Consider the following 54334-nt stretch of genomic DNA (forward strand, 5'->3'; position numbering starts at 1 on the left):
CCGAGGCGGGGCGAATGGGCGGCGGCGTCCTCCGGATGGTGTTCCGATTGGCTGTTCCGCCATCCCACGCTCCCCGTCGTCCTCCGGCTTGACCGGAGGACCCACCTTCAGCGTCGAGCCACAAGCCGGTCATGGATGGTCCGGTCAAGCCGGATCATGACGCGGCGTTTAGGTCGTGAGCTGCGGCTCTGTCTGGCCATTAGAACGGCCGAACCTGAGGGCGTGAAAACCTGCCAGAATGTGCACTGGCTACCGTCGGGAAGAGATTGCGTCGCGGTACGAGGCAGCGCGCAGTCGCCGCGTACACGCGAACTGCCCCGCGCGCCGCGACAAGCTGCGAAAAAGCGATCACGTTCAAGCTCGTGCAGGCTCTGATGATGCCGCTGAGCGCGGGGATGTCCTGAAGTTTAATGAGCGAGGCCGCGTGCCAATGTTGGGCCCAGCGCGCGATTCAAAATGTGCGCCTTGCACCGGGGTGCGATTTACGAGACGGTGAAATCGGACGATATGCAAACTAGGCCGTGACATATGTCGACAACCAAATTCAATCCATTCAGGCCAAATAACATCACGGCTCCTGGCATGTTTGTGGGCCGACTTGAAGAACTAAAGCTCATCGAAAGAGCGCTTTTCCAAACTAAGAACGGAAATCCGCAACATTTTCTCGTCCAGGGCGAGAGAGGAATTGGAAAATCTTCTTTAATTTATTATATTGATAAAATGTCAACTGGAGATTTTCCGGGTCTTGCAGGTGGCGATTTCAAGTTCATAACTGTTTCAGTTGACTTAGGGGGGCTGTAATTCTCAACTAGATATTATCCGTAAGCTTGGGCGGGGTCTCAAGAGTGCGATTGCTTCGAAGCAGCACGTCAAAGAGGCGGTCAAAGATGTTTGGGACTGGCTAACTAATTGGGAAATTTTGGGCGTTAAGTACCATAAACAAAACGAAGATGTCGATATTGAGGAAGTGTCTGAGGAGTTGAGCGACAAACTTAAAAACATATGCTTGAAGTCTGGTGATAGTATTGATGGCATATTAATATTGATAGACGAAGCTGACCGGCCGTCAGCAGACGCTGGTTTGGGAGAATTATTGAAGCTGTTGTCAGAAAGACTGGCCAGATGCGACTGCAATCAAGTCTTGATTGGCCTTGCTGCGCTTCCAACTATTATGGCAAAGTTGCGCGACAGTCATGAGTCTTCTCCTCGTTTATTCCATACGATGCTCTTGGAGCCACTTGAGCAAGGCGAACGAGAGAAGGTCGTCGAGCTAGGGCTAATGTTGGCTACCCACAAGAACAAGTTCGTTACTAACATTACGGTTGATGCTAAAGCATTTATAGCAGAGCTATCGGAAGGATACCCGCATTTTATTCAACAATTCGCATACAGTGCGTTCGAGGTAGATGAAGACAATGAAATAGACGAAGATGACGTAGCAAGGGGGGCTTTCGAAGATGGGGGTGCCTTAAGTCAGCTTGGTGATAAATTTTTTAATGAAATGTATCATGCAAGAATTTCATCGTCTGAGTATAGGCGTGTATTAGATGCTATGGCAGAACATGGAGATAGCTGGATATCGCGTGCAAAGATAAAAAAAGAATCTGGTGTTGGGGAGACGAATATTAATAATGCACTGCAGGCGCTTAAAACAAGGCAAGTCATTATGTCAGATGAAACGAGGCGCGGTTTTTATAGGCTGCCGACGAATTCATTCGCAGCTTGGATCAACGCGACCAAAGCGGCTAGGGCTAAGCGGGATGCGCAGAGAGGCTATGTCGCTGGCGAATAGGCGGATTGGTCATGTGGCCGAGCGTCCATTAGCGTCCATTAGCGATCATTAGCGATCATTAGCGTCCATTGAGCCACCGTCCGTTGCCAGTCCCCGCATAAATCCGGCTGACGTCATGCCCCAACCGAAGTCCAAGCGAGCGGTAGGCGAGCGCACCGTTGTCCATCCGGCGGTGATCTTCCAAGCCGCCTCGTGGGCGTACTGGCTGAGGTGGCGGGGCGAGATGCCATGATGCTGGCCGGTCACCATGCGGCGCAGGCGTGAGAAGTAGCGTTCGGCCTGATTGGTGCACGCGCGCCGTTGAAGCTGAACGCCTCAGAGTGATTGATGCGAGGCTTCGTCCGTGTAGATGATGGCGAGCCGATCCACGTCAAGCTTTGCGATTCCGCCGCCTTCGCCTTCCGCGTTAGCAGAACCGCGACGACGCGGCGCGTGCCGCTCTATTCCTGCGAAGCCGCCGTCTCACGCTCCCCGCCAACCTCCAGCTTGACCGGAGGACCCATCTCGGGCGTCCAGCTCCACGTCCGGCATGGATGGTCCGGTCACGCCGGACCATGACGCGCGGCCGGGCCTAAGCCGGCGCCCGCGTAGGACCTCCAACAGTCCGCCTTGCGCGGGCTTGCCCACGGGGCGATCATGACGCCCCGATGAAGGAGGCGCCATGAGCGATCAGGAGCCCATACGTTTCGTGCCCCGGTCCGGTCCGTCCGCCGCGGGCGCGCCGCCGTCGTCCCCGCCGGGCGCTCCGCCGCAGCAGGTCTCGTTCGACCGCCGGGAGCTCAACGCGCTCCTGAACCTCTATGGACGGATGGTCGCCGCCGGCGAATGGCGGGACTACGCCATCGACTTCCTGAGGGAGCAGGCGGTGTTTTCGGTGTTCCGGCGCACGAGCGAGGCGCCGCTCTACCGCATCGAGAAGACGCCGAAGCTCGCGCGGCGGCAGGGCGCCTACGCGGTCGTGACCACGACCGGGCTGATCCTGAAGCGCGGGCCGGACCTCGCCCGCGTGCTCGACGTGCTGGACCGCAAGCTCCGCCTGGTCGTCAACTGACGGCGGAGCGGGGAGGGGGCCGCCGCCTCAGCGGACCCGGACGCGGGCCGTGACCTCGACCTCGACCTTCATCTCGGGCTTGAGCAGGCCGCACACCAGAACGGCGCTGGCCGGGCGGATCTCGCCAAAGATCTCGCCGGTGACCTTGAACAGCTCGTCCGCCGTGGCGGCGTCGGTCAGGTAGTAGCGGGTCTGCACCACGTCCGCGAAGGTGGCGCCGGCTTCCCGGAGCGCCTTCTCGATGGTCGCGAAGGCGTTGCGGGTCTGCTGCTCCACGCTCTCCGGCATGGTCATGGTGGCGTAGTCGTAGCCGGTGGTGCCGGAGACGAACACGAACTCGCCGTCGATCACGGCGCGGCTGTAGCCCGCGGTCTTCTCGAAGGGGGAGCCGGTGGAGATCAGGCGGCGGGACATGGGCTGGACGAGGCTCTCGGTGACGGGCGGAGGAGGAGGGAACGGGGCTTTGCGCGCGGCGAGAGGGCGTCCGCGCGGCGTTAACCCCGAGATTGCGCGCAAATGAACCCGATCCGGTTCATTTCAGGGCGCGGTTCACCCGGCATTCACGCGCGCGTTAACCCGCCGCGCAGGCCGTTTCAGGCCCAGGGGCGGTCGGCCGCGAGCTTCTGTTCGAAGCCGTCGATCACGGAGGCCTTCTGCATGGTGAGGCCGATGTCGTCGAGCCCCTCCAGCAGGCAGCGCTTGCGGAACGGGTCGATCTCGAACGTCACCTTGCCGCCGTCGGGGCCGCGGATCTCCTGGGCCGCCAGGTCGACGGTCAGCCTAGCGTTGGCGCCGCGCTCGGCGTCGTCGAGCAGCTTGGCGTGGTCCTCCGGCGAGACCACGATCGGCAGGATGCCGTTCTTGAAGCAGTTGTTGTAGAAGATGTCCGCGAACGAGGTCGAGATCACGCAGCGGATGCCCTTGTCGAGCAGGGCCCACGGCGCGTGCTCGCGCGAGGAGCCGCAGCCGAAATTGTCGCCGGCCACAAGGATTTGCGCGTCGGCGTAGGCCGGCTTGTTCAGCACGAAGTCGGGGTTCTCGCTGCCGTCCGCGTTGTACCGGAGCTCGGCGAACAGGCCCTTGCCGAGGCCGGTGCGCTTGATCGTCTTGAGGTACTGCTTCGGAATGATCATGTCGGTGTCGATGTTGATCATCGGCAGCGGCGCGGCGATCGCGGTCAGGGTCTCGAACTTCTGCATCTGACGTCTCCTTCGCGCGCTGTCATGCTCCCGCCGGAAAGTTCGGTCAAGGCGCTCGCGATGTCTGATATAGGGACGCCACGCGCGCAAAACCGCGTGGTTCCGGCGCGAACGGGGGCGCCTCGCCGCATGATCTTCTCGATTCACATTCCCAAGACCGCCGGCACCAGCTTCCGCAACGCGCTCCAGGCGCGCTACGGAGACCGGCTCGCGCTCTACTACGGGCCGAACGACCCGGCGACCCATCCGCTGCTGCGGCGCGCCTCGCGCAAGAACCTGGTCGCCCACGTGCCGCGGCTTGAAGACCACGGCATCGAGGTCCTGCACGGACATTACGTCCTGCCGCTGGTCGAGAAGGCGGTGACGGATCCCTCCCGTCAGCTCTGGACATGGCTGCGGGACCCCGTGGAGCGGATCATTTCGCACTACTCCTACATCCGCGAACGCCCGACGAAATGGTCTTTTGACGAAGAGATTAAGGCCGGCGAGCTGTCGCTGCTGAAGTTCTCCGCCATGCGCAGGTTCCGAAACCTGCACTCCCAGTATCTTCGCGGGATCGACATCGAGGAGTTCGGCTTCGTCGGTCTGTCCGAGCGGTTCGAGCTGGGGCTCGGCATGCTGTTCGGCGAAGAGGCGCCGCAACTGCCCCGGCGCTACAACGCCACCGACGACAAGCTGGAGGCCGACGAGGCGACGCGCGCCCGCATCCATGCCTTCAATGTCGACGACTACCAGCTTTACGGTCGCGCAGCCCGGACGCTGATCGATCGGGTCGCAGCGAGCCGCGGCGTCGTCACGCCGGCGCGGCCGGAAAAGGCCGGCGCGAGCCTCGTGAAGCGCCTCATCCGCAAGGTGCAGTGACGGCGGCCGCTCCGCGCCTCAGCGCAGCGGATAGGCGGCCTCGACCACATATGGACCGCCGCCGACGGAATCGCGCGACGAGTACAGCACGAACTGCTCCGCGCGGAAGGAGAGCCCCGGCGGCCCGCCCCTGAGGCCGAGATAGTCCGCGACCGCGCGGGGCGAGGCGTCCCTGAGCCGCGCCAGCGTCACATGCGGCGCGAACTTGCGGGATTCGGCGGGCAGCCCGGCGCGCCGCGCCAGCCGTTCGTGCTCAGCCTGAAGTTCGAGGATCGCCGGCGACGGCGAAACCTTCGCGATCAGCGCGCGGGGCCGCGCGCCTCCGAAAGCGTCCGGTCCGGCGATCGTCACCTCGAACGGCGGCCTTCGCACCTGACCCAGCAGGTAGGCGGCCTCCTGCGCGGTCTCCTCGTCGATGTCGCCGAGGAAGCGCAGCGTGATGTGGTAGTTCTCCACGTCGATCCAGCGCGCGCCGGAGAGCCCGCCGCGGTAGCCGGCGAGCGCCAGGCCGATCTCGTCCGGCACTTCGATCGCGGTGAACAGCCGAGGCATCGCCCGCGCCCTCAAAAACCACGCGCCTGAGAGCCGGAGCCCTCAGGGACAGGGGCTGGTGCGGACCCTGTGGATCGCGTCGACCCGCGCCTCGATGTCCTCCGACCATGGCTGGTCAAAGGCCGCGAGATCGTGCGCCAGCTGGTCCGTGGTGGTCGCCCCGATGATCACCGAGGTCATGAAGGACCGGGTCGCCGCGAACTTCAAGGCGAGATGGGCGGGGCTCCAGCCGATCTCCCCAGCAAGATCGAGATAGGCCGAGATCGCGCCTTCCGCTCCGGGAGTCTCGTAGCGCTGCAGGCGGTCGAACAGCGTCTTGCGGGCGCCCGCCGGCAGAGCGCCGTTCGCGTATTTGCCGGTGAGGTAGCCCTGCGCCAGCGCGGAATAGGCGAGCAGGCCGACGTCTTCGCGCAGCGCGATCTCGGCGAGGCCGGTCTCGAAGGTGCGGTTCAGGAGGTTGTAGGCGTTTTGTATCGAGGCCGGCCGCGGCAGGCCGCGGGCTTCCGCCTCGGCGACGAAGCGCATCGTTCCCCAGGCGCTCTCGTTCGACAGGCCCACATGGCGGATCTTGCCCTCCGTCACCAGCTCGCCGAGAATCGCCAGCGTCTCGTGGATCGGATGCTCGGCCTCTGACGTCACCGGCCGGAACACCGTCGGGTTGGAGCCGAACTGGCTGACCTCGCGATCCGGCCAGTGGAGCTGGTAGAGGTCGATGTAGTCCGTCCGGAGCCTGCGCAGACTGCCCTCGACCGCCTCGCGGATCTGCGCGCGCGAAAGCTCCCCGGTGGAGCCGTCCTTGCGGAACCAGTCCATCACGGTGCGGCCGACGACCTTTGTCGCGACGATCGTGCGCGCCCGGTTGCCGTCCTTCGCGAGCCAGGTTCCGACGATCTCCTCGGTGCGCCCATGCGTCTCCGGCTTGGGCGGGATCGGGTAGAGCTCAGCGGCGTCGAGGAAGTTCACGCCGCGGTCGCGGGCGATGTCGAGCTGGGCGTGGCCTTCGGCTTCGGTGTTCTGTTCGCCGAAGGTCATGGTGCCGAGGCAGACGAGGCTGACGTCGAGCCCCGTGCGCCCGAGCTTGCGATATTCCATTGGTCTGGGTGCCTTCAGGATCGGCGCGCGGCGATCTCGGCGAGGAAGCGTTCGACAGAGGGCGTGATCTTCTCGACCACGACGTCGATCCCGCGCGCGGTGGGATGGATGCCGTCCTGGAGGTTGAGCGTCCGGTCGCCGACCACTCCCTCCAGAAAGAACGGATACAGCACCAGCCCGCGCTCGCGGGCAAGATCGGGATAGATGCTGTCGAAACGTCTGACGTAATCCGCGCCGAGATTGGGCGAGGCGCGCATGCCGGCGAGCATGGCGGGGATGTTGCGCTCGTTGAGCCGATCGAGGATGCGGGTCAGCGCCGCGCGGGTGCGGGTCGGATCGAGGCCTCGCAGCATGTCGTTCGCGCCGAGTTCGACGATCACGCCGTGGGTTCCGTCCGGCACGGACCAGTCGACGCGCTGGGCGCCGGCTTCGGCGGTGTCGCCGGAGACGCCTGCGTTCGCGACGCGGACGTCGTGGCCGCGCGCTCGCAGCGCAGCTTCGAGCCGCGGCGCGAAACCCTCGCGCGGGCCGAGGCCGTAGCCGGCGGTGAGGCTGTCGCCGAGAGCCACGAGCCGGATCGGCCCGCTCTGCGCGGTCGCCGGGCCTGAACGAATGATCACGCTTGCGAGAGCCGCGGCGGTCAGGACCGCCACGGCGCGCCGCGACGGCTGGCGCGCCGCATTCGCGTCGCTATCTGAACCGATGTTGCGGCGCACAGGCGCATTTTCCCGGAAGGCCCACGGCTTCATGACGGCGATCGAACTCCATGGCGTGAATCTGGCGCTGGGCCGGGGGGCCGCCCGTGTGCACATCCTGAAGGATGTAAGCCTTCAGATAGGTCGCGGCGAGAGCGTGGGCATGATTGGGCCTTCGGGTTCTGGCAAGTCGACCCTTCTCATGACGCTCGCGGGCCTCGAACGCCCGGATTCGGGGACCATCAAGGTGCTTGGCCAGGATCTCGGCGCGCTCGACGAGGATGGTCTCGCGCGCTTTCGAGGCCGCAATGTGGGCGTCGTGTTCCAGTCCTTCCATCTCATCCCGACCATGACGGCGATCGAGAACGTCGCGACCCCGCTCGAGCTCGCCGGCGCTCCCGACGCCTTCGAGCGCGCCCGCGCCGAGCTCTCGGCGGTCGGACTGGCCCATCGGATGGACCATCACCCGGCCCAGCTGTCCGGCGGCGAACAGCAGCGCGTGGCGCTGGCGCGGGCTCTGGCGCCGCGGCCCGAAATCCTCGTGGCCGACGAGCCGACCGGCAATCTCGACGAGGGCACCGGCCGCCAGATCGTCGACCTGCTGTTCGCCAAAAGCGCGGAGCGGCGGACGACGCTGGTGCTCGTCACCCACGATCCGGCGCTGGCGGCGCGCTGCGACCGCACCATCCGCCTGCGCTCCGGCCGCATCGAGACCGCGACCGAGGCCGCGGCGTGAGCGACCTTGCGGCGACGGGCGGCGCCTCGGCCCGTGCCGGCGGCTCCGCCTTCCCCGGCGTCATTCTGCGGATCGCGGCGCGCGAGCTGCGCGGCGGGGTGCAGGGCTTCGTGGTGTTCCTGCTCTGCCTCGCGCTCGGCGTCGCGGCCATCGCGGGCGTCGGTTCGCTCGCCCGTGGCCTGACCGAAGGGCTGCAGCGCGAGGGCCGGGTCATCCTCGGCGGCGACGCCTCCTTTTCGCTGATCCACCGCGAGGCGACCGCGCAGGAGCGGGCCACGCTCGACGCTAGGGGCCGGGTGTCCGGCGTCGCCGCGATGCGAGCCATGGCGCGCGCGCCGTCGGGCGATTCGGCTCTCGTCGAACTCAAGGCCGTCGACGACGCATGGCCTCTGGTCGGGGCCGCGACGCTCGATCCGGCGCGGCCGCTGCCCGATCTCCTGGCTGAACGCGACGGCGTCTACGGCGCGGTGGTCGATCCCGCTCTGCTCGCCCGGCTCAATCTCAAGATCGGCGACCGCGTCGAGCTCGGCGTCTCGACCTTCGAGCTGCGCGCGACGCTGGAGCGTGAGCCGGATCAGCTCTCCGCCGGCCTCGGCTTCGGTCCGCGCGTGCTGGTGTCGGACGCGGCGCTGCGCGCCTCGGAGCTTCTGCAGCCCGGCAGTCTGGTGCGCTGGACGTATCGGGTCGTTCTGCCCGGCGCCGCGAACGACGATCAGGTCGCCGCGCTGATCGCGGACGTCGAGCGCGACGCGAAGGAGGCCGGTTTCGAAGCGCGCTCGCGCCTCAACGCCGCGCCGCAGCTCGAGCGAAACCTCAACCGCTTCACGCAGTTCCTGACCATCGTCGGGCTGACGGCGCTGATCGTCGGCGGCGTCGGCGTCGCGAACGCGGTGGCGGCGTTCGTCGACCGCAAGCGGGAGACCATCGCCACGCTGAAAAGCGTCGGCGCCTCGGGGCGCACGGTCTTCCTGATCCACCTGGCGGAGGTGGCGGCGCTCGGGCTGTTCGGCATAGCCATCGGCCTCGCCGCCGGCGCCGCCATCCCGTTCGCGGCCGCCTGGGCGCTGCAGGACCTGCTGCCGCTGCCGCTCGCGCCCTCCGTGTTTCCGCGCGAGCTGGCGCTCGCCTTCGCCTATGGCGCGTTGACGGCGCTCGCCTTCACGTTCTGGCCGCTCGGGCGCGCGCATGACGTCCCGGTGGCGGCGCTGTTCCGCGATCAGGTCGATCCCGGCCGGCGCTGGCCTAGGCCCGCCTACATCGTCGCCACCGTTCTCGCCGTGGCGGCGCTTGCGACGCTCGCGGTCTATGCGTCCTACGACCGGCGTATCGCGGCGATCTTCGTGGTCGCGGCGATCGCGGCCTTCGTCGCGCTTCGGCTGGTGGCGAGCGGGGTCATGGCGCTGGCGGCGCGCCTGCCGCGACCGAAGACGGTGGAGCTGAAGCTCGCGCTCGCGAACATCCACCGCCCCGGCGCGCTGACGCCCTCGGTGGTGCTGTCGCTCGGCCTCGGCCTCGTGCTGCTCGTCGCCCTGACGCTGATCGATTCCTCGATCCGACGGCAGCTCTCGAACGAACTGCCGCAGAAGGCTCCGGCGTTCTTCTTCCTCGACATTCCCTCGGCCGAGCGTGACGCCTTCGACGAGGCGGTGCGCCGCGACGCGCCGGACGCGGAGCTGAACAGCGTGCCTATGCTGCGGGGCTCATTCGTCTCGATCAAGGGCCAGCCCGTCGACGAGGTTTCGGTCGATCCGGAATTCCGCTGGGCGCTGCGCGGCGACCGTGGCGTCACTTTCGCCGAGACGCCGCCCGAGGGCTCGAAGGTGGTCGAAGGCGAATGGTGGGCGAAAGACCATGCCGGCGACGTGCTGGTGTCGTTCGACCGGAGGCTCGCCAACGCCCTCGGCCTCGCCATCGGCGACGAGATCGAGGTCAACGTGCTTGGCCGCACCATCGGCGCGAAGGTGGCGAACCTGCGCGAGATCGCGTGGGAGACGATGGGCATCAACTTCTTCATGGTGTTCTCGCCAAACGCCTTCGCCGGCGCGCCTTACATGAACCTCGCCACCGTCGCCTTCCCCGGCGGCGCGGACGACGCCCGCGAGCTCGGCCTGCTGCGGGACCTGACGAAGGCGTTTCCGAGCCTCACGGCGGTGCGCGTGAAGGACGCGCTCGCCTCGATCAACGTCATTGTCGGCAACCTGGCGCTCGCCATCCGCGCCGCGAGCGCGGTGACGCTGGTCGCGAGCGTGCTGGTGCTCGCCGGGGCGCTGGCCGCCGGGCGGCGACGCCGCGTGTATGAAGCGGTGGTGCTGAAGACGCTCGGCGCGACGAGGTGGCGGCTGCTTGCGGCCTTTGCGGCGGAATACGCCCTGCTGGGCCTCGTCACCGCGGCGTTCGCTCTGGTGGTGGGATCTTTGGCCGCCTGGGGCGTCACGTCCAACATCATGCGCATCGACTTCGCCTTTGATCCCCTCGGCGCCGGGCTCGCCGCGCTGGTCTCGCTGATGCTCACCGTGACGCTCGGGCTGATCGGCGCCTGGCGCGTCCTGGGCGAGACGCCGGCGCGACATCTGAGGAACCTGTAAGCGGCGACGCACTTGCGAAGCGGCGGTCCCGCACGAGGTTCATGGAATGTGAGCCGAAGCAGGAGCCGCCATGGCCGCCGATCCGCCGCCGGCGCCGTTCGACGATCTGGTTTCGCAGCCTGAGGAGCCGCTTCGCGCGGCGGTCGCGGCGGATGCCCTGCGTCCGGAGCAGGAGCTTGTTCCAGAACTGCTGGATCAGCTGCGCTGGACGCCGGACGAGGCGGAGCGGACCCGCACGCTGGCGCTGAGGCTCGTGGCGAGGATGCGCGCCCAAACGCCGCCCGGCGGCGTCGCCGGATTGCTGCGCGCATACGACCTGTCGACGCCGGAAGGTCTCGCGCTGATGCAACTCGCCGAGGCGTTGCTGCGCGTGCCGGACGCCGCGACCCGCGACCTGCTGATTCAGGACAAGCTCTGGGGGCGCGACTGGCGGGCGCATCTCGGCCGCGGTCGCCCCTGGTCGGTGAACGCCGCGACGCTCGGCCTGATGGCGGCGGCCGGTATTGCCGCGACCGCCGGCTCCGCGAGCGCCCCGTCCTTCATCCGCGCGGCGGCCGGGCTTGCGCGGCCGCTGATCCGCCTCGGCGTCGTCCATGCGGTCCGGCGCGTCGGCGACCATTTCGTCGCCGGGCGCGCCATCGACGAGGCGCTGGCGCGGGGACGCGGAGGGGAGGCGAAGGGGTACCTCCACTCCTACGACATGCTGGGCGAAGCCGCGATGACCGCTGAGGACGCCACGCGCCATTTCGCGACCTACGAGGCGGCCATCCACGCCATCGGGAGGGCGTCGCCGGGCAGGAGCCCCTACGCGGGTCCGGGCGTCTCGATCAAGCTGTCGGCGCTTCATCCGCGCTACGAGCGCGCGAAGCGCGGGCGCGTCATGGCCGAGCTGCTGCCGCGCGTCGCGCGGCTCGCCAGTCTCGCGAAAGCGTACGACATCGGGCTGAACGTCGACGCCGAGGAGGCCGACCGGCTGGATCTGTCGCTCGACCTGTTCGAGGCGCTGACGCTCGATCCGGCGCTCGCGGATTGGCAGGGGCTCGGCTTCGTCGTTCAGGCCTACGGCAAGCGGGCGTCGCGGCTGATCGACTGGCTGGCCGACCTCGCCGAGCGCTCGCAGCGGCGGCTGATGGTTCGGCTGGTGAAGGGCGCCTATTGGGACGCCGAGATCAAGCGCGCGCAGATCGCCGGTCTCGACGGGTTCAAGGTGTTCACCCGCAAGGAGCACACGGACCTCAGCTACCTCGCCTGCGCGCGCAAGCTTCTGAGCGCGACCGCACGGCTGTTCCCTCAGTTCGCGACCCACAACGCCCAGACGGTGGCGGCGGTGCTCGCCATGGCCGGCCCCGGATTCCGGCCGGGCGACTACGAGTTTCAGGCGCTCCACGCCATGGCCGATCCGGTCTATGGCGCGCTTTCGCAGGAGAGAGAGAAACGGCCGGTTCGCATCTATGCGCCGGTCGGGGCGCATGAGGCGCTCCTCGCCTATCTCGCCCGGAGGCTGCTGGAGAACGGCGCGAACTCGTCCTTCCTCAACCGCGTCGCCGATGAAACGGAGACGGTGGAACGCCTCGTCGCCGATCCCGTCGCCGTGGCGTTGGCGCGCAAGCCGCTCGGAGCCCCGCACGAGCGCATCGCCGCTCCGCTCGACCTGTTCGAGCCGGAGAGGCGCAACGCCCGTGGCGTCGATCTCGTCGACGATCGCGCTCTCGATGATTTCGCGGCGGCCGCGCGGAAAGCCGCGGCCGCGCCCTGGCGCGCGAAGCCAACGAGCGCAGGGGAGGCGACGACTTGCAGGCCGGTCGTAAATCCCGCGGATCGGGAGGACGTCGTGGGCTACGTGGCGGTCGCGGCGCCCGCCGACATCGAGCGCGCTCTGGCGCTGGCGTCCTCGTCCGCGGGCTGGCGTGGAACGCCCGTGGCCGGAAGGGCCGCGCGCCTGCGCTCCGCAGCCGACGCGATGGAGCGCGAGCTTCCGGGCCTGGCGGGCCTGATCGTGCGCGAGGCGGGCAAGACGGTCCCGAACGCGGTCGCCGAGGTTCGCGAGGCGGTCGATTTCCTTCGTTACTACGCCGTCGAGGCCGAGCGCCGCCTTGGCGACGCCAAGCCTGTCGGGGTCGTCGCCTGCGTCAGTCCGTGGAACTTTCCGCTCGCGATCTTCACCGGACAGGTGGCGGCGGCGCTCGTCGCGGGGAACGCGGTGGTCGCGAAACCGGCGGAGGAGACGCCGCTGATCGCAGCTTGGGCCACGCGCCTGCTGCACGAGGCCGGCGTGCCTGAGGACGCGCTTCAGCTCGTCACCGGGGACGGCGACGTCGGCGCGGCGCTGGTTTCGGACGCGCGTGTGGAAGCGGTCGTCTTCACGGGATCGATTGAGGCCGCCCGCAGCATTCAGCGGGCGCTCGTGGGGCGCCGGACGCGCGACGGCCGGCCGGCTCCGTTCATCGCCGAAACCGGCGGCCAGAACGCGATGATCGCCGATTCGACGGCTCTGCCCGAACAGGTGGTGGCGGACGTCATTCAGTCGGCGTTCGATTCGGCGGGGCAGCGCTGTTCGGCGCTGAGGGCGCTGTTTCTTCAGGATGAGATCGCAGACCGCACGCTGCGGATGCTGAGAGGCGCCTTCCGCGAGCTTGAGATCGGCCGGCCCGACAGGATGTCGACGGATATCGGTCCAGTCATCACGGAGGAGGCGCGCGGGCGCTTCGAGGCGCATGTGGAGGCGATGCGGGCGCGGGGCGCGCGGATCGACCGGCTGCGCCTACCCGACGCGGCGAGGGACGGCTGCTTCGTCGCGCCGACGATCATCGAGATCGCGAGCCTCGCCGATCTGGGGGGCGAGGTGTTCGGCCCGGTCCTGCACGTGCTGCGTTACGACGCCCGCGACCTCGACCATGTGGTCGACGCCGTCAACGCCACCGGCTACGCGCTGACGTTCGGCCTGCACAGCCGGATCGACGAGACAGTGGCGCGGGTGGTCGCGCGCGCGGCGGCCGGAAACGTCTACGTGAACCGCAACATCGTCGGCGCCGTCGTCGGCTCGCAGCCTTTCGGCGGCTCGGGCCTCTCGGGAACGGGCCCCAAGGCGGGTGGGCCGCATTACCTGCGTCGGCTTTGCGCGTTCGCCTCCGATCCTCCCGTCCCCGGCGCCTCCACAGCTGCGGGAGGAGCGGAGCAGGCCTACTCGGACTGGCTCGCCATTGAGGGACTGGACCCCTCGGCGATCCTCGCCCGCGTACATGGGGTCGGCGTCCCGGTCGGACCCATGCGCGACCTGCCGGGACCCGTCGGCGATCGCAATCGCTACGCGCTGGCGGCTTGCGGCCGCGTGCTGACAAGGGCGGAGGAGGAAATGCAGCAACTCGCGCAGGTGGCGGCCGTAATGGCCGCCGGCGGCGTCGCGATCGTGGAGGCCGGGTCACCGGCCGCGGCGCGGCTGTCGCGGCTGCCGGACGGCCTCGCGCCCCGCGTGCGCATCGTCGAGGATTGGCGGGAGGCCGGGATCGCCGCGGCCCTGTTTCAGGGCGGGGATGACGCGCTGACAGATCTGCAGCGCGAGCTTTCCGAGCTGCCGGGCGGGGTCACGACGGTCCATGTGGCGAAGGCCGCGCCGGACGATCGGGAGCTTCGTTACGACGTGACGGCCCTGCTTCGGGAGCGTTCTGTTTCGATCAACACGGCCGCGGCCGGCGGAAACGCCGAACTGATGGCGCGAGCCTGACGGTTCGTGTGGTCGACGCGACCGTCGGGACCTGCGATCGCCGGTCCCGACGGTTCGGTCGAGCTCAGCTCAGATAGCCCAGAAACCATAGGATCAGAACGATCGGCAGCGGAATTCCGATCAGCCAGAGCAATCCGCCTTTGAGCATGGTTTCCTCCTGCATTCGCGCAGCGGAGTAACCCGCGACGCGAACGCGAGGTTCCATCCGGCGAAGCTTCGCTCAGATCTGGTCCTTCTGGTCGGTGATCAGGCGGGCGCCGCGCTGGAAGGTCGCGAAGTCCCACGCCCACTTGAAGGCGACGGCGATGCGGTGCCGCACCCCGATGAGGAAGTAGATGTGCGCGACGCACCACAGAAGCCAGGCCGTGAAGCCGCGCATGTTCATGAACGGCAGCTGCACCACGGCGGCCTTGCGCCCAATCGTGGCGAAGTCGCCCTGATGCTTGTAGGCGAACGGCGGCGGGGGCACGGCCTCCCGCGCCCGGCAGGCGATGACGTCCGCGACGTAGGCGCCCATCTGCTTGGCGGCGGGCGCGACGCCGGGAACGGGCTGGCCGTCGGGACGCTTCACCGAGGCGGTGTCGCCGATGACGAAGATTTCGGGATGGCCGGGCACGGAGAGGTCCGGGCCCACGACGACGCGGCCGGCGCGGTCGCGCTCCGCGCCGATCCACTCGCCCGCCGGCGAAGCGACGACGCCGGCCGCCCAGACGATCGTCGCGGCGTCGAGGCGTCCGCCTTCGAGGTCGACGCCGGCGGCGTCGCAGTGGGTGACGCGTGTGTTCACGCGCACGTCGACGCCCATCTTCTCGAGCGCGGCCTTGGTGTAGTTCGACAGATCCTCCGGGAAGGCCGGCAGCACGCGCGGCCCGGCCTCGATCAGGATGACCTTGGCGGTGCGCGGATCGATCAGCCGGAAATCGGCCGGCATCACCTTCTTCGCCACCTCGACGATCGCGCCCGCCAGCTCCACCCCGGTCGGTCCCGCGCCGACGATCGCGAAGGTCAGCAGCCGCTCGCGCTCGGCCGGGTCGGCGGCGAGCTCGGCGCGCTCGAAGGCCATCAGCAGCCGCCGGCGGATGACGGTCGCGTCCTCGATCCGCTTCATGCCCGGCGCGACGGGGGCCCAGTCGTCGCGGCCGAAATAGGAATGGGTCGCGCCGGTCGCGAGGACGAGTTCGTCGTAGGGCAGCGTGACGGTGTCCGCGACGACCTTCCGGTTCGCGACGTCGACGCTCGTGACGGCGCCGAGCAGAACGCGGGCGTTGGCCTGGTCCTTCAGCACATGGCGGATCGGCCACGCGATGTCGGCCGGCGACAGCTCGGCGGTCGCGACCTGGTACAGCAGCGGCTGGAAGCAGTGGTAGTTGTGCCGGTCGAGCACGGTCACGTCCACGTCCGCCTTGGCGAGCCCGCGGGCGACCGTCAGGCCGCCGAAGCCGGCGCCGACGATCACCACCTTCCGGCGGCGCTTCGGGTTTTCGGGAACGGGAGGCGTGTCGGTCATGAGGAGCGCATCCTTTTCGACTGTCCTGGCCGCTTGTCTAGCACGCTTCCAGTTCGCGCCGGCCGTTCCGGCGCCGCGACCATGTGACGTCTCCGGGGCCGGCCGCGATTTGCAATCGCGCGCGCCTTCCCCCATCTGTGACGCCGACAGCGCCGCCGCATCGAGGACCATCGCATGACGTTCGCAGCCGGGGCCACGCCCGCCGCCGCCACTGACGGCCTGATCGTCGCCACCACCACGCAGAGCTTCATGAACGACGTGGTGCAGGCCTCGAACGCCGTGCCGGTGCTCGTGGACTTCTGGGCGCCGTGGTGTGGGCCGTGCCGGCAGTTGACCCCCGTGCTGGAAAAGGTGGTTAAGGCCGCGCAAGGCAAGGTTAAGCTTGCGACAATGAACATCGACGAGCACCCGGCGATCGCGGGCCAGCTCGGCATCCAGTCGATCCCGGCCGTCATCGCCTTCACCCGCGGCCAGCCGGTCGACGGCTTCATGGGCGCGCTTCCGGAAGCCCAGGTGAAGGCCTTCGTCGAGCGTCTCGTGGGCGGCGAGGTCGGCGACGAGGCGGCGGACGTGCTCGCCGAGGCGGAAGCCGCGCTCGAGGCCGGCGACGTGGCTTTCGCCGCCGAAGCCTTCGCCGCCATCCTCGCCGAGGAGCCGGACAACCTCGCGGCGCTCGCGGGCCTCGCCAAGGTTCGGCTCGCCATGGGCGATCTCGACGGCGCCAAGGGTATGCTCGCCTCGGTTCCGCCCGCCAAGGCCTCGGATCCCGCGATCGCCGGCGTGCAGGCCCAGATCGATCTCGCCGAGAAGGCCGCCGCCGTCGGCGACCTCGCCCCGCTTGAGGCCAGGATCGCGGCCGATCCGCTCGACCATCAGGCCCGCTTCGACCTCGCAGTCGGCCTCGCCGCCGCCGGCTACCGCAAGGAGGCCGTCGCCCACCTGCTGGAGATCGTCCGCAAGGACCGCGCCTGGAACGACGACGGCGCCCGCAAGGAGCTCGTCGGGCTGTTCGAGGCCTGGGGGCCGAAGGACGAGCACACGATCGCGGGCCGAAAGCGCCTGTCGTCGCTGCTGTTCTCGTGACAGGGTAGGCCATGGCCTCCAACGTCATCTATCACAAGATCGACGAGCTCCCGGGAGTGATCCCGGTGTTCCCCCTGCGCGCCGCGCTGCTGCTGCCGCGGGGCGAGATGCCGCTCAACGTCTTCGAACCCCGCTACCTCGCCATGATCGAGGACGCCCTCCGTGGCGGCCGCATCATCGGGCTGATCCAGCCCGATCCCGAGGAGGCCGAGGACGCCGAACGGCCGATGCTGGTGCAGGTCGGCTGCGCCGGGCGGCTGACCGCCTTCGCCGAGACCGGCGACGGCCGCTACCTCGTGACCCTGACCGGGGTCGCGCGCTTCCGCGTCGCCGAGGAGCTCAAGGTCGCCACGCCCTACCGTCAGGTGCGCGCGGCGTTCGAGGAGTTCGCGATCGACCTCGCGCCGGGCGAAGGCCAGGAGGACGTCGACCGCGAGGCGCTGCTCAAGACGCTCAAGGACTATCTCGCCGCCAACAGTCTCGAGGCGGACTGGGACGGCATCCGCCGCGCCCCCAACGAGGCGCTGGTCAACGCGCTCGCGATGATGAGCCCGTTCGGGCCGCGCGAGAAGCAGGCGCTGCTTGAAGCTTCGGATCTCAAGGCCCGCGCTGAGATCCTGGTCGCCGTGACCGAGATGGAGCTGGCCCGTGCGCGCGGCGACGCGAGCTCGTCCCTGCAATGACCGACGCGACCAAAGACGCCCGCCGCCCGAGCGGCGTCGACCCGAAGCTGCTTGAGATCCTGGTCTGCCCGCTGACCAAGGCGACGCTGACCTACGACGCCGAGCGGCAGGAGCTGATCTCGAAGCCGGCCCAGCTCGCCTATCCCATCCGCGACGGCATCCCGATCATGCTGCCGGACGAGGCGCGTCCGCTCGAAAGCTGACGCCTGGCGCATTGGACGGCGCCGTCGTCGAACGGGGCGTCAGAGCCCGGAGGCCGCCTGCACGATCCGGCGCTTGAGGCCGGGGGTGCGGTCCACCAGCCCCATGCCGACGTCGCGGGCCGTCCGGGTCGCCTCGTGTCCGAACAGGCGGTAGAGCGCGTCCGTCGTGGCGGCGAAGCCCGCGACCTCGAACCGGCGCGCGCTCTCGTGACGCGAAAGCGTCGCCGGCGAGCCGAGGTCTTCGCCCGCCCGCGCCGCTTTCGTGAGGATCGTCGTCAGGGCCATGACGTCGCGCAGGCCGATGTTCAGTCCCAGACCGGCGAGCGGGTGCACCACATGGGCGGCGTCGCCGACCAGCGCGACGCGGTCGCCGACGAAGCTGCGCGCGAGCAGGAAGCGCAGGCGGAAGGCGCCGCGGGGACCGGCGAGCCGGATCGCGCCGTAGTCCGGTCCCGCCCGGCGTTCGACCTCGCGCAGGAAGCTCGCGTCGTCCGCCGCCGCCACGGCGCGCGCCGCGTCCCGGCGCTCGCTCCACACCAGCGACGAGCGGTTTCCGCCGAGCGGCAGCATGGCGAAGGGCCCGCCGGGCAGGAAATGCTGGACTGCGACGCCGCCGTGCGGCGCGTCGTGCTCCAGCGTCGCGACGAGCGCGACGTGGTCGTAGGGGAAGGCGTGGGCGGCGATGCGCGCCTGCGCCCTGACGGCCGAGGCCGCGCCGTCGGCCCCGATCAGGACGGCGGCCCGCATGGGCTCATGGCCGTCGAACGCGAGCGTCACGCCGCCCGCCGACGCCGCGTGCGCGCGCAGGGCCAGCGGCGCCAGCGCGATCCCGGCGGCCTCCGCCCGGGACCGCAGCGCGGCGCGCAGCTCGGCGTCGAACGCCATATGCGCGAAGGGCTCGTCGTCGGCGCGCTCCCCGAGTTCGAGGAAGGTCGGCCGTATGGCGTCGTGGAGACGGCTGTCGGTGATGCGGAGGCCCGCGACAGGCGCGGCGGAGGCGGGCCAGACGCCGAGCCGCTCGAACAGACGCCGGCCGTCGGCCGCGATCATCGAGGCGCGGCCGTCGTCTCGGACCGGGCGGTCGAGCGCGGGATCGACGACGACGACCCGCAGGCCCGGCCCCAGTTCGTCGACGAGGGCGAGCGCCAGCGCGAGGCCGGCGACGCCGGCGCCGGCGATCGCGACATCGAACGGCGGGGAGGGGCGGTTGGTCATGGCCTATCTCTAGCGCTTCGTTCGGCGAAGCTGAACCGCCTTGGCGGGGGATGTCGCTCGTCCCACCCGCCGCGCCAGCGGTCTGCAGGCGAGGGCTTCGGCAAGGGAGAAGGCGTGGCGTTGCACACCCTTATCCCGCGCCGTCGCGCGGCGGACCGATCTGCCGGGTTGACGCGCGGGGCGGGGCGGCGATGCTCGGCCGGACGCGAAGGGAGCCCGCATGTCCGCCGTCGACGAACTGCTCACGATCCTCGATCTCGAAACGCTGGAGCGCAACCTGTTCCGCGGCCGGAGCCCGCAGACGAACTGGCAGCGCGTGTTCGGCGGGCAGGTGGTCGGGCAGGCGCTGGTCGCCGCGACCCGCACCGTGGACGGCCGGCCGCCGCATTCGCTGCACGGCTACTTCATGCGGCCGGGCGATCCGAAGGCGCCGATCATTTACGAGGTCGATCCGATCCGCGACGGCCGCAGCTTCGTGACGCGCCGGGTCAACGCCATCCAGCACGGCAAGGCGATCTTCTCCATGGCCGCCTCGTACCACCTCGACGAGGAGGGCTACGAGCATCAGATGGACATGCCCGACGTGCCCCGGCCGGACCAGCTGCCGAGCGAGCAGACGCTGAAGGAGCGGCTGATGCCGACGATGCCGGAGGCGATCCGGCTCTATTTCGAACGTGAGCGGCCGATCGAGCTCCGGCATGTGGACCCGATGCGCTTTCTCGACGGCAAGCCGCGGCCGCCGTTCCAGAGCGTGTGGATCCGGACCACCGCGCCGCTGCCGGACGCCCCCGCGATCCACCAGTGCGTGCTGGCCTACGCCTCCGACATGACGCTGCTCGACACCGCGCTCGTCGCCCATGGCGGCACGGTGTTTTCCGGCGAGATCCAGGCGGCGAGCCTCGACCACGCGCTGTGGTTCCACCGGCCGTTCCGGGCGGACCAGTGGCTTCTCTACACCCAGGACAGCCCCTTCGCCGGCGGCGCGCGCGGGTTCACCCGCGGCCGCATCTACACGGAGGCCGGGGAGCTGGTGGCGTCAGTGGCTCAGGAAGGGCTTATCCGCCGGCGCAGGCCAGATTGAACGCTTATTATGCTTATTTCCTATGCGCGGCCATGTGACGGCCTAAATTGACTGCTCTGAAAATAGACAATCAGTTCAAAAAATAATCATTGCTGCCGCAGGTCGCACGGCGGGCGAGTGGCGCGCGCCTGCTTCGCGTTCTGAATCAAGCCGTTCCGGGCTGCGCCGCGAGTTGGCACGACCCTTGAATTCAACGCGCCGGCGAGGCCCGGCGGCGGCGTATCCGTTCTTTCCGCGTCTCGAACCACGCAACTGTCGATCGACCCCTTGGGCCCTTCTCGAAGGCGCAGGAGGTCGGTGGGCCAACGGGGAAGCGACGCATGAAACTCGTGATGGCCATCATCAAGCCGTTCAAGCTGGACGAGGTGCGCGACGCCCTCACCGGCATCGGCGTTCACGGCCTGACCGTCACCGAAGTGAAGGGTTACGGACGCCAGAAGGGACACACCGAAATCTATCGCGGCGCGGAGTACGCCGTGAGCTTTCTGCCGAAGCTGAAAATCGAGGTCGCGGTCGCCGCGGGCTCGGTCGACAAGGTCGTGGAGGCGATCGCCGCCGCCGCGAAGACCGGCCAGATCGGCGACGGAAAGATCTTCGTCTACTCGATCGACCAGGCGGTGCGCATCCGCACCGGCGAGACCGACGGCGACGCGCTCTGAGCCGCGGTCGACGCCTTAATCCTTTCACGATGTCTTCGGGAGTTTGCTCGATGAAACTCGGTTCCGTGCTCCGCTGGGGAGCGCCGGCGCTGACCGCCGGATTGATGATGGCCGTCGCGGCCTATGCGCAGGACGCCGCGGCGCCTGCCGCCGAGGCCGCCGCGCCGGCGCCCACGGTCGACAAGGGCGACGTCGCCTGGATGATGGTCTCGTCCGTGCTCGTCCTGTTCATGACGATCCCCGGCCTCGCGCTGTTCTACGGCGGCCTCGTCCGCGCCAAGAACATGCTGTCGGTGCTGATGCAGGTCTCCGCCATCGCCTGCCTGATGATGGTGGTGTGGATCGTCTACGGCTACAGCCTCGCGTTCAGCGGCGGCAACGCCTTCATCGGCGACTTCGGCAAGGTCTTCCTCGCCGGCGTGACGTCCGAGTCGCTCGCGGACACGTTCTCCGACGGCGTGAAGATCCCCGAGTACATCTTCATCGCCTTCCAGATGACCTTCGCGGCCATCACCCCGGCCCTGATCGTCGGCGCCTTCGCCGAGCGCATCAAGTTCTCGGCGGTGCTGCTGTTCTCGGTGCTCTGGGTCACCTTCTGCTACTATCCGATCGCGCACATGGTGTGGGCGTCGAACGGCATGATCTTCGGCTGGGGCGCGCTCGACTTCGCCGGCGGCACGGTCGTGCACATCAACTCGGGCGTCGCCGCGCTCGTCGGCGCGCTCGTCATCGGCAAGCGCACCGGCTACGGCAAGGAGATCATCGCTCCGCACTCGCTGCCGCTGACGCTGATCGGCGCCGGCATGCTGTGGGTCGGCTGGTTCGGCTTCAACGCCGGCTCCAACCTCGAGTCGAACGCGGGCACCACGCTCGCCGTGCTGAACACCTTCGTCGCCACCGCCGGCGCGGGCCTCGCCTGGATGTTCGTCGAGTGGGCGGCCAAGGGTAAGCCCAGCATGCTGGGTCTCGCCTCGGGCATCGTCGCCGGCCTCGTCGCCATCACCCCAGCGGCCGGCGTCTCCGGCCCGATGGGCGCGCTGGTGCTCGGCGCCGTCGCCGCGATCGTGTGCTTCATCTTCTGCACGAGCGTGAAGAACGCCCTCGGCTATGACGACAGCCTGGACGTGTTCGGCATCCACGGCGTGGGCGGCATCGTCGGCGCGATCGGCACCGGCATCGTGGTGGCCCCGGCCCTCGGCGGCGTCGGCGTCGACGACTACACGATGGCCGGCCAGGTGGTCACGCAGATCAAGGCGGTCGCCGTGACGATCGTCTGGACCGGCGTCGGCAGCTTCATCCTCTACAAGATCGTCGACGTGCTCATCGGTCTGCGCGTCACGGTCGACGAGGAGCGCGAGGGTCTCGACCTGATCTCGCACGGCGAGCGCGCCTACCACAGCTGAGCGGACCTCCCGCTTTAACGACTGGCAAGGCCCCGGTTCGCCGGGGCCTTCGCTTTTTCCGGGAGCGCGCAAGGGCTTGGCCTGCGTTCCCGCGGGGCCGCCGGCCCCCGCCGCGCGCCTTTTCTGCGTTGCGGGTAAGGCCCCCTTAACCCTCCGCTCTTAACCTTTGGGGAAACGATCGACGCCTTGTCGGTCGAGCGTTCATGAGGGTTGCGTCGTTCATGCCGGTGCGAAGCGGGAACGGTGACGCGGCGGTCCGGGCCGCCCGCGCGATCGCGTCGCTCGTCGTCGGCGGCCGGAGGCCGCGGTGACGATGCGGACGCTGAGGACGACCCGTCCGCGCGGCTTCCAGCCGGTCGCAATGCTGCCCGAGAGCCTGCGCGAGACGCTGCTGCGGCGGGCGACCGAACTCGGCGGCCTCCTGCTGGTCGCCCTCGGCGCTCTGGCGGCGGTCGCGCTCGCCACCTGGTCGGCGCTCGATCCCAGCCTCAGCCACGCCACCGACGCCCCGGTTCACAACGCCCTCGGACCGGCCGGCGCCGTCGTCGCCGACCTGCTGACGCAATTGTTCGGCCTCGCCGCCGCGGCCTTCGTGCTGCCGGTCGCGATCTGGGGCTGGCGGCTTCTCACCCACCGCGCCATCGCCCGCGAGCGGCTGAAGCTCGCGGCCTGGCCGGTCGCGGCCATGCTGCTCGCCGGCTTCTGCGGCCTGATGCCGACCACCGCGGGCTGGCCGCTGCCGGCCGGCCTCGGCGGCGTGCTCGGCGACCTGTTCGCGCTCGCCGCGGATTCCCTGGGCGTGACCGCCGGCGTCGGCCGCTGGGCCGCGGCCGGGGTGCTGGCGCTTGCGGGCGCCGGGACCTTCGCGGTCGCGATCGGCCTGCTCGCGCCGCGCGAAGACGACGACCTGCCGGCGCCGGACGCCGCCCGCCGCGTCGCCAAGCAGGGCGCGTTCGAACGCGCCGAGCCGGTGATGTCGCGCGATCCGCGCCGCCAGGCCCCGCCCGTGACGGCCGAACGCGACGACGCAGGTGACGACGACGAGGAGGACGACGATCGCCGTCTTATCTCGCTCGGCCTGCTGACGCATTGGGCGCTCTCGGCCAAGGCCGCGGTCGGCCGGACCTTCGCGCGCCGCTCGTCGGACGACGCCGACGACGAGCGCGCGCTGTCGCGCATCCTCGCCCGCGCGGCGGAGGACGACGGCGACGGCCCGATCCCGGCGCGCCGCGAGCCCGCTTTCGCGGGCGCGGGGACCGGAGAACGTCCGCGCCGCGAGCCTGCGCTCGGCCCCGGCGTGCTCGGCGGCGCGCCGCAGCAGCTTGTCGCGGAACGGCCGGCCGGCCGCGTCGCTCCGGCGCCGACGGCCCCCAGGCCCGGCCGCCGTCTCGCCCGCGAGGCGCAGCCCTCGCTGCTCGACCGCGACGGCTACGAGCTGCCGCCGCTCACGCTGCTCGCGGAGCCGAAGAAGGGCGTCGCGCCGCAGGTCAGCCCGGAGGCGCTGGAGCAGAACGCGCGCATGCTGGAGGAGGTGCTTCAGGACTACGGCGTCCGCGGCCAGATCATCAATGTGAAGCCCGGCCCGGTGGTCACGCTCTACGAGCTCGAGCCGGCGCCAGGCATCAAGTCGAGCCGCGTCATCGGCCTCGCCGACGACATCGCCCGCTCCATGAGCGCGGTCGCGGCCCGCGTCGCCGTCATCCCCGGCCGCAACGCCATCGGCATCGAGCTGCCGAACGCGCGCCGCGAGACCGTGTACCTGCGCGAGCTGCTGGCCTCGGCCGACTTCGAGAAGGCCAAGATGCGGCTGCCGCTCTGCCTCGGAAAGACCATCGGCGGCGAGCCGGTGATCGCCGAGCTCGCGCGCATGCCGCACCTGCTCATCGCCGGCACCACCGGTTCGGGCAAGTCGGTCGCCATCAACACCATGATCCTGTCGCTGCTCTACCGGCTGAAGCCGGAGGAGTGCCGCCTGATCATGATCGACCCCAAGATGCTGGAGCTGTCGATCTATGACGGCATCCCCCATCTGCTGACGCCCGTCGTCACCGACCCGAAGAAGGCGGTGGTCGCGCTGAAATGGGCGGTCCGGGAGATGGAGGACCGCTACCGCAAGATGTCCAAGCTCGGCGTCCGCAACATCGACGGCTTCAATGCCCGCGCCGAGCAGGCCCTCGCCAAGGGCGAGGCCATCACCCGCACGGTCCAGACCGGCTTCGACAAGGAGACCGGCGAGGCGATCTACGAGCAGGAGGTGATGGAGATCGGGAAGCTGCCCTACATCGTCGTCATCGTCGACGAGATGGCCGATCTGATGATGGTCGCGGGGAAAGAGATCGAGGGCGCGATCCAGCGCCTGGCGCAGATGGCGCGCGCCGCCGGCATCCACATCGTCATGGCGACGCAGCGCCCCTCGGTCGACGTGATCACCGGCACGATCAAGGCGAACTTCCCGACCCGGATCTCCTTCCAGGTCACCAGCAAGATCGACAGCCGCACGATCCTCGGCGAGATGGGCGCGGAGCAGCTTCTGGGCCAGGGCGACATGCTGCACATGGCCGGCGGCGGCCGCATCAGCCGCGTCCACGGCCCGTTCTGCTCGGACGGGGAGGTCGAGGACATCGTCGCGCATCTGAAGGCGCAGGGGCAGCCGGACTATCTCGACGCGGTGCTGGCCGAGGACGACGAGGACTCTTCGGGCGAGGACGGCGCGGTGTTCGACAAGGGCGCGTTCGGCGACGAGAGCGCGGACGTCTACGATCAGGCGGTCGCCGTGGTGCTGCGCGACAAGAAGTGCTCGACCTCCTACATCCAGCGCCGGCTGCAGATCGGCTACAACCGCGCCGCCTCGCTGGTGGAGCGGATGGAGAAGGAGGGCGTGGTCGGCCCCGCCAACCACGCCGGCAAGCGCGAGATCCTGCTGGAAGGCGCCGACCGCGACGACGACGCCGCCTGAACGGCGGCCTGCGCCGCCCGCCGGCGCGTCCACAGAGCCTTCGCCATCATCCCTACGCCTGCCGCGTCGTGGTCCGGCTTGACCGGAGCACCCATGCCCGGCGTCGAGCTTGGCCTCGCCGATGGGGCCTCCGGTCGAGCCGGAGGACGAGGGCGGAGGTTGGCGCGGCCGCATCCTTAGCTGCCCTACTCGTCCTCCGTCAGCCTCGAAATCACCGAGCCCGGATCGCCCAGAAACCGCTTGTAGAGCCTCACATGGTTGAGCTCGTGGTAGGCGCGCCGCACGGGTCCGTCCGGACCGAGCTCGTAGATCAGGGCGCCGGGGATCGCCATCAGCAGCGGGGAATGGGTGGCGATCACGAAGCGGGCGCCGTCGCGGACCAGCGCGATGATCCGCGTGATCACCTCGAGCTGGGTTTCCGGGGCGAGCGCGGCCTCCGGCTCGTCCATCAGATAGATTCCGCCGGCGCGGAAGCGGTGGTGAAGCAGGCGCATCACCGACTGGCCATGGGACATCTCGTGAAGGTCGTCGCCGCCGTAATAGGACTTGATCGGAGCTCCGCCCCGAGGTTCGTCGTCGAGCCGGCGGATTTCGGTCGCGAGCGCGTGGAAGGCGTCGGCGCGATAGAAATAGCGCGGAGCGTTGCGGCGGATGCGGCGGGGGAGCCGCATGGCCTTGTGGAGGTCTGACAGCGTGTTCGTGGCGTTGAACTGGAAGTTCGGCGAGCCGCCCTCCGGATTGCAGCCGATTTGCGCCGCGATCGCCTCCATCAGCGTGGACTTGCCCGAGCCGTTCGCGCCGACGAACATCACGACGGGCGCGTCGAGGTCGATCTCGTCGACGCCGGCGATCGCCGGCAGGTTGAACGGGTAGGCGTCGCGGTCCTCGACGCGGTCCCAGTCGATGCGCAGCGAAAGCAGCATGAACGCCTCCCGGCGCCCAGAATGACGGCGAAGCGGCGCGTCCGAAACCTCGGGATTAGGCAGCAGCTGCCAAAGCGAAGCCGTTCCGCATAAAGAGATGTTTATGTCGCCATATCTCACGCCGCTTTGACCGACATATGTGGGCATCATCACCTGTGATGGGGAAAACCTGGAACATGCCTTCACAGGTCTTCACACAGCGTTTGAATCAATCTATAAGGGTGAGATGGAAACGTCGCCCGTCGCTCTCATCAAAGTCAGAAGGTTCGAGGTCGAGCGAGAGATCGCCGAGCTGACCGAGCGGCTTCAGTCATTGAAGGCCGAGCTGCCCGAGCTTGATGTGGCGGAACGCGTTTTGTCGCGTATTTCCGGTGAGGCAGGGCATTCGGTTGGCCACGGCGACCCAACGCCGCCGGCGCGCTCTGCAACTACGAAGCCAGAGGGAGCGCCTACCGTACCGGAGATGATTTTGACTCTCCTGAAGGAGGCGCGCGCCGAAGGGCGTGTTGGTCTCGAACCAAGAGAGATGGTGCAACGCGTTGCACGGCGCTGGTGGCCGGACGTGAGAACCGAGGCCGTCGGCTCGATCGCTTGGCGCATGTGGAAGCGAGAACAGCTCCGCAAGGACGGGCCGGTCTACATGTTGCCAGATACGAACAAGGGCTCCGACACGGATGCATCGGAGCCCTCTGAAGTTCCGAGTTCTCGATCAGACAACAGGGGTGATGATCTGATCTGACCGAGAACGCTCTAACCCCGCTAGGCGGGAAGGCAGGTGGTACATGAAAAAGCCTGAAGACTGATCTCACGCATTTCCGCCGGTCGTCGCCGAAGAGACGGCCGGCACATTGGGGCCGAGAGCTGGAAGCTCACACACCGGGTTTGCACTGGTAGTGTAGGGGTTCGATCCCCCTTCGGTCCAGCATTTTCTACGTACTATCGACCCGTATAGCTAAGAGACTGAGTCGACTCGCCCTTTTCGGAGAACGCGAAGCCCTTGCCTTCCAGAACCGCGCGAATGGCCGCGAGGTTGTTCGTCACCGGCGTCCGCGTCCCCTTCTCGAAGTCGCGAAGGGTCGACAGGCCGACGCTTGCGGCCTTCGCCAATTCCTCTTGCGACATGCCTATCCACGCGCGAGCGGCGCGGCACTGTTCCGGTGACATGCCCTATGAGTAGCGACCATAAACGGCGAGCCGGTGTGCTCGCGCTGCGGATGCTGCGACAGCTACGACATCGCCCGAAACCTTGAACGCCGCGCCGGTCCGCTCCGCTGCGGAGCGTGCCGGCGTAGCCCCGCACGTCGGGTGGGACGGGACGAGCCTCAGTCCGCGGCGGCCTTCACGGCTTCGAACGCCTGATCGGCGAAGGCGCCCAGGGCGCCCTTGCGCTGCTTGTAGTCGATGCCCTGCACGACGCTGACCGTCGTGTCGCCGACGGCGATGCATTGCGCCACGAACGCGCCCTCGTTCTCGCGCCCGCCGCTGACGGTGACGAGCTGTCCCGGAAAGCTCTGGGCGTCGGCGCGAAGGCCGGCCTGACGGGCCGCCTGGACGACGGCGTCGCCGCACGCTTCGATGTCGAGCTGGGCCGCCGGCGTCCGTTCGACATGGTAGGTCAGATTGAAGTCGGCGTTCTGAGCCTGCGCGGGCAGGGCCGCGCCGAGAAGCGCGATGACGCAGGGCGCGAGGGTCGTTCGCATCATTCAGGGGTTCTCCGGAGATTCAGGTTCGATCGAGGACGCGATGGCTGATGTCGGCCCCGCGTCCGGCGCGGCCGAAACCGGCCGAGTTCTATGGCCGCCGTCGGGCTCTTCAATGGACGTGATACTTATGGGATAGGGCGAGAGGCGCGCGGCCGCGCTCCAAAACCTCAAAACGCCACGAACGCGCCCTACATCGCCGGGCATGTCGGCGCGGCCGGGCGGGAGCCCGGACTCGACGCCTGACCCGATCCTTTGCCGACGCGCGCGGTCCGGAGCGCGTCCCTGACGAGGTGCCCTTCGCCGATGACAGCCCGCCTGTTCGCCGCCCTTCTGGCCGCCGCCTCCTTCGCCGCGCCGGCGCTTGCGCAGCAGCAGGCGGCTCCGGTGGACGCGCTCCCGCCGCCCGGCCTGTCCGATCCGCAGCCGGCCGCCGCCAATCGCGGGGTTCCCGTCGGCCGGCTCGACGCCGCCCAGCGCGCGACGCTCTCCCGCGTCAACGACTACTTCAACGCGATCCAGACGCTGGTGGCGAAGTTCGAGCAGGTCGGGCCGGACGGCCGCCGCACCACCGGCACGGTCTATGTCGACAAGCCCGGCAAGATCCGGTTCCAGTACGACCGGCCGAGCCCGCTCGAGATCATCGCCGACGGCAACTCGGTCGCGGTGCGCAACAGCAAGCTGAACACGCAGGACCTCTATCCCCTCAGCCAGACGCCGCTGCGCTTCCTGCTGCAGGACCGCATCAACCTGCTGACCGACGCCAATGTGCTCGGCGTGTTCCAGGAGCCGGAGCTCGTCTCGGTGATCCTGGAGGAGAAACGCGCCATCGGGGGCAAGGCGCAGCTCCAGCTCATGTTTGGCGGCCCGAACTACCAGCTCCAGAGCTGGACCGTGACCGACGCACAGGGCGGGGAGACGACGGTCGCACTCTCCGACCTCGACACCGGCCGCAAGCCGGACCCGCGGATTTTCCGCATCAACCGCCAGGGCGTGAATCGCGGCGGGCCGAAATGAACCCGGAATGAAAAGATTTCGCGGGTCCGTAATATCACGCATACGTGCCCTTGACGGTAGCCTGTTCCGGGGCCATTTCGGTGCTTGAGCGAGGCTTCTGCGACACAGGTCGCGTTCCCCCCGTCGCGCCTTTCGCGGGGTCTCGTGGCGCCGGCCAACTGCGCCGGTGTAAAGCGCGTCAAGCGCGGGCGTCCGACCTTTCCCCCGGGGTCGGACGCCTTTTTTTGTCGTGCTGACGGCCCGGATCGCCTAAACGGACGGCTCTCTCCTCCGCTGTCCGGCGCTTGTCCCCATGCCCATCCGCATCGCCACCTGGAACATCAACTCCGTGCGTCTGCGCATTGGGCTGGTCGAGAAGCTCGTACGCGAGCATGCGCCGGACGTGCTGTGCCTGCAGGAGACCAAGTGCCCGGACGACAAGTTCCCGCTCTCCGACGTGCGCAAGCTCGGCTATGAGCACGTCGCGATGCACGGGCAGAAGGGCTACCACGGCGTCGCCACCTTCTCGCGGCTGCCGTTTGTGACGACGGCGCGCGAGCGCTGGGCGGACAAGGACGACGCCCGGCATCTCGCCACCACCTTCGCGGCCGGGCCGCTTGAGGGCGTCACGCTGCACAACTTCTATGTGCCGGCCGGCGGCGACGAGCCCGATCCGGTCATCAACCCGAAATTCGCGCACAAGCTGCAGTTCCTGAAGGAGCTGACCGACTGGTCCGCGCGGATCGCCGACACCGGCGGCCGGATTCTCGTCGGCGACCTCAACATCGCGCCGCATCCGGACGACGTCTGGAGCCACAAGCAACTGCTCAAGGTCGTCAGCCACACCCCGATCGAGACCGAGGGCATGGACGCGATGCGCCTCGCCGGCCGCTGGGTGGACGCGGTGCGCGCCCACGTTCCCTATCCCGAGAAGCTCTATTCCTGGTGGAGCTACCGGGCGGCGGACTGGAACGCTGCCGACAAGGGCCGCCGGCTGGACCACATCTGGGCGAGCGCGGACGTCGCCGCCCGCGCCACCTCGGTCGAGACGCTGCGCGACGCCCGCGGTTGGGAGCGCCCGTCCGACCATGTGCCGGTGATCGTCACGATCGCCTGAGAGGCGCGGACGTCTATTCCGCGGCGTCCTGCGCGCCGCCGGCGGATTGGCCGAAGCGGCGGGCGACGTAGTCCTCGACGATCGCCTTGAACTCGGCGACGAGGTTCGGGCCGCGGAGCGTCTTGACTTTCTTGCCGTCGATGAACACCGGCGCGGTCGGAATCTCGCCGGTGCCGGGCAGCGAGATGCCGATGTCGGCGTGCTTGGATTCGCCCGGCCCGTTCACGATGCAGCCCATGACCGCGACGTTCAGCGCCTCCGCGCCGGGATAGCGCGTCTTCCACTCCGGCATGCGCTCGACGATGTAGCCCTGCACGTCCTGGGCGAGCTCCTGAAACACCGTCGAAGTGGTGCGGCCGCAGCCGGGGCAGGCGGCGACCAGCGGCACGAAGGTGCGGAAGCCCATGGTCTGCAGGATCTCCTGCGCGACCTTGACCTCGAGCGTCCGGTCGCCGCCGGGCTCGGGCGTCAGCGAGATCCGGATCGTGTCGCCGACGCCCTGCTGCAGCAGCACGCCGAGCGCAGCCGAGGAGGCCACGATGCCCTTCGAGCCCATGCCCGCCTCGGTCAGGCCGAGATGGAGCGCGTAGGACGAGCGGCGCGCGAGTTCGAGATAGACCGCGATCAGGTCCTGCACCGCGGAAACCTTCGCCGACAGGATGATCCTGTCGCGGCCGAGCCCCAGCTCCTCGGCGCGGGCGGCGGAGAGCAGCACCGAGCGGATCAGCGCCTCGCGGGTCACCTCGCGCGCGTCCTTCGGCTGGGCCGCGGCGGCGTTCTCGTCCATCAGCGCGGTCATCAGCTCGCCGTCGAGCGAGCCCCAGTTGCCGCCGATGCGGACCGGCTTGTCGTGCCGCGCCGCGATTTCGATGATCTGGGCGAAGTGCTTGTCCTTCTTGGCGCCGAAGCCGACGTTGCCGGGGTTGATGCGGTACTTCGCCAGCGCCTCGGCGCAGGCCGGGTGCTCCGAGAGCAACGTGTGGCCGATGTAGTGGAAGTCGCCGACGAGCGGCGTCGTGATCCCGCGCGCGGCGAGCCGATCGCGGATGTGCGGCACGGCGGCGGCCGATTCCGCGCGGTCGACCGTGATGCGCACCAGCTCCGAACCCGCGCGCGTCAGCGCCGCGACCTGGGCGACGGTGCCGTCGATGTCGGCGGTGTCGGTGTTGGTCATCGACTGCACGACGACCGGCGCGCCGCCGCCGACCGCGACCTCGCCGACGCGCACCGCGTGCGACGCCCGCCGTCCGGAGAGCGCGGACGGGCAGGAGACCGGGACGGCGGCGGCGGGGGCGTTCATCTCGGGAGGTCCTCAGGACGCGGCGGTCTTGGCTTCGTTCTGGACGGCGGGCTTCGCGCCGGCCTCGCTCCGGCAGTGCGCGCAGTCGCCGGCGATCTCGATCACGGGCGCGCGGGCGTGGAAGCCGGCGGCCCGCGCCAGCGCGTCGAGAGCGGCGGAGAAGGCGGGCGACGACGCCTCGCCCACGGCGCCGCAGCGCTCGCAGATCAGGAACACGACCGGCTCGGAGCCGCCCGCGCCGTGCTCGTGGTTGCAGGCGACGAAGGCGTTGCGGCTCTCGATGCGGTGAGCGAGCCCGTGCGCCAGCAGGAAGTCGAGCGCGCGGTAGACGGTGATCGGGGCCGGGGCCCGCTCGCCGGCGCGCGTCACCCGCTCGATCACCTCGTAGGCCCCGGCCGGCGCGTGGTCCGCGGCCAGCGCCTCGAGCACGCGGCGGCGCATGTCGGTCAGCCGCGCGCCGCGCGCCGCGCACAGCCGCTCGGCGCGCGCGATCACGTCCTGCGCGCAGGCGCGATGGTCGTGGCCCGGCGCGGCGAAAGGCTCGGCGTGGGAATGCGAATGGGTCATCGGCGCGCTCCTCTTAGCACGATTGGCCGACGTTCGCGCGACGTATGACGGACCGTTGCGGAGCCGCCGGGCCTGCGCCAATTGTGGTCGCGGCGCCGCGGCGGCGTCGCAGGGAGGCAGAAGCATGCTCGAGGGCAAGACTGCGGTCGTCACCGGCTCCACCAGCGGAATCGGGCTTGCGATCGCGCGCGCGTTCGCGTCCTCCGGAGCCAAGGTCGTGATCAACGGCCTCGGCGACAAGGACGCGATCGAGGCGACGCGGGCGAGCGTCGCCGACGAGTTCGGCGTCGAGGTCGTCTACGATCCCGCTGACATGCTGAAGGCCGCCGAGATCGCCAGCATGATCCGCGGCGCGGAGGAGCGCTTCGGCGCGGTCGACATCCTCGTCAACAACGCCGGCATCCAGTATGTGGCGCCGGTCGACGAGTTCCCGGACGACAAGTGGGATCAGATCATCGCGATCAACCTGTCGTCGGCCTTCCACGCCACCAAGGCGGCGCTGCCCGGCATGAAGCGCAAGGGCTGGGGGCGGGTCATCAACACCGCCTCGGCGCACGCGCTGGTGGCTTCGCCCTACAAGTCGGCCTATGTCGCCGCGAAGCACGGGATCGCCGGCTTCACCAAGTCGGCCGCGCTCGAGGTCGCGCAGGCGAAGATCACCGTCAACGCGATCTGTCCGGGCTATGTCTGGACGCCGCTGGTCGAGGCGCAGATACCCGACACCATGAAGGCGCGGGGCATGACGGAGGAAGAGGTCAAGCGCGACGTGCTGCTCGCGGCCCAGCCGACCAAGGAGTTCGTGACGGTCGACCAGGTCGCCGCCTTCGCGCTGTTCCTGTGCTCGGACGCCGCCGCGAACATCACCGGCGCGGTGCTGTCCATGGACGGCGGCTGGACCGCGGCGTGACGCCCGGGAGCGGTTTTCCCGCCGGCTCTTAGCCCTTCCGAAACCCGGCGAGCGGATGCTTCCCGCGGCGTCGGGGCGGCAGGGAGCGGAGCGGGTGGCGACAGGCGAAGCGACGGGCATTGCGATCGTCGGCTGCGGCTACGTGGCGGACTATTACCGCCAGTGCCTCGGGCTGCATGACGGCGTGCTGCGTCTCACCGGCGTCTGGGACCATGATCCGGCGCGGCTCGCGGCCTTCTCGTCGTGCTGGGGCGACCGCGCCTACCGCTCGATGGACGATCTGCTCGATGACCGGAGCTGCGCGCTCGTCGTCAACCTGACGACGCCCGAGAGCCACGCCGAGGTCACCGCGCAGGCGATCGCCGCCGGCCGCCACGTCTATTCCGAGAAGCCGCTGGGCATGACGCTCGCCGAGGCCGAGCGCATGCGCGCGGCGGCCCGCGAGGCCGGAGTGCGGCTCTCGGCCGCGCCGTGCAACGTACTGGGCGAAAGCGCGCAGACGGCGTGGTCGGCGGTGCGCCGGGGCGACGTGGGGCGCGTCGTGCTGGCCTACGCCGAGCTCGACGACGGCATGATCCACCGCGCCGACTACCGGAGCTGGATCAGCCGCAGCGGGCGCGCCTGGCCCGCGCGGGGCGAGTTCGAGACCGGCTGCACCTTCGAACACGCCGGCTACGCGATCACGGTGTTCGCGGCGATGTTCGGCCCTGTCAGGCGGGTGACGGCGTTCTCGTCGCTGCTGATCGCGGACAAGCGCACCGATCCGCCGCTGCCCCACCCGGCGCCGGACTTCTCGGTCGGGTGCCTCGAGTTCGACGGCGGCGTGGTGGCCCGGATCACCAACTCGATCGTCGCGCCCTATGACCACCGCATGCGGATCATCGGCGAAGACGGAACCCTCGAAATGAAGGAGCCATGGGACTACGCTTCGCCTGTGCGCCTTCGCAAGGCGGCGCAGGGGCGCTTCGGGCGGCTCATGGAGCGCCGCTTCGGCGGCGCGTTCGCCAGCCGCGTCGCCCCGGTGCGCGCGACGCCGTTCCGCGGCGGCCGCGGCAAGCCGACGATGGACTTCATGCGTGGTGTCGCGGAGCTCGCCTCCGCGGTGGCGTCCGGCCGCAATCCGCGGCTCGACGAGGATTTCGCGGTTCACGTCACCGAGGTCACCGAGATGCTGCAGCACCCCGAACGGTTCGAGCGGCCGGCGACGGTGCGGTCGGGCTTTGCGCCGATCGCGCCGATGGACTGGGCGGGATGAGCGAGCCGCCCCCGCTTTCCGCCCGACTGAGCACCTGTTCGTTCCGCGGCGACTTCGAGGCCTGCCGCGCCCTGTGCGAGAGCGTCGATCGCTTCGTGCCGGAGGCGATCGAGCACTGGCTGATCGTGCCGAAGAAAGACATGCCGCTGTTCGCGCCGCTCGCGGGCGGCCGCCGGCGCGTCGTGGCCGAGGACGCCTTCCTGCCGCGTGGCTTCTTCAAGGCGCCGATGCCGCCGCAGCGCTATCGGCGGCTGCTGCGGCTGCCGCGCCGCAACGTCTATCTCACGCCGTTCAGCCCGCCGGTGCGCGGCTGGATCGCGCAGCAGATGATGAAGATCGCCGCCACCGCCGCGGCGACCACGGACATCGTGGTGCATGTCGACAGCGACAACGCCTTCATCCGCCCGCTGACCCTCGGGCATCTCGCCCGCGACGGCCGCGTGCGGCTCTACCGCGACCCCGAGCCGGCCGCGAGCGAAGGCCACAGGCTGTGGCACGCCGCTGCGGGGCGGTTGCTTGGCCTGCCGCCGAGCGACTTCTACGACGCCGAATACATCGACGCGCTGGTGGTGTGGCGGCGCTCGGCGCTCGTCGCGATGACGCGGCGGATCGAGGCGACCATGGGCGTGTCGTGGCAGGTCGCGCTCTCCCGTACGCCGCACTTCGCGGAGTACGTCCTCTACGGGGTGCACGCCGACAAGGTGACGGGGTTCGACGCGGCCGGCGTTTACCCCGAGCCGCGCTCGCTGTGCCACTCGCGCTGGACCGGGGACTTCACGGGGCCGGCCGACGAGGCCGCCTTCGTGCGCGGCGTCCGCCCGGACCACGTCTCGTGCCTGATCCAGTCCACCATCGACCTGTCGCTCGACCGCCGGCTCGACATCTACCGCCGGGTCGAGGCGGAGGCGGCGCGTCAGGACCGGGCCGGACTGGCCTGAGCGGCGCTCAGCCCCGCGCCCGCTTCGCGCCGTCGTTCTCGTGGCGGTAGATCGGATAGAGGCGGCCGAAGGACAGCTTGCCGAGCACGCCGGCGAAGCGGAAGCCGTGGTCGGTCCAGGCCTCGCGCCCGCGCAGGGCCGCGACCGGCGTCGCGAGCGCCATGAGGACGGCCTGGACCGCGGCCTTGGCGCGGATCGCCCAGCGCGCCGCGGACGGCGACGGCGAGGCCCGCGCGACGGCCGCCGCGAAGGCCTGCCCTCCGGCGTAGAGCCTGCGCCTGAGATAGCCGACGTCGCAGCGCCGCGCCGGCACCTCCTCCGACACCCGCGCGCTCGGCAGCCATCCGAAGCGAAACCCCCGCGCCTGAAGCTGGCACAGCAGGTCGTAGTCCTCGCCGCCGGCGTTGCCGAAGGCCTCGTCGAAACGCGCGTCGCGGAACGCCGCGGTGCGGAAGAACGAGTTGTTGGTCGCGAGCGTGATGCCGGGCGTCTTGCGCGGCCCCATGGCGAACAGCTCCGCGCCCGCCGGCGCGGCGAGCCCGCGCGAGAACAGCGCGCGGATCGCGGCCGTGGTGCGCTCCGGCGCCTCGAACACCGGCGTCACGGGGCCGAACAGCACGTCGTGGTCATGGGTCGCGACGCCGTGCAGCGCCTGCGCCAGCCAGTCGCTGTCGACCTGCTGATCGTCGTCGAGGAAGGCGATGACGGGACCCGTCGCGGCCGCGACGCCGGCGTTGCGCGCCACCGAGATGTTCGGCGGATGGGCCTCGATGTAGACGATCGGGAACGGGCTCCGCGCCGCCTCGGCCGCGACGATCGCCTCGGCGGAGCGGTCGTCGCTGTTGTCGACCACGATGAGCTCGACGCGGACGCCGTCCGGCGCGCGCTGCGCGATGACGCTGTCGAGCGCGCGGCGCAGGGGCTCGGCGCGCCTGTAGGTGCAGACGATGATCGAAAGATCGGCGGTCATGCTCTGGTGGTCTGTACTCGATCGGGAGGGGGCGCCGACGCCCGAGCCTGCGCGCGCCCGGATTCGATGCGGACCCGGTGGATCAGCGCGTGAATTCCTTGAGATAGAGTCGCAGAATCCGGGGGCTGTCCACCAGGTAGCGGCGCCACAGCCGGCGCGGCTCGCTGACGAGGCGGAAGAGCCACTCCATGCCTATGCGGGACAGCCAGGCCGGCGCGCGCTTCCGGCGACCGGTGAGGAACTCGACGCCCGCGCCGATGCAGAGCCCGACGCCCGTCGCCTCGCCGCGGCGGCGCAGCTCCTCGGCGAGGAGCTCCTGCTGGGGCGAGCCGACGGCGAGGAAAACGTAGCGCGACGGGTTGGATTCGACGAAAGCCACGGTCTGGTCGAAGGCGGCCCGGTCCGACAGCAGCCGCATGGGCGCCTCGAAATGCCGCGCGGAAGTCAGGCCGGCTTTCGCCACCAGAGCGTCGAACGTTTCGGCGTCGCCGCCGACCAGCAGCACCGGGGAGCTTTTGTCGAACCGCGGATCGCCGAGCAGCTCGATCACCAGATCCGCGCCGGGGGTCGCCGGGAGCTCCACGCGCCGGGACTTCGCCAGGAAGTGGACCACCCGGCTGTCGTTGACACAGAGCCACGCCTGGGAATAGGCGCGCCCGATCGCGGGGTCGCCCTCGGCGAGCCGCACCACGTGGGCGGAGTTCGGCGTGACCAGCGCGGCGAAGGGCGCCTCGGCGGGACGCTCCAACAGCCGGCTCACGACCGCGTCCATCTCCAGCGGATCGTAGTCGACGCCGAGGAAGCGGGTGCGTGGCGGGTCGTTCGGCGTCAGCGTCATGGCGCGCGCCGCCGCTCGCGCGGGGCGGCCGGCGCGGGCCGCGTGGGGTGATCAGGTCGGACGGTCACGTTCACAGCTACATCATCCGACGGGCGTCTTCGCAATCGCTAAAGACCTGGCGCGCGTCAGGCTCGCCATGCACAAGATCGCGATGTTGCAGAAGGGGATGCCCCGCACGAACAGCGTCGCCTCGGTGAGGTTGTGCAGCAGGTAGATCAGCAGGATCAGCCCGAAGGCGCCGGCCGCGGCCCGCTCCGGGCGCGGGAGCGTCGAGACCGCCCAGCGTGTTCCCCTCAGCATGTGCCCGACGACGACGAGGCTCGCGAGCGCCGTCGCCGGCAGTCCGATGTGCAGCCAGAGTTCGAGATAGCCGTTGTGGGCCTGGTTGATCGTGCCGACCTCGACGTCGCCGAGCCAAGTGCCGGGATCGATGCGGTTGAGCGGATCGTTGTCGGCGCCGACGTCCCAGAACGCGCCGTACCCATGACCGAGCCACGGCCGCTCCTGCGCGGCGCCGAGCGCGAAGGCCCAGAGCTCGTCGCGCCCGGTGAAGGAGGCGTCGCCGGTGAACAGCGCCGAGAACTGCGAGACGTCGAAGTCGTAGGCCGCGAACAGGACCAGGAAGCCCACCAGCCCGAACAGCCCGGCGCCGACCAGCAGCAGCACGAAACGCGCGCCGAGCCGCTCCGAAAGCGCGAAGGCCGCGATGATCGCGAGCGCGAGCGCGGTGAGGGCGATCGAGGTCTTGCTGCGCGTCAGCATCAGGAACAGCAGCGCGGGCATCAGCGCCGCGAGCCCGATCGCCACGTCGCGGCCCCGCCGCGCGCCGAGCATCCAGGTGACGGTGACGATCACCGCGACCATGGAGGCGATGCCGGCCACGTTCTTCTGCGAATACATGCCGCGGACGCCGAGCTCGGTGATCGCGATCCCGGGCAAAAGCGCCGTGCCGACGATGTTGAGCGCGATCACCACGGCGCAGGCGACGAACATGGCGGTGTGCAGCCGCCTGAGGCTCGGCAGGCCCGCGGCGCAGGCGAACGCGATCGTCGTGAGGAAGAACAGCAGCAGCGAGCGGCGCACCGTCAGGCCGGGGAAATCCGACCAGAGCACGCTCGCGAGGCAGATCCCGACGACCGTCGCGAGCCCGAGGCCCGGCAGGATCATGCCGGGGATCGCGCGGCGGTTGGTCCAGAGCACGATGAGCGCGAGCCCGAACAGCGCGAGCACGCCGAAGCGGTCGACCACGTTGCCCTCGACGCGCTGGGCGGCGCTCGGATCGGCGAAGGGCTGCGCGCCGATCAGCACATAGAACAGGAAGGCGTAGAGCAGCGTTGCGTGCAGCCGCTCGCGCCAGCCGGCGAGGGCGTGCGCGCGCTCCGTCTGCGTCGCGATCATCGAGGCGTCGACCATGCCGGTCTCCGGGCGCTGGGCGCGCCGGGCTTGCGCGGCGCCTGCGCGCACACTCGCCGCAGTGATTTTAATGTCAAATTAAGCGGCCTCGTCCGGTGTGGGAATTCGCTTGGAGCCGTCGCCCGTGGACCTCGTCTCGATCGTGATCCCGACCCTGAACCGGCCGGAGCCGCTGAGGCGCGCGGTCGCGAGCGCGCTGGCGCAGCAGGGCGCGGACGTGGGCCTCGAGGTGCTCGTGGTCGACAACTCGGCCGACGGCAACGCGGCCGCCGTGGTCTCGGGCCTGGCGGGGCCGGCCGACCGGCCGGTGCGTTATCTCGCCGCCCCGCGGCCGGGCGTCGCCAACGCCCGCAACGCCGGCGTCGCCGCCGCGGCGGGGCGCTGGGTCGCGTTCCTCGACGACGATCAGGAGGCGTCGGTCGGGTGGGTCGCCGCCCATGTCGCGGCCGCGCGGGCGAGCGGAGCCGACGCCACCTTCGGCCCCGTGGAGGGCCGCGCCGAGGACGGAGCGTCGATGGGGCCGTTCGAGCCCTATTTCTCGCGCCGGATCGAGCGGCCCGACGCCGACGACGTGACCGCGATCGCCGCCTATCTCGGCACCAACAACTCCATGTTCGACCGCGCGCGCTGCCTGTCCGACGATCCGCCGTTCGATCCGCGCCTGAACGAGAGCGGCGGCGAGGACAGCCTGCTGCTGAAGCGGCTCACGCTCGCGGGGCGCCGGCTCGGCTGGGCGGCCGGCGCGACGGTGATCGAGTGGACGCCGGAACGGCGGCTAACCTGGGCTTATGTGCGCAAGCGCAAGTTCCTGAGCGGTCAGGTCCGCACCTTCACCCACCACATGGTCTCGCCGCCGCAATGGGGGCGGATCGCGTTCTGGATGGCGGCGGGCGTAGCGCAATGCCTCGCCGCCGGCGCTGCGGCCGCCGCGTTCGCGCCGATCGACCGCGAGCGTTCGCAGAAGGCGCTCGCCGCGGCCTATGGCGGGCTCGGCAAGGTGCTGTGGGCGGAGCGTTTCCGGCCTTCGCTCTACGGACCGGGCCTCGTGTCGTGACGGAACCGACCCGCCGCGCGACGCTCGCCGGCGGGTTGGCCGCCGCGCTCGCAGGCCGCCCGGCCGTCGCCCGGTCGGCGTCGCGGGCGACGTTGCGTGTGCGCGACGATCTCGCCGGCCGGGCGATCAGCCCGCTCGTCTACGGCTCCAACGAGATCGGCGCGATGGAGGGCGGCGCGCTCTCGGCCGATCTCGACCGGGCGGCCGGCGTCGCCTTCCGCCGCCTTGGCGGCAACCTCATGACGACCTACGACTGGGCCACCAACGCCTCGAACGCGGGCAAGGATTGGCGGCACGCCAACCTGCTGTTCCTGCCGGACGCCCTGCGCATGGAGGGCGACCGCCGCTCCGAGCCGTTTTCGGTCATCGACGTCATGCACCGCGCCTCGCTCGCCATGGGCGCGAAAAGCCTCGTGACGCTGCCGCTTGCGGGCTACGTGGCGGCCGACGCCGACGGCGACGTCGCGCCAGCTGACGCCGCGCTGTCGCGCCGCTTCAAGCCGGTGCGCTGGGACGGCCGGACCCCGGCCGGCGCCCCGATCGACCCTGCCGTCTGCGACGTTCCCCATCTGCTGGCGAAGCTGCTGGAGCGCTATGGCGACGCCGGTTCCGCCGACGGAATTTTCGGCTATTCCCTCGACAACGAGCCCGGCCTGTGGCCGGAGACCCATCCGCGGGTCGTGCGCTCCAAGCCGACGGTCGCCGCGCTGATCGAGCGCTCGATCGCCGCGGCGAAAGCGGTGAAGGCGCTCGATCCGAAGGCGCAGGTGTTCGGTCCGGCGAGCTGGGGCGCGACCGAGTTCGCGACCTTCCAGGACGCGCCGGACTGGAGCGCCTTCCGCCGCTACGGCAGCTTCCTCGCGGCCTATCTCGACGCCTTCCGCCGCGCGTCGGAAGAGGCGGGCGTCCGCCTGCTCGATGCGCTCGACGTGCACTGGTATCCCTATTCCCGCGCCGGCGACCTGCTGCACGCCAAGGACCCGGCGCTCGGCCACGCGCTGCTCGACGCGCCGCGCTCGCTGTCGGAGCCGGGCTTTCGCGAGCGCAGCTGGGTGACGGACGTCCTCGGGGCCGACGACGCTGAGGACGCGGCGGTGACGCTGCCGCTGCTGCCGAGCCTGGAGCGGATCGTCGCGCGCTGGTTTCCGGGCGTGCGCGTCGCCGTCACCGAGTTCAACTACGGCGCCGGCGTCCTGCCCGCCGCAGGGCTCGCGCTCGCCGACGCGCTCGGGCGGCTCGGGGCCGGCGGGGTCTGGTGCGCGAGCCACTGGGGCGCGCTCTCGGGCGCGCTCGGCGAGGCCTACCGCCTGTACCGGGCGACGGACGGCGCGGGCGGCGCTTTCGGCGACGCAGCGCTCGGGCTTGAGGGCGCCGGTCCGGGGCTCGCCGCCTACGCCGCACGGTCAGGGGAGGGCGGTCCGGTGCGGATCGTGCTGATCAACAAGGCCGAGACGCCGACCGTGGTCGACATCGCCTTCGCCGGGGGCGAGCGGGCCGCGCTTGGCGGACTGGGCTTCGACGCCGGCCACGCCGTCGGCCCGGTCGAGCGGCTGCCGGGGCGCGCCGACGGCGGCTGGCGGATCGAGCTGCCGCCCCGCTCGGCCCGCCGCTTCGCCTTCGGCTGAGCCATCAATCGCTGCGGTCACGTTTGAGCCCGCGGGCATGACGGACGCTGGTCTCACACGCTGCGCGCGAGACCATCCTTGAGGCCGATCACCGCCGAGGTCAGCAGTACCCGTTCGGCCGCCTCGGTTGAGAAGGCGGCGCGGCGGGCGAACAGCGCCCGCTCGCCTGGCGCCGGCGAAAGCGCGAGGCCGGCGAGCCCCGGCAGGCCGAGACGTCGTCCGATCTGGGCGGGGCGGAGCAGGGCCGCGCGCAGTCCGCGTTCGACGGCGCCGACGCTTCGGGGCTCGGGCAGGCCGGCTGCGGCGGCGAGGCCCGCAAAGTAGCGGTTCCAGCTCGGGGTCTCGGGGCCGACGAGATTGAGTGCGGCGACGCCCTCGAACGGCGCGACGTCGGTGAGCCGGCGGACGGCGGCGAAGGTCATCTCGGCGACGTCGTCCACATGGATCAGCGGCGCGACGCCGTCGCCGGCCGGACCGAGGTCGCCCAGCGCGCCGGCCTCGAGGCGCGCGCGGATCTTGTCGATCCAGAACCGGCTGCCGCGGCCGTAAACGGCGCCCGGGCGCAGCAGCAGCGCGCGCCGCTCGGCGGGCCGTTCGCCGGCCCAGGACGCGATCGCGGCCTCGCAGGCGATCTTAGCTTCGCCGTAGCCGCCGGGCGATCCGACCGGCCCGTCGCTCTCGACGATCACGCCTTCGCGCTCGCCATAGACGGCGATCGAGGAGAAGTGGACCAGCGCGCCGCAGCCGGCCTCCGCCATCGCGGCGAGCAGGCGCCGGCACTGCTTCTCCATCTCGGCGTCCGGACCGTAGGCCGCGTGCACGACGACGTCGGCGCCGTCGACCGCGGCGCGGAGGTCGCCGGGCTGGTCGAGGTCGCAAGGGGTGGCGACGAGGCGCTCCCGCCGGCGCAGCGTCTCCGGCAGCGCAGAGCTGCGCAGACCGGCGCGCACCTGATAGCCGGCGTCGGCCAGCCGCGCCGCGACGCCTGAGCCGATGAAGCCGCCCGCGCCTGTGACGAGCGCGACGCCGTGTTCGCTCATGTCCCGGTCCTTCCCGACTTGCGCTTCAGCACGCCGCCCGCGAGCGCATGCAGCGTCGGACGGGCGAACAGGGCGAGCAGCGCTACATAGATGGCGACGCCGGCGGGCGTCGCCACCACGAGCGCCGTCACGTCGCCGAACGGCCGCAGCGCCGCGGTCGCGGCGCCGACCGCGAGCCCCATGAGGCCGGCAAGCGCCCAGGGCGGCAGAAACGCCTTGAGCCGCGCCGTGCGCGACCACCCGAGCAGCCGCGTCGGCAGGCCGATCGCGATAGCCGCCTGCACGCCGTCGCCGACGAGGCGCGCGAGACCCACCGCGAGCGGCCCCAGCGCGATCGCGCCGATGAGCGTGACGACGGTCGCGACGAAGCCGAGCACGCTGGAGGCGAGGCCGAACTCCGGCCGCGCGCTCGCCGACAGCGCGGTGAACACCAGCCGCGCCGGCACCGCGAGCGCGCCGCCGAGCGCGAGGAACACCGCGATCTCCGCGGCCTGGTCCCAGCCGGGGCCGGCGACGGCGGGCAGCAGCGCGGGCGCCACCGCCGCGAGCCCGACGAAGATCGGCGTGATGACGTAGGCCGCGCGCGCCGCCACCGTCTCAGCGGTCGCGGTCAGGCTGGCGCGGTCGGCGTTGGCGGCGGCGAAGAAGGAGAAGGCGAGGTTGTGGGCGGTCGCGATCACCGCGCCGCGGATCGGCTCGATCAGCCGCATCGCCATGTTGACGTAGCCGAGCGTGGTGACGCCGTAGACCGCGCCGACGACGTTGTTGAAGGCGAGATAGGTGAGGTTGTCCGCGAGCCGCTCCAGGAAGGAGAAGCCGGCGAAGCGGCCGAGCTCGCGCAGCCGCGCGCCCGACCAGCGCGGACGGATCAGCGCGCCGAGCCGCGCCTGCAGCAGGATCGCGCGCGCGATCATCACGAACAGCCGCACGCCGATCAGCGCCCAGGCCGGGTGCCCCAGGAACGCGACCACAAGCGCGACGCCGACGCCGATGGCATGGCCCACGAGATTGGCGTAGGCGACGTCGTTGAAGCGCCGCCGCCGTCGGGCGAGCGCCGTCGCGATGTCGGTGTGGCCGCTGAAGAACATCGCGAGCGAGGCGATCGGCAGCAGCAGCCCGATCTCCGGCGCGTCGTAGAACGCGCCGAGCGCGTAGCCGCCGGGGATCGTCAGGGCGAGCAGGGCGAGGCCGGCGGCCCATGAGGCGGCGAGCGCCGCCTCGAGATGGCCGCGGCGCAGGCCGCGCCGCTGCGCCAGCGCCTCCTCGAACGGGGCGCCGACGAACACCGACATCACCGCGACGACGGTCAGCACGAGCGCGGTGACGCCGAACTCGCGGGGGCTCGCGAGGCGGGACAGCACGGCGGTGCTGACGGTGAGCAGCAGGATGCGGCCGACAGCGTCCGCGCCAGCCCAGCCGATCCAGCCGAAGACCCGCGCCGCGGGGCCGGCGGTGGACTGCGCGCGGGTCACCCGGCCTGCAACAGGTCCCGGCCGCCCCGTCCGGGCGGGTTCGCTCCGGCCTTGGCGGCGGCGGCCGCGGCGCGCACCGGGTTCGCCGGCGCCTGCGCCGGTCCCGACGCCGCGGCGGGCGGGGTCGCCGCGCCGCCGCGCCGCTTCGCGACCCGCCCGACCGAGATCATCGCCCACAGCGCCACGCCGCCGAGCGCGAGCAGCAGTCCGAGCGCGCCGCCGAGGATGGCCCAGGCCGCCGTAGCCACGATCTGCGAGCCGGCGCGGGCGGGCACCGCCCCGGACGCGACGCGCAGGTTGATAGCGGAGATGCGGCCGAATTCGTCGGCCTCGCGCGAACGGGTCTCGAACGAGGTGAGCAGGTCGCGGTTGGCCTTGACCTCCTGTTCGAGCGCGCCGAGCTCGATCTGCGCCTGCCGCGCCTTGCCGAGGTCGGCGGTCAGGCTCGCGACGCGCTTCGTGACGTCCTCCTGCTCACCCCGCGCGCGCACGAGATCGGCTTGCGCCGCCTGCCTGATGCGGTCGAGCTCGGCGCGGATGCGGCGCTCGATCTCGTCGACGCGGCTGCGGGCGCTGGTGAGCGCCGGGTGGCGCGGCCCAAGGTTGAGGTTGAGCTCGGCCATGTTCTCGCGCGCGGCGCTTAAGCGCTCGATCAGATAGGAGACCGTGCGCATGTCCTCGGTCGCGGTCAGCGAGCCGAGCGAGCCGAGATCGCGGTTGGCGCGGTCGAGCTGCTGGGCGCGGGATTCGGCGCGGGCGAGGCGGGCCTGCGCGGCGCCGGCCTCGGTCACCGCCTCCTCGAGCCGCTGCTCGATGACGAGCTTGTCGCCGGAGGCGGTCAGGCCGTTGTCGCGCCGGAACGCTTCGGCCTTGGCTTCGGAGGCGCCGAGGCGCGCGCGCAGCGTCTCGAGCCGGCCGGTCAGCTCCTTGGTGAGGCGGCGTCCGGAATCGGCCCGGCTCTCGGCGTCCTCGGCCATGAAGGCCTTCACGGTCCCGTTCGCGATCCGGGTGGCGAGGTCGGGCGAGCTGGCCGTGGCGGTGACGTCGACGAGATAGCTGCGTTCGCCGCGCTTGACGGTCAGCGCCTTGCGCAGCGCGGTCAGCGTGGCGCTGTCGACCAGCGGAGCGTCCGGGCCGAGCGGCCCGCGCAGGCCGGCGTCGGAGGGCTCGCCGTCGGCCGCGAAGCCGGGCTCCTTGTCGAGCCCTTCGTCGCGGACGAGACGCGCGAGCACGCGCTCCGACGTCAGCATCTGCATCTGGCTTTCGACGAAATTGATCGCAGCGTTCGCGTCGAGCTGGTTGTTGACCATCTCGTTGGGGAACACCTGCAGGGCGCGGGGGTCGATCAGAAGCTGCGCGGTGGCGGCGTAGCGCTTCGGCAGCGTCGCCTTCACCGCGACGCCGATGAGGACGCCGAGCAGGACCAGCGCGACGACGACCCACAGCGCGCGCCGCAGATGGGCGAGCAGGACGGCGAAGGCGTAGGGCCAGACCGCGGCGCCGGCCGGTGCGCCGCTCGTCCTCCTGTCCATCGCCTCGTCACCCATGATCCGCCCGCTCCGCTCGATGCGTCATGCCTCATTCCGGCGGGAGGCGCGTCGCCGGACCGACGCCGACGGTCGGACGATCTTCGGTCCCGCGTCTCCGAAACTCCGCAAACAAGCTTAATATTTCGTGGCCGGCGCGAACAGGGGCGGCCGTGGCGAGGCGACGCCGCAGGGTGGCGGCGCCGCCTCGCTCGATCGCTCCGGCCGGGAATGGCGTGACCGAAGCGATGACACGATCGAGGCCGGCACGCCCCATGCGCGGGCGTTGTCCTTCATCGATGCAGCGACAAATTACGCCTGACTTGTCGCATCTTCCATAAAATAAGACTCAAATCCGTAATCCGACCTGAAATCGCGCGTATACTAGTTAAGGATCGAAGAATTTGCTCGAAGGATTACTTCGCTGTGCCCCGATCTGAGGCGGCCGGCGTGTCAGGCCGGCACGGCGTCCCGGTCCGGGACGTCTGCTCCGGCGGCGAGGGCGGCGCAGCCGAGAAGTCCGGAGATCTCGGAGACGACGATCAGCGTCGCGGTCCGCCGCATCAGCCCCTCGTGCGGCCGCTTGGCCTCGAAGGCGGCGCGGAACGCGGCGTCGTCGATCAGATGGCGCAGCTTCGGCACGACGCCGCCGCAGATGTACGCGCCGCCCTGCGCGCTGAAGGTGAGCGCCATGTCGCCGGCGAAACGGGCGAACAGCCTCAGGAAGGTTTCGATCGCCTCGATCGCCAACGCGTCGCCGTCCTGCGCGCGGGCGGCGACGTCGGACGCCTCCTCGAGCGCCTCGACGCGCCCGTCGATCTGGCTGAGCGCCGCATGGAGGCGCACGATGCCGGGCCCGGACAGCGCGCGCTCGGCGGACACCCGGCCGAAGCCGCGCCGCAGCAGGGCGAGGACGGCGGCCTCCCGCTCGTCGATGGCGGCGAGTTCGATGTGCCCGCCTTCGCTCGGCACGGGCGTCCAGCCGCCGCCGGTCCGCAGCAGCCCGGCGACGCCGAGCCCTGTGCCGGGCCCGAGCGCGACCTTGTTGCCCTCGGCGGAGGCCTGCGCCGCGCCGATCGGGAGCAGCTCGTCGGCGCGGTAGTGCGGCAGCGCCGCCGCCTGCGCGACGAAGTCGTTCAGCAGCGTGACCCGCGCGAAGCCGAAACGGCGCTCGATCGCGTCGGCGTCGATGGTCCAGTCGAGGTTTGTCAGGCGCATGGAGCGACCGGCGACGGGGCCGGCGAGCGCGAACGCCGCGTGGTCGGGCCGGCTGTCGAGCCCGTCGAGATAGGTCGCGACCTCGTCCTCGAACGAGTCGTGGTCGGCGTTGGCGAGCGAGGCCACGGCGTCCGGCCGCAGGTCGTCGCCCGAGACGAGGCCGAAGCGACCGTTCGTTCCTCCGATGTCACCGACGAGTAGCGTCACGAGATCCCCGGTTCTGGCGTGCCGTATCAGCCGAGATCGAACAGGCGCACGCGCCGGAGCTTGATATAGGGGCGGACCGCCTCCTCGAAGGCGCGGGCGGCGGCGCTGTCGTCCCGGCCCTCGGCCGCCGCCGCGTCGGCGTAGAGCGCCGACGTCAGGAAGAAGCCGGGCGCCTCCGGGTCCTCGGCGATGGCGACGCCGCGGCAGGCCGGATCCCGCCGCTCCATCTCGCGGGCGCCGGTGAAGACGGCCGCGCGGAACGCGGCGACGTTCTCCGGTTCGACCTCGAAAACGGTGGCGACAAGCTTCATGAACGCGACATAGTGCGGGCGCCTGCCCCGCCCATACCGAGCCATTCACCTCATCCTGAAAATGCGCGAAAACGTACCGTTCGACGCCGACGATCTCGCCGCCCGCGTGCTGCACCGGGACGGCCTGATTCTGATCGTCGACAAGCCCGCCGGCCTGCCCGTCCACGCCGGTCCCAAGGGCGGCGTCAATCTCGAGCAGATGTTCGGCGCCCTGCGCTTCGGGCTGCCGCGCGACCCGGCGCTGGCCCATCGCCTCGACAAGGACACCAGCGGCTGCCTCGTGCTCGGCCGCCACCGCAAGGCGCTGGCGCGGCTCGGCAAGCTGTTCTCGAACGGGCGCGTGGGCAAGACCTACTGGGCGGTGACGCGCGGCGCGCCGGAGGCGGACGCCGGCCGGATCGACGCCCCGCTCGCCAAGCGCGACCCCGAGCGCGGCTGGTGGATGGCGGTCGACCCGAAGGGCCTGCCCTCGGCGACGGAGTGGCGGGTGCTGGCGCGGGCGGCGGGGCTCGCCTTCGTGGAGTTCACTCCGCTCACCGGCCGCACCCACCAGATCCGCGCCCACGCCGCCCATGTCGGCATGCCGCTGCTGGGCGACCCGATCTACGGCGCCGGCGGTCCGGCCGGGGCCCGGCTCCACCTCCATGCGCGTTCCGTCTCGGTCCCGATGCGCGAGGGCCATCCTCCGGTGGTCGCCGAAGCGCCGCCGCCGCCGCACATGGCGGCCACCTTCGCCGCGATGGGCTGGAGCGCCTGAGCGCCGCCCGCGTCCCGGGCCGTGTCGTCCGCGGCCGAGGACGCTATATGCCGGTCGGCCGCGGGCTGGACCGCGCCGGACCCGACGGAGCCCCCATGGCGCGCTGCCTCGTTCTGCTGAACCCGCGAGCGGGCACGCTCAAGGACCTCGCCGCCTCGTCCGGATCGCTGTCGCCGGCCGAGCGCGTGCGGCAGGCGTTCTCATCCGCCGGCAAGGACGTCGACGTGCGCATGGTTCCGCCGCGCGACCTGGGCGCCGCGCTCGACGAGATCGGCCGCGGCGATTCGCATGACGAGATCATCGTCGGCGGCGGCGACGGCTCGCTGTCGCGCTCGCTCGGAAGGCTGCTGTCGTCGGGGAAGACCTTTGGCGTTCTGCCGCTCGGCACCATGAACCTGCTGGCGCGCGACCTTGGCGTGCCGCAGGAGATGGACGACGCGATCGCGGCGCTCGCCCGCGCGAAGCCGGCGGAGATCGACCTGGCCTCGGTCAACGGCCGGCCGTTCCATTCGATTTCGGGGCTTGGCTTCTTCGCCCAGATGGCGCGCGCCCGCGAGGCGACGCGGGGCTTCAAGGGGCTCGGGCGCTACGCGGCCTTCTCGCTCGCGGCGCTGCGCGCCTTCTTCCGCTCGGGACGCTCGCGCTACCAGCTCGTCATCGACGGCGCGCCGATCACCGTCGAGGCGACGGCGGTGCTCGTGACCAACAACGCCCTCGGCGACGGCGCCTGGCGCCGGCCGCGGCTCGACGGCGGCGAGCTCGAGGTGATCGTCGCCCACGCCGGCACGGTCCGCGAGCGCCTGCGCCTCGGCGTCGACGTGGTGGCGGGCGGCTGGCGGTCGAACCCGCTGGTGGAGTCGTTTCGCGCCCGGCACGTGAAGATCGAGAAGTCGCTGCGCCGGCGGGTCTGGCTTGCGACCGACGGCGAGCTCACCCGCGAGAACACGCCGATCATCTACGAGACCATGCCGAAGGCGGCGCGGATGCTGAAGCCGGACGTGCCGGCCGCCGCGATCGGGGAGACGCTCGCGTCAGGCGCGGCGGGCGCCGAGCATCCTCCGGCCGAGCCGCGGCGGAGCGCCGTCTGAAGCTCCGCCGGCGTCAGGCCGCCGCGGCGGCGACCGGCCCCGCCGGCTTGACGCGGGGGCCGTCGATCGATCCGCCATGCAGCGCGCGCAGCAGCGTGCGCGCCCCGACGTCGTAGATCTCGGCGATCTGGCGCGCTTCCTCGCCGTCGCTCATGACGCGCTGCGCGTGGAACACATGTTCGCGCACCCGCACCATGGTCATGGCGTTGTGGAACGAAAGCACCATCGCGCGCTCGCCCTCCATCATCGGAAGCTCGTCAAGCTCCGGCAGCCCTTCCTCGCGGCGCCACTGCGCGAGCAGGGCGAGCCAGAGCGGCCAGCTCCGCTCGGCGCTACGCGTGATCGGATCGGGGTAGGAGTCGAGGCCCGCGCGGAAGAACAGGCGGGTCGACACGCCCGAGACCTTCGCGAGCATCGCCTCGTAGAGGTCCGTCAGGCGGTCCACCATCGGGCGGCCTGCGGAGGCCGCGAAGATGTCGGTCGCGCCGTCGCTCCAGTGATCGCGGAAGACCTCCGCGAACACCGCCTCGATCAGGTCGGTCTTGCTGTCGAAGTAGCGGTAGAGCAGCGCCTGCGTGACGCCGATCGAGGCGGCGAGGTCGCGGGTCGGGCCGCCGAAGCCGTTGTCGGCGAAAAAGGTGCAGGCCGCGCCGATGATCTGGGCCCGTCGGGCGTCGCCCGCCAGCCGAGGCGCGCGCCTTCGGCCAGACGAGGCAAGATGCGTCACCGACATGCCGGATCCCTTCAGTTTTGCGACCGCGAAGCGCCGCCGCTCGCCGCGTCGCTCCGCGCGCACAATGCTCCCCGAGGCTGCGGCCGCGACAGGCGGGGAAACGCGTAGAGACGTTTTGTCGCATAATTTCGCCTTGGCGGCGCGTCTTCTCCTGCGTCTTCGGTACGCAGCCGTACGCAGACCGGGCGCCTTTAAGGGTCGGAATCGCGCAGATGTGAACGGAAGCAATGATCGAGCCATAACGGTCTGCGACCACGCGTCGCGTTTAGGTCGTCAGGGGTGGTCGCCCGACGGCGCATGCGCGCTATGACGAAAGAAGGCGATCAAGCCCTGATCGCGACATTGCGCTGCAGCGCACCATCGGATAACCCATCCGAGCGACATTCGAAGAGGTCAAAAGAAACCGATGGCGCCACCGAAGGCGGATGCGGCCCGGCCGCTCTCTCCGCACCTCCAGATCTACCGCCCGATGCTGTCGATGATGATGTCGATCGTGCATCGCATCACCGGCGCCGCGCTCTATTTCGGCACGGTGCTGCTGGTGATCTGGCTGGTCGCCGCGGCCTCGGGGCCCTCCGCCTTCGCCAACGTGCAGGCGATCTACGGCTCCTTCCTCGGACAGCTCGTTCTGTTCGGCTATACTTGGGCGCTGATCCATCACGCTCTCGGCGGCGTCCGGCATTTCATCTGGGACGTCGGCCGCGGCTTCGACCACGCCTCGCGCGAGCTGCTGGTGAAGGCGGGCCTCGTCGGATCGATCGCGCTCACCGTCCTGATCTGGATCGTCGGCTACGTCGTGGCGGCCTGAGGGAGATGACTCCGATGAGAACCCCCCTCGGCCAGGTGCGCGGACTTGGCGCCGCGCGCTCCGGCACCGGCCATTTCTGGCTGCAGCGCCTCACCGCCGTGTCGAACCTTCTGCTGTCGATCGTGTTCGTAAGCGTGCTGGTCTCGCTCGCCGGCGACAGCCACGCCGCGGTCACCGCGACGCTTTCGAATCCGGTGATCGCGATCCTGATGCTGCTGTTCGTGATCTCGGCCGTCGTCCACATGCGTATCGGCATGCAGGTCATCATCGAGGACTACGTCCACGCCGAGCTGCCCAAGCTGCTCGCGCTGATGGCCAACACCTTCTTCGCCATCGCGATCGGCCTCGCCGCCGTGTTCGCGCTGCTGAAGATCAGTTTCGGAGTCTGAGGCCATGGCCGACGGAGCGAAGTCCAGCGGATCGGCCCCCGGCGTCAACGGCCGCGCCTATGCCTTCGTCGACCACACCTTCGACGTGGTGGTGGTGGGCGCGGGCGGCGCCGGCCTGCGCGCCGTGGTCGGCTGCTCGGAGGCCGGCCTCAAGACCGCCTGCGTCACCAAGGTGTTCCCGACCCGCAGCCACACGGTCGCGGCCCAGGGCGGCATCTCCGCATCGCTCGGCAACATGGGCGAGGACGACTGGCGCTTCCACATGTACGACACCGTCAAGGGCTCCGACTGGCTCGGCGACCAGGACGCGATCGAGTACCTCGTGCGCAACGCGCCCGCCGCGGTCTACGAGCTCGAGCATTGGGGCGTGCCGTTCTCCCGCACGGAGGAAGGCAAGATTTACCAGCGCCCCTTCGGCGGCATGACGACCCATTACGGCAAGGGCACCGCCCAGCGCACCTGCGCGGCGGCCGACCGCACCGGCCACGCCATCCTGCACACGCTCTACGGCGCGGCGCTGAAGGCCAAGGCCGAGTTCTTCATCGAGTATTTCGCCATCGACCTGATGATGGACGAGGACGGCGCCTGCATCGGCGTGGTCGCGCTCAAGATGGACGACGGCACGCTGCACCGCTTCCGCGGCCACAAGACCATCCTGGCCACCGGCGGCTACGGCCGGGCCTATTTCTCCGCGACCTCCGCCCACACCTGCACCGGCGACGGCAACGCCATGGTGCTGCGCGCCGGCCTGCCGCTGCAGGACATGGAGTTCGTGCAGTTCCACCCGACCGGCATCTATGGCGCGGGCTGCCTGATCACCGAGGGCGCGCGCGGCGAGGGCGGCTACCTCACCAATTCCGAGGGCGAGCGCTTCATGGAGCGCTACGCGCCCTCCGCGAAGGACCTCGCCTCCCGCGACGTGGTCTCCCGCTCCATGACGGTCGAGATCCGCGAGGGCCGCGGCGTCGGCAAGAACAAGGATCACATCTACCTGCACCTCGATCATCTGGATCCGAAGGTGCTGCACGAGCGCCTGCCCGGCATCTCCGAGAGCGCGAAGATCTTCGCGGGCGTCGACCTGACCAAGGAGCCGATCCCGGTGCTGCCGACCGTGCATTACAACATGGGCGGCATCCCCACGAATTTTCACGGCGAGGTGCTGACCAAGAAGGACGGCGATCCGGACACCGTGGTGCGCGGGCTGATGGCGCTGGGCGAGGCGGCCTGCGTCTCGGTGCACGGCGCGAACCGGCTCGGCTCGAACTCTCTGATCGACCTCGTGGTGTTCGGCCGCGCGGCCGCGGTGCGCTGCGCCGAGACCATGGAGCCGAACGCGCCGCACCGCGAGCTGCCGAAGGGCGCCTCCGACCTCGCGATCTCGCGGCTCGACCGCCTGCGCCACGCCTCCGGCGGCACGCCGACCGCGGAGCTTCGGCTCGACATGCAGAAGGTGATGCAGTCGAACTGCGCCGTATTCCGAACCGGCGAGGTGCTGGAGGAGGGCAAGGGCCTGATCCACAAGGTCTGGGCCGGCGCCGAGGACGTGCGCGTGTCGGACCGCTCGCTGGTCTGGAACTCGGACCTGATCGAGACGCTCGAGTTCGACAACCTGATCGCCCAGGCCGTCGTCACCATGGACAGCGCGGTCAACCGCAAGGAGAGCCGCGGCGCCCACGCCCGCGAGGATTTCCCCGACCGCGACGACAAGGAATGGATGAAGCACACGCTGTCCTGGGCGGACGACGCCGCGCGGACCGTGACCATCGACTACCGCCCGGTCCATACCTACACGATGACCAACGACATCCAGTACATCGAGCCCAAGGCGCGGGTGTATTGATGGGCGAGGAACCCGACAGCCTGATCCTGCGCTATCTCCGTCAGATCGACGGGAAGGTCGATAGGATCGACGAGCGGCTGAACGATCTCACGGCGCGCGTCTCATCTCTTGAGGAGCAGATGTCGGGTCTGCGCTCCGACATCGTGCGGCTCGATCACCGTCTTGATCGGTTTGACGCCCGCCTTCAGCGCATCGAAAAGCGCCTCGATCTGATCGAGGCGTAGGAAACGCCATGGTCCAGCTCAGCCTCCCCAAGAACTCCCGCATCGTCGGCGGCAAGTCCTGGCCGAAGCCGGTCGGGGCGAAATCGGTCACCGAGTTCAAGGTCTACCGCTGGAACCCGGACGATGGGCAGAATCCGCGGGTCGACACCTTCTATGTCGATCGCGACGACTGCGGCCCGATGGTCCTGGACGGGCTGATCTACATCAAGTCGAAGATCGACTCGACGCTGACCTTCCGCCGCTCCTGCCGCGAGGGCATCTGCGGCTCCTGCGCCATGAACATCGACGGCACCAACACGCTCGCCTGCACCAAGGGCATGGACGAGTGCGCGTCGGGCGGGACCGTGAAGATCTATCCGCTGCCGCACATGCCGGTGGTGAAGGATCTCGTCCCGGACCTCACCCAGTTCTACGCCCAGCACGCCTCGGTGGAGCCCTGGCTCAAGACCGACACCCGCGCGCCGGGGACCGAGTGGAAGCAGTCCCGCGAGGACCGCGAGAAGCTCGACGGGCTCTACGAGTGCATCCTCTGCGCCTGCTGCTCGACCTCGTGCCCGAGCTACTGGTGGAACGGCGACCGCTATCTTGGGCCCGCCGCGCTGCTGCAGGCCTATCGCTGGCTGATCGACAGCCGCGACGAGGCGACCGGCGAACGGCTGGATGACCTCGAAGACCCGTTCAAGCTCTACCGCTGCCACACCATCATGAACTGCGCCAAGGCCTGCCCGAAGGGGCTGAACCCGGCCAAGGCGATCGCCGAGATCAAGGGCATGATGGTCGCGCGCCAGTTCTGAGGCCGGTTCGGGGCGGGTATGGCTTCCGACGCGCTGGTCACTGTGGCCGTCTGTTACGGATACCCCGCCGCCGCGGTCACGCGGTCGGCGCTCGAGGCCGAGGGCATCCCCGTCACGGTCGTCGGCGGCGCGTTCGCCTCGTTTGACTGGCATATGCTTCCAGCGATGGGCGGGATCGAGATCCGGACGCCAGCGAGTGACGTTGAACGCGCCCGGGCGCGCCTTGCGGGCGAAGAATTGCCCTTGCGGGAGTCGCGCGCATTCTGGGCCGCGCCCCTCCGTAACGCCGCAACGTTTTTCCTCGTGCTCTATATCGCAGGGGTCGCGGTTCCGTTCTGGATACGCCGAACGGCGCCATCGGACATTGTGGAGTCCGCCTGAATTTTAGGCGTGCCTAGCGCTCGAAAGGCGTCCTTCGCCGACCCACGTCGATCGAACGATCAACGCGTGTCAGGGAGGTTGCGATGAACGACGTGGTCGACCAGGACCGTCCGTGGACGGTCGAGAACGTGCAGGACCTGCAGGCGCTCGCGCGCGAGAAGGTGCCGGCGAGCGTGATCGCGCTGCGGCTCCGGCGTTCGCAGGCGGACATCCACGCCAAGGCGTCGGAGATCGGCGTCACGCTCGTCGCCGAATAGCTCAGCTCCAGGCCGGCGACGTGAACAGCGCGAGCGTCGCGAGCAGCCCTGCGCTCCAGACGCCTGACCGCAGGGTCGGCTGGTTCGCGAGGTAGCAGGCCACATAGGCGATCCGGGACGCGATGAAGGCGACGGCCAGCAGGTCCGCTGTCATCGCGTCCGCGCCTTGCGTCGTGGCGACGAGGCCTGCGGCGGCGAAGAACGGAAACGCCTCGAAGCCGTTCTGCTGCGCGGCGATGGCGCGCCGGCGCCAGCCCGTGGCGTCGTCCGCCCAGCCGCGCGGGTTAGCGTTGTCGAAGCTCCGGTCGCTCCATTTGGCGAGGCCGACGGTCAGGGCCGGCATGAGGCCCGCGATCAGCACGCACCACAGGGTCAGGGACATGGCGTTTGGTCTCCGGATCGCGCCGCGCCGGACGCCTCGCGCCCGATGATAGCGCTTTCCGCGCGCCGCCATTGCGCCCTCGGCTTACGCGGGCCAGCATCGCGCCGATCACCGCTCAGGATAAGACCGCCATGACCGATGCCCGCCCGCTGCTGCCGCTCGTGTCCGACGCCGAAGCCGACCCCCGGGCGCAGGCGGTGTTCGACGACATCCGCGCGGTGCGGAAGACC

54 protein-coding genes and 1 pseudogene (1 of these 55 cut by a window edge) are annotated in these 54334 nt (G+C 70.0%); 32 read left to right on the plus strand and 23 right to left on the minus strand.

What is annotated here, in order from left to right:
• Positions 1–528: 528 nt before the first annotated feature.
• The gene (locus tag ACFSCV_RS17490) at positions 529–801 is read left to right on the plus strand and encodes an AAA family ATPase (RefSeq protein ID WP_378800863.1); all 273 of its coding nucleotides are present in this window, start codon (positions 529–531) and stop codon (positions 799–801) included.
• Positions 802–979: 178 nt separating this feature from the next.
• Positions 980–1792 carry a hypothetical protein gene (locus tag ACFSCV_RS17495; RefSeq protein ID WP_378800864.1) on the plus strand — a complete coding sequence of 271 codons (813 nt, stop codon included), beginning with the start codon at positions 980–982 and terminating at the stop codon, positions 1790–1792.
• Between the two features lie 38 nt (positions 1793–1830).
• On the opposite strand, the pseudogene ACFSCV_RS17500 reads toward ACFSCV_RS17495, so the two are convergent.
• Positions 1831–2197, minus strand: a pseudogene (locus ACFSCV_RS17500) (transposase); the annotation flags it as partial.
• A gap of 256 nt (positions 2198–2453) precedes the next feature.
• Between ACFSCV_RS17500 and ACFSCV_RS17505 the strand changes: the two are divergent.
• Entirely contained in the window at positions 2454–2843 is a 390-nt protein-coding gene (locus ACFSCV_RS17505) for a DUF2794 domain-containing protein (RefSeq protein WP_378800865.1), read from the plus strand.
• 27 nt (positions 2844–2870) lie between these two features.
• Here ACFSCV_RS17505 and ACFSCV_RS17510 read toward each other — a convergent pair whose 3' ends face one another.
• Positions 2871–3257 carry a RidA family protein gene (locus tag ACFSCV_RS17510; protein WP_378800866.1) on the minus strand — a complete coding sequence of 129 codons (387 nt, stop codon included), beginning with the start codon at positions 3255–3257 and terminating at the stop codon, positions 2871–2873.
• Between the two features lie 179 nt (positions 3258–3436).
• Entirely contained in the window at positions 3437–4042 is a 606-nt protein-coding gene (leuD, locus tag ACFSCV_RS17515) for a 3-isopropylmalate dehydratase small subunit (RefSeq protein ID WP_378800867.1), read from the minus strand.
• Between the two features lie 129 nt (positions 4043–4171).
• On the opposite strand from leuD, the gene ACFSCV_RS17520 reads away from it, so the two are divergent.
• Positions 4172–4903 (plus strand): hypothetical protein, encoded by a 732-nt coding sequence (locus ACFSCV_RS17520; RefSeq protein ID WP_378800868.1) that lies wholly within the window; start codon positions 4172–4174, stop codon positions 4901–4903.
• A gap of 18 nt (positions 4904–4921) precedes the next feature.
• On the opposite strand, the gene thpR is transcribed toward ACFSCV_RS17520, so the two are convergent.
• The 3 genes from thpR to ACFSCV_RS17535 are packed head-to-tail and all read right to left on the minus strand — an operon-like array spanning position 4922 to position 7167.
• Complete coding sequence (thpR, locus tag ACFSCV_RS17525) at positions 4922–5455, minus strand: RNA 2',3'-cyclic phosphodiesterase (RefSeq protein WP_378800869.1); 534 nt, start codon at positions 5453–5455, stop codon at positions 4922–4924.
• Between the two features lie 42 nt (positions 5456–5497).
• Positions 5498–6547, minus strand: coding sequence for an aldo/keto reductase (locus tag ACFSCV_RS17530; protein ID WP_378800870.1), 1050 nt, complete (start codon positions 6545–6547; stop codon positions 5498–5500).
• Positions 6548–6561: 14 nt separating this feature from the next.
• Positions 6562–7167, minus strand: a complete 606-nt coding sequence (locus ACFSCV_RS17535; RefSeq protein ID WP_378800871.1) for an arylesterase — start codon at positions 7165–7167, stop codon at positions 6562–6564.
• Positions 7168–7294: 127 nt separating this feature from the next.
• Here ACFSCV_RS17535 and ACFSCV_RS17540 point away from each other — a divergent pair, with 127 nt between their 5' ends.
• The 3 genes from ACFSCV_RS17540 (at position 7295) to putA (ending at position 14284) form a co-directional block, all read left to right on the plus strand.
• The gene (locus ACFSCV_RS17540; RefSeq protein WP_378800872.1) at positions 7295–7978 is read left to right on the plus strand and encodes an ABC transporter ATP-binding protein; all 684 of its coding nucleotides are present in this window, start codon (positions 7295–7297) and stop codon (positions 7976–7978) included.
• A complete protein-coding gene (locus ACFSCV_RS17545; RefSeq protein WP_378800873.1) occupies positions 7975–10563 on the plus strand; it encodes an ABC transporter permease in 2589 nt (862 codons plus the stop codon). The genes ACFSCV_RS17540 and ACFSCV_RS17545 overlap by 4 nt, the downstream gene beginning before the upstream one ends.
• Before the next feature lie 70 nt (positions 10564–10633).
• A complete protein-coding gene (gene putA, locus ACFSCV_RS17550) occupies positions 10634–14284 on the plus strand; it encodes a bifunctional proline dehydrogenase/L-glutamate gamma-semialdehyde dehydrogenase PutA (protein ID WP_378800874.1) in 3651 nt (1216 codons plus the stop codon).
• A 220-nt stretch (positions 14285–14504) separates the two neighbouring features.
• On the opposite strand, the gene ACFSCV_RS17555 is transcribed toward putA, so the two are convergent.
• The gene (locus ACFSCV_RS17555; RefSeq protein ID WP_378800875.1) at positions 14505–15791 is read right to left on the minus strand and encodes an NAD(P)/FAD-dependent oxidoreductase; all 1287 of its coding nucleotides are present in this window, start codon (positions 15789–15791) and stop codon (positions 14505–14507) included.
• 174 nt (positions 15792–15965) lie between these two features.
• Between ACFSCV_RS17555 and trxA the strand changes: the two genes are divergently transcribed.
• From trxA to ACFSCV_RS17570, 3 genes are read left to right on the plus strand one after another with little or no spacing between them, the layout of a single operon-like run.
• The gene (trxA, locus tag ACFSCV_RS17560) at positions 15966–16874 is read left to right on the plus strand and encodes a thioredoxin (RefSeq protein WP_378800876.1); all 909 of its coding nucleotides are present in this window, start codon (positions 15966–15968) and stop codon (positions 16872–16874) included.
• A gap of 11 nt (positions 16875–16885) precedes the next feature.
• On the plus strand, positions 16886–17557 hold the full coding sequence (locus ACFSCV_RS17565; protein WP_378800877.1) for an LON peptidase substrate-binding domain-containing protein: 672 nt from the start codon (positions 16886–16888) through the stop codon (positions 17555–17557).
• Positions 17554–17760 carry a Trm112 family protein gene (locus tag ACFSCV_RS17570; RefSeq protein ID WP_378800878.1) on the plus strand — a complete coding sequence of 69 codons (207 nt, stop codon included), beginning with the start codon at positions 17554–17556 and terminating at the stop codon, positions 17758–17760. Before ACFSCV_RS17565 ends, ACFSCV_RS17570 begins: the two co-directional genes overlap by 4 nt.
• Positions 17761–17799: 39 nt before the next feature.
• On the opposite strand, the gene ACFSCV_RS17575 is transcribed toward ACFSCV_RS17570, so the two are convergent.
• Positions 17800–18975, minus strand: a complete 1176-nt coding sequence (locus ACFSCV_RS17575) for an FAD-dependent monooxygenase (RefSeq protein WP_378800879.1) — start codon at positions 18973–18975, stop codon at positions 17800–17802.
• Between the two features lie 220 nt (positions 18976–19195).
• Here ACFSCV_RS17575 and tesB point away from each other — a divergent pair, with 220 nt between their 5' ends.
• The 4 genes from tesB (at position 19196) to ACFSCV_RS17595 (ending at position 25074) form a co-directional block, all read left to right on the plus strand.
• Complete coding sequence (tesB, locus tag ACFSCV_RS17580) at positions 19196–20056, plus strand: acyl-CoA thioesterase II (RefSeq protein WP_378800880.1); 861 nt, start codon at positions 19196–19198, stop codon at positions 20054–20056.
• A gap of 320 nt (positions 20057–20376) precedes the next feature.
• Positions 20377–20715, plus strand: a complete 339-nt coding sequence (locus ACFSCV_RS17585) for a P-II family nitrogen regulator (protein WP_271202343.1) — start codon at positions 20377–20379, stop codon at positions 20713–20715.
• Positions 20716–20765: 50 nt separating this feature from the next.
• Positions 20766–22118: an ammonium transporter gene (locus tag ACFSCV_RS17590; protein ID WP_378800881.1), complete on the plus strand. Its 1353-nt coding sequence runs from the start codon at positions 20766–20768 to the stop codon at positions 22116–22118.
• Between the two features lie 313 nt (positions 22119–22431).
• Positions 22432–25074, plus strand: a complete 2643-nt coding sequence (locus tag ACFSCV_RS17595) for a DNA translocase FtsK (protein ID WP_378800927.1) — start codon at positions 22432–22434, stop codon at positions 25072–25074.
• Positions 25075–25259: 185 nt separating this feature from the next.
• On the opposite strand, the gene ACFSCV_RS17600 is transcribed toward ACFSCV_RS17595, so the two are convergent.
• The gene (locus tag ACFSCV_RS17600; RefSeq protein ID WP_378800882.1) at positions 25260–25997 is read right to left on the minus strand and encodes an AAA family ATPase; all 738 of its coding nucleotides are present in this window, start codon (positions 25995–25997) and stop codon (positions 25260–25262) included.
• A 139-nt stretch (positions 25998–26136) separates the two neighbouring features.
• Here ACFSCV_RS17600 and ACFSCV_RS17605 point away from each other — a divergent pair, with 139 nt between their 5' ends.
• A complete protein-coding gene (locus ACFSCV_RS17605) occupies positions 26137–26736 on the plus strand; it encodes a hypothetical protein (protein WP_378800883.1) in 600 nt (199 codons plus the stop codon).
• A gap of 197 nt (positions 26737–26933) precedes the next feature.
• Here the strand turns inward: ACFSCV_RS17605 and ACFSCV_RS17610 are convergent, their stop codons facing one another.
• Positions 26934–27161 carry a helix-turn-helix domain-containing protein gene (locus tag ACFSCV_RS17610; protein WP_378800884.1) on the minus strand — a complete coding sequence of 76 codons (228 nt, stop codon included), beginning with the start codon at positions 27159–27161 and terminating at the stop codon, positions 26934–26936.
• A 158-nt stretch (positions 27162–27319) separates the two neighbouring features.
• Positions 27320–27700, minus strand: coding sequence for a DUF6180 family protein (locus ACFSCV_RS17615; RefSeq protein WP_378800885.1), 381 nt, complete (start codon positions 27698–27700; stop codon positions 27320–27322).
• 303 nt (positions 27701–28003) lie between these two features.
• Here ACFSCV_RS17615 and ACFSCV_RS17620 point away from each other — a divergent pair, with 303 nt between their 5' ends.
• Positions 28004–28714: an outer-membrane lipoprotein carrier protein LolA gene (locus ACFSCV_RS17620; RefSeq protein ID WP_378800886.1), complete on the plus strand. Its 711-nt coding sequence runs from the start codon at positions 28004–28006 to the stop codon at positions 28712–28714.
• Between the two features lie 292 nt (positions 28715–29006).
• On the plus strand, positions 29007–29810 hold the full coding sequence (locus ACFSCV_RS17625) for an exodeoxyribonuclease III (RefSeq protein ID WP_378800887.1): 804 nt from the start codon (positions 29007–29009) through the stop codon (positions 29808–29810).
• Positions 29811–29823: 13 nt separating this feature from the next.
• Here ACFSCV_RS17625 and ispG read toward each other — a convergent pair whose 3' ends face one another.
• Together ispG and ACFSCV_RS17635 are read right to left on the minus strand one after the other, a co-directional pair.
• Positions 29824–31110 carry a flavodoxin-dependent (E)-4-hydroxy-3-methylbut-2-enyl-diphosphate synthase gene (gene ispG / locus ACFSCV_RS17630; protein ID WP_378800888.1) on the minus strand — a complete coding sequence of 429 codons (1287 nt, stop codon included), beginning with the start codon at positions 31108–31110 and terminating at the stop codon, positions 29824–29826.
• Between the two features lie 12 nt (positions 31111–31122).
• Positions 31123–31677: a Fur family transcriptional regulator gene (locus ACFSCV_RS17635; RefSeq protein WP_378800890.1), complete on the minus strand. Its 555-nt coding sequence runs from the start codon at positions 31675–31677 to the stop codon at positions 31123–31125.
• Between the two features lie 124 nt (positions 31678–31801).
• On the opposite strand from ACFSCV_RS17635, the gene ACFSCV_RS17640 reads away from it, so the two are divergent.
• The 3 genes from ACFSCV_RS17640 to ACFSCV_RS17650 all read left to right on the plus strand — a co-directional run bounded on the left by ACFSCV_RS17640 (position 31802) and on the right by ACFSCV_RS17650 (position 34777).
• The gene (locus ACFSCV_RS17640) at positions 31802–32584 is read left to right on the plus strand and encodes a 3-hydroxybutyrate dehydrogenase (protein ID WP_378800891.1); all 783 of its coding nucleotides are present in this window, start codon (positions 31802–31804) and stop codon (positions 32582–32584) included.
• A 94-nt stretch (positions 32585–32678) separates the two neighbouring features.
• The gene (locus ACFSCV_RS17645) at positions 32679–33839 is read left to right on the plus strand and encodes a Gfo/Idh/MocA family protein (RefSeq protein ID WP_378800892.1); all 1161 of its coding nucleotides are present in this window, start codon (positions 32679–32681) and stop codon (positions 33837–33839) included.
• Entirely contained in the window at positions 33836–34777 is a 942-nt protein-coding gene (locus tag ACFSCV_RS17650) for a DUF6492 family protein (protein ID WP_378800893.1), read from the plus strand. Before ACFSCV_RS17645 ends, ACFSCV_RS17650 begins: the two co-directional genes overlap by 4 nt.
• A 7-nt stretch (positions 34778–34784) precedes the next feature.
• On the opposite strand, the gene ACFSCV_RS17655 is transcribed toward ACFSCV_RS17650, so the two are convergent.
• The 3 genes from ACFSCV_RS17655 to ACFSCV_RS17665 form a co-directional block, all read right to left on the minus strand.
• Positions 34785–35747, minus strand: a complete 963-nt coding sequence (locus ACFSCV_RS17655) for a glycosyltransferase family 2 protein (RefSeq protein ID WP_378800894.1) — start codon at positions 35745–35747, stop codon at positions 34785–34787.
• An 82-nt stretch (positions 35748–35829) separates the two neighbouring features.
• Positions 35830–36585, minus strand: a complete 756-nt coding sequence (locus tag ACFSCV_RS17660; RefSeq protein WP_378800895.1) for a WecB/TagA/CpsF family glycosyltransferase — start codon at positions 36583–36585, stop codon at positions 35830–35832.
• Between the two features lie 81 nt (positions 36586–36666).
• Positions 36667–37998: an O-antigen ligase family protein gene (locus ACFSCV_RS17665; protein ID WP_378800896.1), complete on the minus strand. Its 1332-nt coding sequence runs from the start codon at positions 37996–37998 to the stop codon at positions 36667–36669.
• A gap of 124 nt (positions 37999–38122) precedes the next feature.
• Here ACFSCV_RS17665 and ACFSCV_RS17670 point away from each other — a divergent pair, with 124 nt between their 5' ends.
• On the plus strand, positions 38123–39052 hold the full coding sequence (locus tag ACFSCV_RS17670; RefSeq protein ID WP_378800897.1) for a glycosyltransferase family 2 protein: 930 nt from the start codon (positions 38123–38125) through the stop codon (positions 39050–39052).
• Positions 39049–40677, plus strand: a complete 1629-nt coding sequence (locus tag ACFSCV_RS17675) for a glycoside hydrolase family 44 protein (protein WP_378800898.1) — start codon at positions 39049–39051, stop codon at positions 40675–40677. Before ACFSCV_RS17670 ends, ACFSCV_RS17675 begins: the two co-directional genes overlap by 4 nt.
• 53 nt (positions 40678–40730) lie before the next feature.
• On the opposite strand, the gene ACFSCV_RS17680 is transcribed toward ACFSCV_RS17675, so the two are convergent.
• The 5 genes from ACFSCV_RS17680 to ACFSCV_RS17700 all read right to left on the minus strand — a co-directional run bounded on the left by ACFSCV_RS17680 (position 40731) and on the right by ACFSCV_RS17700 (position 46451).
• Positions 40731–41717: an NAD-dependent epimerase/dehydratase family protein gene (locus ACFSCV_RS17680; protein WP_378800899.1), complete on the minus strand. Its 987-nt coding sequence runs from the start codon at positions 41715–41717 to the stop codon at positions 40731–40733.
• The gene (locus ACFSCV_RS17685; RefSeq protein WP_378800900.1) at positions 41714–43189 is read right to left on the minus strand and encodes an oligosaccharide flippase family protein; all 1476 of its coding nucleotides are present in this window, start codon (positions 43187–43189) and stop codon (positions 41714–41716) included. The genes ACFSCV_RS17680 and ACFSCV_RS17685 overlap by 4 nt, the downstream gene beginning before the upstream one ends.
• Complete coding sequence (locus ACFSCV_RS17690; protein WP_378800901.1) at positions 43186–44736, minus strand: GumC family protein; 1551 nt, start codon at positions 44734–44736, stop codon at positions 43186–43188. Before ACFSCV_RS17690 ends, ACFSCV_RS17685 begins: the two co-directional genes overlap by 4 nt.
• Before the next feature lie 432 nt (positions 44737–45168).
• A complete protein-coding gene (gene glk / locus ACFSCV_RS17695) occupies positions 45169–46140 on the minus strand; it encodes a glucokinase (RefSeq protein ID WP_378800902.1) in 972 nt (323 codons plus the stop codon).
• Positions 46141–46166: 26 nt separating this feature from the next.
• Complete coding sequence (locus ACFSCV_RS17700; protein ID WP_378800903.1) at positions 46167–46451, minus strand: antibiotic biosynthesis monooxygenase; 285 nt, start codon at positions 46449–46451, stop codon at positions 46167–46169.
• Between the two features lie 61 nt (positions 46452–46512).
• Between ACFSCV_RS17700 and ACFSCV_RS17705 the strand changes: the two genes are divergently transcribed.
• Both ACFSCV_RS17705 and ACFSCV_RS17710 read left to right on the plus strand, forming a co-directional pair.
• On the plus strand, positions 46513–47208 hold the full coding sequence (locus ACFSCV_RS17705) for an RluA family pseudouridine synthase (RefSeq protein ID WP_378800904.1): 696 nt from the start codon (positions 46513–46515) through the stop codon (positions 47206–47208).
• Between the two features lie 95 nt (positions 47209–47303).
• Positions 47304–48296 (plus strand): diacylglycerol/lipid kinase family protein, encoded by a 993-nt coding sequence (locus ACFSCV_RS17710; RefSeq protein WP_378800905.1) that lies wholly within the window; start codon positions 47304–47306, stop codon positions 48294–48296.
• A gap of 13 nt (positions 48297–48309) precedes the next feature.
• On the opposite strand, the gene ACFSCV_RS17715 is transcribed toward ACFSCV_RS17710, so the two are convergent.
• Positions 48310–49023, minus strand: a complete 714-nt coding sequence (locus ACFSCV_RS17715; RefSeq protein ID WP_378800906.1) for a TetR/AcrR family transcriptional regulator — start codon at positions 49021–49023, stop codon at positions 48310–48312.
• 412 nt (positions 49024–49435) lie between these two features.
• On the opposite strand from ACFSCV_RS17715, the gene sdhC reads away from it, so the two are divergent.
• From sdhC to ACFSCV_RS17750, 7 genes are all read left to right on the plus strand, one after another.
• Positions 49436–49837: a succinate dehydrogenase, cytochrome b556 subunit gene (gene sdhC, locus ACFSCV_RS17720; RefSeq protein ID WP_378800907.1), complete on the plus strand. Its 402-nt coding sequence runs from the start codon at positions 49436–49438 to the stop codon at positions 49835–49837.
• A gap of 14 nt (positions 49838–49851) precedes the next feature.
• Positions 49852–50226 carry a succinate dehydrogenase, hydrophobic membrane anchor protein gene (gene sdhD / locus ACFSCV_RS17725; RefSeq protein WP_378800908.1) on the plus strand — a complete coding sequence of 125 codons (375 nt, stop codon included), beginning with the start codon at positions 49852–49854 and terminating at the stop codon, positions 50224–50226.
• Positions 50227–50230: 4 nt separating this feature from the next.
• Positions 50231–52066, plus strand: a complete 1836-nt coding sequence (gene sdhA / locus ACFSCV_RS17730; protein ID WP_378800909.1) for a succinate dehydrogenase flavoprotein subunit — start codon at positions 50231–50233, stop codon at positions 52064–52066.
• Positions 52066–52290 (plus strand): hypothetical protein, encoded by a 225-nt coding sequence (locus ACFSCV_RS17735; RefSeq protein WP_271202369.1) that lies wholly within the window; start codon positions 52066–52068, stop codon positions 52288–52290. Before sdhA ends, ACFSCV_RS17735 begins: the two co-directional genes overlap by 1 nt.
• An 8-nt stretch (positions 52291–52298) precedes the next feature.
• Positions 52299–53084 carry a succinate dehydrogenase iron-sulfur subunit gene (locus ACFSCV_RS17740; RefSeq protein ID WP_378800910.1) on the plus strand — a complete coding sequence of 262 codons (786 nt, stop codon included), beginning with the start codon at positions 52299–52301 and terminating at the stop codon, positions 53082–53084.
• Between the two features lie 18 nt (positions 53085–53102).
• On the plus strand, positions 53103–53465 hold the full coding sequence (locus ACFSCV_RS17745) for a hypothetical protein (protein ID WP_378800911.1): 363 nt from the start codon (positions 53103–53105) through the stop codon (positions 53463–53465).
• Positions 53466–53548: 83 nt separating this feature from the next.
• Positions 53549–53722, plus strand: coding sequence for a hypothetical protein (locus tag ACFSCV_RS17750; protein ID WP_378800912.1), 174 nt, complete (start codon positions 53549–53551; stop codon positions 53720–53722).
• 1 nt (position 53723) lies between these two features.
• On the opposite strand, the gene ACFSCV_RS17755 is transcribed toward ACFSCV_RS17750, so the two are convergent.
• Complete coding sequence (locus tag ACFSCV_RS17755; RefSeq protein ID WP_378800913.1) at positions 53724–54104, minus strand: MAPEG family protein; 381 nt, start codon at positions 54102–54104, stop codon at positions 53724–53726.
• A gap of 131 nt (positions 54105–54235) precedes the next feature.
• Between ACFSCV_RS17755 and ACFSCV_RS17760 the strand changes: the two genes are divergently transcribed.
• Positions 54236–54334, plus strand: partial view of a carboxymuconolactone decarboxylase family protein gene (locus ACFSCV_RS17760; RefSeq protein WP_378800914.1) — the start only. Its footprint extends 306 nt past the window's final position; only the first 99 of its 405 coding nucleotides appear in the window; the start codon lies at positions 54236–54238; its stop codon lies off the right edge, out of view.

This window comes from Methylopila henanensis (genome assembly GCF_042681025.1).
Taxonomy (GTDB): Bacteria; Pseudomonadota; Alphaproteobacteria; order Rhizobiales; family Methylopilaceae; genus Methylopila; species Methylopila henanensis.

Excerpts from the sequence above, each read along its gene's own strand:
- thpR (WP_378800869.1), bottom strand. The coding sequence starts at position 5,455 with ATGCCTCGGCTGTTCACCGCGATCGAAGTGCCGGACGAGATCGGCCTG.
- ACFSCV_RS17615 (WP_378800885.1), bottom strand. The coding sequence starts at position 27,700 with ATGATGCGAACGACCCTCGCGCCCTGCGTCATCGCGCTTCTCGGCGCG.
- ACFSCV_RS17620 (WP_378800886.1), top strand. The coding sequence starts at position 28,004 with ATGACAGCCCGCCTGTTCGCCGCCCTTCTGGCCGCCGCCTCCTTCGCC.
- ACFSCV_RS17635 (WP_378800890.1), bottom strand. The coding sequence starts at position 31,677 with ATGACCCATTCGCATTCCCACGCCGAGCCTTTCGCCGCGCCGGGCCAC.
- ACFSCV_RS17700 (WP_378800903.1), bottom strand. The coding sequence starts at position 46,451 with ATGAAGCTTGTCGCCACCGTTTTCGAGGTCGAACCGGAGAACGTCGCC.
- trxA (WP_378800876.1), top strand. The coding sequence starts at position 15,966 with ATGACGTTCGCAGCCGGGGCCACGCCCGCCGCCGCCACTGACGGCCTG.
- ACFSCV_RS17600 (WP_378800882.1), bottom strand. The coding sequence starts at position 25,997 with ATGCTGCTTTCGCTGCGCATCGACTGGGACCGCGTCGAGGACCGCGAC.
- ACFSCV_RS17755 (WP_378800913.1), bottom strand. The coding sequence starts at position 54,104 with ATGTCCCTGACCCTGTGGTGCGTGCTGATCGCGGGCCTCATGCCGGCC.
- ACFSCV_RS17680 (WP_378800899.1), bottom strand. The coding sequence starts at position 41,717 with ATGAGCGAACACGGCGTCGCGCTCGTCACAGGCGCGGGCGGCTTCATC.
- putA (WP_378800874.1), top strand. The coding sequence starts at position 10,634 with ATGGCCGCCGATCCGCCGCCGGCGCCGTTCGACGATCTGGTTTCGCAG.
- ACFSCV_RS17650 (WP_378800893.1), top strand. The coding sequence starts at position 33,836 with ATGAGCGAGCCGCCCCCGCTTTCCGCCCGACTGAGCACCTGTTCGTTC.
- ACFSCV_RS17570 (WP_378800878.1), top strand. The coding sequence starts at position 17,554 with ATGACCGACGCGACCAAAGACGCCCGCCGCCCGAGCGGCGTCGACCCG.
- ACFSCV_RS17490 (WP_378800863.1), top strand. The coding sequence starts at position 529 with ATGTCGACAACCAAATTCAATCCATTCAGGCCAAATAACATCACGGCT.
- sdhD (WP_378800908.1), top strand. The coding sequence starts at position 49,852 with ATGAGAACCCCCCTCGGCCAGGTGCGCGGACTTGGCGCCGCGCGCTCC.
- ACFSCV_RS17750 (WP_378800912.1), top strand. The coding sequence starts at position 53,549 with ATGAACGACGTGGTCGACCAGGACCGTCCGTGGACGGTCGAGAACGTG.
- ACFSCV_RS17705 (WP_378800904.1), top strand. The coding sequence starts at position 46,513 with ATGCGCGAAAACGTACCGTTCGACGCCGACGATCTCGCCGCCCGCGTG.
- ACFSCV_RS17665 (WP_378800896.1), bottom strand. The coding sequence starts at position 37,998 with ATGGTCGACGCCTCGATGATCGCGACGCAGACGGAGCGCGCGCACGCC.
- ACFSCV_RS17690 (WP_378800901.1), bottom strand. The coding sequence starts at position 44,736 with ATGGGTGACGAGGCGATGGACAGGAGGACGAGCGGCGCACCGGCCGGC.
- leuD (WP_378800867.1), bottom strand. The coding sequence starts at position 4,042 with ATGCAGAAGTTCGAGACCCTGACCGCGATCGCCGCGCCGCTGCCGATG.
- ACFSCV_RS17520 (WP_378800868.1), top strand. The coding sequence starts at position 4,172 with ATGATCTTCTCGATTCACATTCCCAAGACCGCCGGCACCAGCTTCCGC.
- tesB (WP_378800880.1), top strand. The coding sequence starts at position 19,196 with ATGTCCGCCGTCGACGAACTGCTCACGATCCTCGATCTCGAAACGCTG.
- sdhA (WP_378800909.1), top strand. The coding sequence starts at position 50,231 with ATGGCCGACGGAGCGAAGTCCAGCGGATCGGCCCCCGGCGTCAACGGC.
- ACFSCV_RS17510 (WP_378800866.1), bottom strand. The coding sequence starts at position 3,257 with ATGTCCCGCCGCCTGATCTCCACCGGCTCCCCCTTCGAGAAGACCGCG.
- ACFSCV_RS17505 (WP_378800865.1), top strand. The coding sequence starts at position 2,454 with ATGAGCGATCAGGAGCCCATACGTTTCGTGCCCCGGTCCGGTCCGTCC.
- sdhC (WP_378800907.1), top strand. The coding sequence starts at position 49,436 with ATGGCGCCACCGAAGGCGGATGCGGCCCGGCCGCTCTCTCCGCACCTC.
- ACFSCV_RS17595 (WP_378800927.1), top strand. The coding sequence starts at position 22,432 with ATGCGGACGCTGAGGACGACCCGTCCGCGCGGCTTCCAGCCGGTCGCA.
- ACFSCV_RS17590 (WP_378800881.1), top strand. The coding sequence starts at position 20,766 with ATGAAACTCGGTTCCGTGCTCCGCTGGGGAGCGCCGGCGCTGACCGCC.
- ACFSCV_RS17625 (WP_378800887.1), top strand. The coding sequence starts at position 29,007 with ATGCCCATCCGCATCGCCACCTGGAACATCAACTCCGTGCGTCTGCGC.
- ACFSCV_RS17745 (WP_378800911.1), top strand. The coding sequence starts at position 53,103 with ATGGCTTCCGACGCGCTGGTCACTGTGGCCGTCTGTTACGGATACCCC.
- ACFSCV_RS17740 (WP_378800910.1), top strand. The coding sequence starts at position 52,299 with ATGGTCCAGCTCAGCCTCCCCAAGAACTCCCGCATCGTCGGCGGCAAG.
- ACFSCV_RS17710 (WP_378800905.1), top strand. The coding sequence starts at position 47,304 with ATGGCGCGCTGCCTCGTTCTGCTGAACCCGCGAGCGGGCACGCTCAAG.
- ACFSCV_RS17660 (WP_378800895.1), bottom strand. The coding sequence starts at position 36,585 with ATGACGCTGACGCCGAACGACCCGCCACGCACCCGCTTCCTCGGCGTC.
- ACFSCV_RS17585 (WP_271202343.1), top strand. The coding sequence starts at position 20,377 with ATGAAACTCGTGATGGCCATCATCAAGCCGTTCAAGCTGGACGAGGTG.
- ACFSCV_RS17655 (WP_378800894.1), bottom strand. The coding sequence starts at position 35,747 with ATGACCGCCGATCTTTCGATCATCGTCTGCACCTACAGGCGCGCCGAG.
- ACFSCV_RS17640 (WP_378800891.1), top strand. The coding sequence starts at position 31,802 with ATGCTCGAGGGCAAGACTGCGGTCGTCACCGGCTCCACCAGCGGAATC.
- ispG (WP_378800888.1), bottom strand. The coding sequence starts at position 31,110 with ATGAACGCCCCCGCCGCCGCCGTCCCGGTCTCCTGCCCGTCCGCGCTC.
- ACFSCV_RS17555 (WP_378800875.1), bottom strand. The coding sequence starts at position 15,791 with ATGACCGACACGCCTCCCGTTCCCGAAAACCCGAAGCGCCGCCGGAAG.
- ACFSCV_RS17530 (WP_378800870.1), bottom strand. The coding sequence starts at position 6,547 with ATGGAATATCGCAAGCTCGGGCGCACGGGGCTCGACGTCAGCCTCGTC.
- ACFSCV_RS17565 (WP_378800877.1), top strand. The coding sequence starts at position 16,886 with ATGGCCTCCAACGTCATCTATCACAAGATCGACGAGCTCCCGGGAGTG.
- ACFSCV_RS17610 (WP_378800884.1), bottom strand. The coding sequence starts at position 27,161 with ATGTCACCGGAACAGTGCCGCGCCGCTCGCGCGTGGATAGGCATGTCG.
- ACFSCV_RS17540 (WP_378800872.1), top strand. The coding sequence starts at position 7,295 with ATGACGGCGATCGAACTCCATGGCGTGAATCTGGCGCTGGGCCGGGGG.
- ACFSCV_RS17735 (WP_271202369.1), top strand. The coding sequence starts at position 52,066 with ATGGGCGAGGAACCCGACAGCCTGATCCTGCGCTATCTCCGTCAGATC.
- ACFSCV_RS17575 (WP_378800879.1), bottom strand. The coding sequence starts at position 18,975 with ATGACCAACCGCCCCTCCCCGCCGTTCGATGTCGCGATCGCCGGCGCC.